Source organism: Chryseobacterium phosphatilyticum (genome assembly GCF_002899825.2).
Taxonomy (GTDB): domain Bacteria; phylum Bacteroidota; class Bacteroidia; order Flavobacteriales; family Weeksellaceae; genus Chryseobacterium; species Chryseobacterium phosphatilyticum.
The window spans coordinates 1,383,063-1,440,733 of sequence record NZ_PPED02000001.1; the positions used below are offsets into that span (position 1 = coordinate 1,383,063).

Sequence of the window (57,671 nt, forward strand, 5' to 3'; positions counted from 1 at the left end):
AAATAGAGATTTGGGATGACTGGCGGGGAAAATACAACCGTTTTGTACCCCAGTTTGTCTCGGAGGCAAGCACAGGGAAAAATTGGGAAGATTGGGATCAGGATATATTCTATGAATTTTTTATGCGCCCCGGAGATCAGTGTGTTTCTTCTTTGAAACAAGGATACTTTACCCATGAAGAAAGAGATCTGATCAAAGAAAAATGGACTGAGCTTTCTGTATTATTACAGAAAATTGCCATAAGCCAGGAACAACCTTTATTTGACACTTACTACCAGATCAAAGAGCTGATCAGAAAATGTACTTATAATAATAAAAAAGCCGCTACCAACAGACTGATTGCAAGTTTGCAGCCTCAGCTATTATGTACCATTGTTAATGAAGATAAATTGAGAGGTTTAATCTATCTTCTGAACAAAAATGTTGAGGATTTTGAACTGAAACTTACCTATGACTGGTTTCAGGACAGCTACAACCTTCTTCAGATTTTCAAAGAAAAACTCAACAAAGACGTTTATGAAATTGTAACCCTTCCATGGCAGGTTTACGATTATTTTCAGGAACAAAACACCCCATCTTCTATAGAACAAAATGATATGAGTGAAAATAAACTGGACCAGCAGATCCAAATTTTAGAATATAAAAAACAAATCATCCTTCAAGGTCCTCCGGGAACCGGAAAAACAAGAATGGCCAGGGAGTTGGCTGTTAAGCTACTCGGATTACCGTCAACAGAAGAATTAAAAGACAATCCACAATTCAAAATCATCCAGTTTCATCCCAGCTACTCTTACGAAGATTTTGTAAGAGGCATAGTTTCCAAGCCTAATGAAGACGGAGATGGCATACTTTTTAAAGCTGAAAACAGAATTCTCGCTGAGTTTGCTCACACCGCATTACAAAATTATAAGGCATCAAAAACTACAGTTGATACCATCATATCGGAAGATATTTTTGATGTCTTTATTGAAAAAATAAAAGATGAAATGGCCGAAAACGACCACCACCAATACCCTCTTACCAATTCAGTGTATTTATTTTCTTCAGATGAAACCAAATTCAAATATAAAGGGGATAACTGGGAGGCTCATAAAAATGGTTTAAATATGAAGTTTTCGGAATTAAGACTTATTATTGAATCCGGAGCACAAGAAAGACAGGACATTAAGAAAATGTCTCAAGTTGAAGAGAAAACAAGACAACATGCCACCTATTTCATGAAGGTTGTTGAGAAGTACTATGAATTTAAGCAAACTTATCAGCCTGAAGTAGTATTTGCAGAAACAGTAATATTAAAGAATTATGTGCTTGTTATTGATGAAATTAACCGGGCTAATTTATCCTCCGTACTGGGAGAACTCATCTATGCATTGGAATATCGTGGAAAAGCAGTGGAAAGCATATATGCCATTGAAGATGCCACCAATGAAGTTAAAAATAAACTGATCCTCCCTCCCAACCTATACATCATAGGCACCATGAATACGGCAGACCGCAGTGTAGGTCATATTGATTATGCGATAAGAAGGCGTTTTGCTTTTATTGAGGTATTGCCTGAACCTCTGGAAGATGATGATCGTATTCATTTTAATACAGAAGGATTCAAAAAAGTTTCGGGCCTATTCAAAAATGGAAATGTAAGTGGTGAATTTGAAGCGAAGGATGTTCAACTGGGACACAGTTATTTTATTGCTAAAAAAGAAGATATCAGAGCTGACCAGACAAAAGAGGACATTTTCAATATGAAGATGGATTATGAAGTGGTTCCTATTCTTCTGGAGTATGTGAAAGATGGTGTTCTTATCGGAACTTTCGAGGATAAGGAGGACAACAATAAAAAATATGAGATCAAAGACTATATCAATACCCTGAAAACAAATAATTAATGGGAATTTTACTTTCGGAACATAAAAGTTTTCTGATCAGAAGAGGTATTCCCGAAGAACCTGTTGCAGACCTTCAGGATGAGCTTCATCTTGATGATGAGTCTTTTCAGTTATTTGATACCTTAGAAAGTAAACCATTCAATCGTCAGTCTTTTTCTTTTTCGGTGATAAAAGAAGAAAACCATTGCAAGATTAAGGCAGATTATTTTGTAGGCATCGATTGGCTGGGAAATACGGGCAGAACGATATACGTTGAACCTAAGATGAATGTGGGGTTATCAGAATATTTCAGAAACTGTCTCAATGAGGAAGAAAATTCTACTGAAATTCCTGAAGAGTTTAATCGTGAGGAGAAAGCAGCAACCAGGGAAGTGAACTACCTTACGATTCTTCTGGATATCATGTCTCTGCCGGAAACATCCCGATATTCCAAGGACGTGGTCAAGATCGACTGGAAGGTCCCCCCCATTACAATTGATCAGAAAGATGACCGTTTAACACCCTTTCTGATTGTACAGTTTTTACAACACCTAAAAACAATTGTTCGGAAAGGGCTGAAAAAATCCTACTATAAAGTTCAGGAAAACCTTAACAGTAAGGTGAAAGGGAAAATATTAGTTGGGAAGCATATAAAAAAGAATGTATTTAAAAACAGATTAACCTCTACTTTCTGTGAGTTTCAGGTCTTTGGGGAAGATCATCTGGAGAACCGTTTTTTAAAGAAGGTGTTAGAGTTTGTGGTCAGCTATATCGGGAATAATTCATCATTATTTCCTTCAGAATCAGATTTACAAGCCATTAAAGATATTCTCAATTATTGCAGACCAGCTTTTGAACATATCAGCAGTGATGCCGATGAATACCAACTGAAAAACATCAGGAAAAACCCTTTCTTCAATGAATATGGAGAGGCCATCAGGATCGGGCAGCTTATCCTGAAGCGCTTTTCATATAATATTACCAAAACAACGCAGAAGAAAATAGAAACCCCACCCTTCTGGATTGATATGCCGGGATTATTTGAATTGCATTTTTATTATCAGTTGGTAAAGGCCAACCCCAAAGATAAGCAGTACATCCATTATCAGTTTAGAACGTATGGGAATCATCTGGATTTTCTGATCAGTAAACCCGGATGTGAAATGGTAATTGATACAAAATATAAGCTGAAATACACGAAAAGCCATATTCATAAGGATATCCGACAGGTTTCAGGATATTCCCGTCTGAAAAAGGTTATCAATGAATTGAAAAGTAAAAATGACGCTTGGGATGAAAACCAAATCATGGATTGCCTCATTATTTACCCTTACCTTGATAGTGAAAATAGCCACTCACCCACATTATTATCTGATTTTTCTCTTGATAACATTAAAAAGCAATTTGAAAAACCTGAAAATCAGATTATGGCTTATCATAAAGTTTTTAAATTGGGGATGAGTTTGCCTTTGCTTTAACTTTTGCATTCAAATAATTATTCCGACATAAAACCGGCCGCTGAGATTCCTCAGCGGCCGATTCTTGAAAATAGATATAATGAGTGTATTAATCGTATGAGTATCTATAAGAAAGCTGTTACCTCCTTCGGATTGGTGATTCTAAAACGTTTCCGTATTGTACATCTGACGTTCTTGCAAACGTAGTATCACAACAACGTATTTTTTCATTAGAAAATATTGAATTTCATAAGCTTTTGTATAGATGATGGTTATGTTATTTTTATTTTTCACTAATATAGGAAATATTTCAATACAAAACTTATTTATATTATTGATTTTTAAACACTTTCAATGAATTAAACTAAAATTATACGCCATTCATAATACTTTAACACTTAGTATGAAGCGTGCTCAGATAAATTTTTGTTCTTTTGCAAAAGTTTTAATTTATTAAGTAAGTGCATGTCGAAGTTTGATGAAATCCGGTATTTTTATGATCATGAAGTGAATGAAAAGCTGGGAAGTGTAGCCCGCGACCCTATGATGAAGGCATTGATGAATTTTACTTTTCCGGACACGGATGAACAGATCTGGCTGGAACAGTTTAAAAACATCAATTCCATTAGTGATTTCCAGCATAAGGTCATTGCACATACCGTTCGTCAGATTCTTGCAAAAAGTTCTGATGGTTTAACGACCTCCGGGTTTGAAAAATTAGATAAAAACACCCCTTACCTATTCATTTCAAATCACAGGGATATCGTACTGGATACGTCATTGCTGAATCTTGTGTTGCTGGAAAAAGGTCTTATTATGACTGCCTCAGCTATTGGTGATAACCTGGTCCGCAAAAGCTTTCTGAATGTATTGGCGAAACTGAACCGAAACTTTTTAGTACAAAGAGGTTTATCAATTCGTGAGCAGCTTACGAGTTCACAGACCATGTCTGAATATATTGAACAGCAATTGCATCACGAAAAAAGCTCCGTATGGATTGCGCAGCGCGAAGGTCGTGCCAAAGATGGTAATGATTCAACGCAACAGGGTGTTCTAAAAATGCTGGCTATGGCGGCCGGAGATCAGTCGGTAACGGACTATTTTAAAACGTTAAGAATTGTTCCGGTTTCCATCTCATACGAATATGACCCTACCGATTCTTTAAAAATGCCTCAGTTGCTGGCTCAGCACAGAGAAGAACAATATGTAAAAGGTAAAAATGAAGATTTTACCACCATGCTGAGCGGAATTCTAGGACAAAAGAAAAGAATACATCTTCATGCCGGTGATGTTCTGGATACGGAACTGGATGAAATTGCTGCTACAATTGACAATAAAAACAAGCAGCTTCAGGCAATAGCGCAGGTGATTGACCGGTCAATCATTGAGAATTATAAGCTTTGGCCTACCAAATATATTGCATACGATCTGCTTCACAATACCGGTACGTATGCCTCAGAATACACGGAACAGGAAAAGCAATTGTTTATCCGAAGACTGGAAATGCGTATTGACCCATCTGATCCGGTTTCTAAGGAATTTTTCCTGACGATGTATGCCAATCCTCTGATCAATAAAATAAAAGCTCAGAATATCTGATTTTCTGATCAAAAACTTTACAATAAAATATCCTTTAAAGCTATAAATACACGAATAAAAAATATTCGTGTATTTGTGGCAAAAAATGAATCATTTCCCTGTATTACGAAAAGAGTACACCCTTTTACGGGTTTCCGTAATTTTTCTCTGTCAGTTGTTTGTAGTTTCGGACATTATAAAACATAGTGTTTTGATCAACTTTCATTCTAAAAACAACTGACCTATTATGAATAAAAAAATAACTCCTGCAGATCTCTTTCTGGGAATTCTTGCATTACTTCTCATCAGCGTAAGCTTTTATCAGACATGGCTCGGGCTTCAGCAGATTTTTGGCCCTGCATCATTCGTCATTGCTTTAGTTCTTTCATTGCTCCTTCTGTTTCTTTGCTGGATGCTGAGAAATGCCAAGCTGGAGGGTAAACCTACCGGAAGTCTGGTAGGAATTTATATTTTCATTGCTTCTTTTTGCTTCATTGCCAATTTTAATGCCCTGTACACAAGGTTTATGAGAACAGATATTTATACCGATGAACTCAGAGACATCAATAAAAGTTTCACAACACTGGAAAATGATGTGGAATCCAAATTAAGCTATAAATACAACAAAGTAACCACCCAAAATATTGAGATTAAAAAGAAGCAGCTCATGGAACAAATCAAAGACCCAGGCAACAAAGGAATCGGAACCCGTGCTCAGTCTTTGATCAGAGACATTGAGAAAATGACCGGTCAGAAAGTGGATTTACTGACTCCGGTAGGTAATGATTATGAAGATCTATCAGAAAGAATGGGACGCCAGATCGATAATATGATCTCGGATTTGTCACCCGAAGAAAGAGCGTTAAAAACCGATATCAACAACGCTTCTCTGAAATGGAACAAAAATATCCAGGATCTTCTTTTGCTATCCAAGAAAGAGAAAGATGAAATGTCCCAGGGTCTGATTGACGAATCATTAGCAGACTATAACAAGCTGGGAAGCAGAGCACAGACCGTTTTAGGAAATGAAAAACTTCATTTTGAGCCTGCAGTATCACAGACCCAACAGGTCGGGAAAATAGGTTTTGCTTTCGAACATGCCATCAAGAACTTCGGAATGTATCAATTTGTAGTGCTTGCAGGCTGCATCTTACTCGATTTTGTGATTGTCATTATCATATTATTGGTCACCACTCCGGGAGGATACAACAGAAATAGCGGAGGCAGTGTATTCAGCAATAAAAGAAGTGGTAAAACTATAATTCCCAACAACTAAACCATGGAAACTCAAGATCATTTAAAACCTCTGTCTTTTGACACCGAAACGGAAGAAGTATTAAAACCTCTTTCATTTGAATTTAAAAAAGATACTCCTGAAGATTTTGTCCCTATCGCAAAGACCATTTCCAACGATATAAAAAACAAAGAAAGTAATTTTGTTTTCTTCTTTGGAACAGCAGAATCAGGGAAATCGGTGATTCTTTCTTCGATGCTGTATTACCTCAGATCTTATGCAGGTGTTTTAAGACCTAAACTAGGAACCCCAAATTCAAAAGAAGCTAATGTACTCCTCTCAGATTTTTTTGAGAATATACGTCAGGGGATCCTCCCCAACAGAACAACAAGAGATCAGGTAACCCGTCTGGATCTGGTTTTTGAACCCAATAATAAGTCTAAAAAGGTGGTACCGATTGACCTGACTTTTTTGGAAACTTCCGGTGAAAATCATAATGATATCCGAAGAGGAGGTAGCTATCACAGCAGTATAGAATCGTTTCTGAATGCCAATATTCCGCTTACTTTTATCATCGTTACAAGTTATGAATCTGCTTATAAAGATGATTCTCTGATCAATGAATTCCTCGATGAACTGGAAAGAAAAGGGAAAAATCTAAAATCTGTCAATGCCATACTGGTTGTTTCAAAATGGGATAAATCCGGAAGAATGGATGTGGAAAGTGCTGAAGAACTCGACAACTTTATCGCAGAGCGACTTCCCATGACCTCACAGCGGATTGATACCTACGGATTGAGCAAAACCTACTATACCATCGGAAGCCTTCAGAATGCCACCGGGCAGGAAAAAATTGATTTACTGAATCTCTCTACAGCAGAAGTCTTATCGAAATGGTTGTACAGAAGCATTATAGGATATGATCTGGACTATGAAGGAACATTTTGGGAACGTTTAAAATTTAGTTTTACAAGTTAATGAACACAACTTATTTTTTCTCCGCATTTGGCACTTTTGGAAACCCGTACGGTTTCAGACAATCCTTTTTTTTGGGTGGAAATAAAGCCATTGCAACAGAGATCCGGACTTATGATTTAAAAACAGATGCTATTAAGCTCTTTCCTCAAAGCAGCATTTACTCAATACGAAAAGATATTGCCGGTGGATGTAATCTGATCTCTTATTCAGTCTACAAATTTGCAAAAGAACAGAATTCAGACAGAGGAGGAACATTTGTGGGCTCAAGTCTCATTTTCATTGAGAAAACGGCTCCGGAAACTATTGTAATCAATACTCTGAATGATTTCCAGCATCATCTTGAAAAAAATAATCTCTCAGAGGGGGTGATTACCGTCAATCATTCAGATAATTTTTCGATCAGAAAACCTAAAGATTTTGATAAAATAGGATTTCATATAAAAGAAACTGAGGACCTCAATTTCAGCCATTCAACTCAAAATTACCTGGTCGTTTATTGTGAAACAGATGCCGTAAAACTACAGCCCTTTTTTAAGAAAGCTATAGAACTGTTGAATGTATATGATACAATCTATTTCACTCAAAGCCACGAAATAGCAGAATTTGTAAAACAAAAAGGAATTTTTAAAATTGTTGATGCATCTGGTTTTTATAAAGAAATTGAAAAGTTTCGTGAAGAAAAACTTCAGGAAGTTCAAAACTCTGTTGCTGAATTTGAAAGAGAAAAAGAGGGCTTAATCCATGAAAAAAAAGAAATTTTAACAAGTCTTACAAGACAGATTGAGCATAATGAGAGGAAACATCAGGAAAATGAGCTTAAAATAAAAGAATCCAGAAACGGACTTGAAGTCATCAGCAAAGAATACGATCAATATTCTGTACAAATTGAAGACATGATAAAAACACTTAAAATTGACGGCAAAGTAGAAGCTGCCAAAAAAAAGCATCGTGAACATAAAAACGTTTTCACCAATAGTATTAATCAATATAATAATATAGATTCTTTATATTCAGTGTCTTCCTCAGATTTCAAAACTTCAACTACAGGGGAAAGCAGACCTATGGGAAGTCTTGTTGAATTTAACTCGGGACATCGCAGAAGTGAAGATAAAGAATTCAGATTGGATGTTTTTAAGGTCGCAACACTCCTATTATCCCTGGTATTGATTGGGATTGTGATTTTCTGCTTTATATATCTGGATTTAGAAAAAAAATGGGGCTTTGGTATATAAAAGAAGCATAAGAAAGAATTATATTTACGTTTTAAAAAACGTAACCGCCACCCTTATCTCAAAATAAACTGATGACCGGAACACCATTATTTTTCACCATTATCTTTTCTGTCGTATTATCATTCGCTGCAAAAGCTCAAAAATATAATAGCTATTCTAAAAAAATAGACAGCATTATCACAGCTTCTACTCCACTATCATTTAATGGTGTTGTTCTGGTTTCAAAAAATGCTAAAATACAATATCTGAAAGCCAGCGGTTACAGAGACTTTGAGAAGAAAATTCCTTTGAAAACAGATGACCTGTTTGAAATCATGTCCAATTCCAAACAGGTAACAGCAGTATTAATTTTACAGGCAGCTGAACAAGGAAAACTCAATCTTCAGACTCCAGTTAAAAAATACCTTCCTTCACTGACACAGAGTTGGGCAGATTCAGTGACGGTACACCATCTTTTAAATCATACGCATGGTATTACAGACATTGATAAACCTTCTGCTTTTAAAGCAGGTTCACAATTTAAGTATGGCAATCTTTCGTATATGCTTTTAGGACAAATTCTTAAAAATACAACCGGAAAAAGCTTTACTGAATTGGCTACTTCTCTTTTCAAAAAATTGAAAATGGAAAAAACCTTTGTGTATAATACCCAAAACAATCAGTCGCCGGTCCCCGGTTACAGAAGTGAAAATAATCAGTTTGAAAAGGTAAAAGAATCCTTTCTGAACGATGAGATTGTCCCCGCGGCAGGCATAGTATCGACCGTACAGGACCTTGCCAAATGGAATCAGGCCTTGTTTACAGGAAAGCTTCTTTCTCCTGAATACAGAAAACAAATGTTAATAGCTTCCACAACCTCTCAACACAATGTGTTTGGAAAAGAAAGCATGGGCTTTGGATATAACGTAAGAATCATTCAGGAATCGGGTCTTAATTATTTTGGTGTGACGGGTCTTGGTGATGGTTTCACCTGTCTTAATGTCTACTTCCCGTCTGTAGATACCAGTCTTATTATTCTCGAAAACCAGATGCCAAAAAACAGTGAGTACTGGAGTTTCAAGGAAGCTGCCATCAAGAATGCTGTATTGAAAAGTATCACTTCTCCCTAAGCATTTTAAAATTAAATTTCTTAGGGATAACAACCTGATGTTGTTGATGCTTAGGGATCTCCACAGTCTTATTTAGATCCTTACAGGATGAAAGTAAATCAGTCCCTATTTTTTAACATCAGGAGTTTAGATTTAATTCTTGAGGAAGGTTTTTCAATAACAAATCTATACAATACTCCGCCAGCAACACAAAACAACAAACAAAGAAGAAGACTCACATTATCCGAGGTTTCCATGTTAAAATGATCAAGCATGGTCTGAATCATGTGAATAATTCCTTTATGAGAAAGATAGATCGCATAAGACAGTGCGGCCAATTGTCCTGTGACATAAGACTTTGACTTAAAAAGAAAAGATGATTCTGAAATAGCCGCCAAAACGATGATTCCGTAACTTATTGCAACCATTGTGAAACCATATATGGATGGTCCTTTGGAGGCCTGATCGTTGCAGATCCAAAACGAAATACCCAAGAATACTACACCTATGATTAGCAGCAGATTTCCATAGCGATCAACATTTCTTTTAAACGGTGCCGAATATTTCACGAGATAACCAATCAATATGCCGATTCCCAAACCATCCAGCCTTGTATGGGTAGGATAATATATTTTCATATACCATACCCGCCAGAATTCCATAGACCCGCTTTCAAGACCAGTGATAGCCGTATGCCACATGACCCATCTGGCCAGTATGGAAACTACTATAATGACTATAATCAAAATACCCAGATATTTGCCCATCCGGGTCGGCATCACTAGCATAAGAAACAAGGGCAGAAAAAGATAAAACTGTTCCTCAATGCACAACGACCAGGCATGAGAAAACGTTCCCCTATTGATGACATCCAATCCGTAATTCTGGGTAAACGTCACAAACTTCCATAATGGAGACAACGCTTCCCTTTCTCTGAAAAAAGGGATTGTGAAATATAATAAAAGTGTCAAAAGATAAGGGGGTACAATTCTGAAAAAACGTTTGATATAGAATGTTTTCAATTCTATTGTTCCCCAGTTTTTCGTTTCTATAAATAACTGGCCCGAAATCAGGAATCCACTCAATACAAAAAACAGATCCACACCTGTCCAGCCAAACTTGCCCACACTATCAATCCAGCCCGGATGGCGGAAGGCGCGATAATGATACATCAACACCAAAATAATAGCTAAAGCCCGCAGGTGATCCAATCCATGTAATCTTTCAGAATAATTTGTCATTTTTTTTTCCTGCAAATCTTGATCAATTCCGGAAGTTTTTTCAGCTGGTTATGCAGAAAGTAAGAGATTGAGTGTAAACGACAAAATACGGTGTTTACAAACTGAATACTGTATTTCACCCCTGTTTTATGGCCTTTTACATCATTTCATCCCGTTATCGCTGAAGTTTTTATATTTTTGATGATGATGAAAAGTAATGCAGAGCCCTATATCCGACAAAACCTATACTTCCAGCTCTCTTTTTGGTCTGCTTTATTTTTATTTGTAACGGTGAGGACCTACGGGGAATATGATCCCGGATTTTTTAAGGAATCTGTTATTTACAATTTCTGTCACTGGATTTTTCAGATCGTGGGAGCCAATTTTATCTATTATATTCTGATTCGGCATTTTTTTGACCGAAAAAAATATAGTGTATTTTCAGTCTATCTGCTTCTAAGTCTTTACTTCATTTCTGTCATTAACAGGCTTTTCATTGTGTATGTTGCGGAACCCTTCTTTATTGATGAACCCAAAGACAGTATTCTCAGTATTTTCACTGATATCAAATACCTGCTTATCCATTATACTTTTCCAATTATCAGTGGGGCATTTATCTTCATTTCCATTCTGTTTATCATCAGGTATAAAGAAGAAAAAGAAAATACGGCGCGACTGCAGAAAGAGAAATCAGAACTCGAACTGCAGTCTCTTAAATCACAACTTCATCCCCATTTTCTGTTTAATACCTTGAATAATATTTATTCCTTGTCCGTAAGCAACTCGGATAAAACTTCACAATCGATCAGCCAGCTTTCTGACATTCTGGATTATATTTTGCACAAAGGACCTCAAAAATGGGTTTCTATCTCTGAAGAATTGGCCGTTATCGATGACCTTATTGCTCTGGAAAGCCTGAGGTATTCTGAAGAAAGATTAAAAATAAGCACAAAAACGGTCCTGAATTCTTCCAATTTTATTCCACCACTGCTATACCTTACATTGGTAGAAAATACATTTAAACACGGAGCCGGTAAAAATCCGGGCTGTACGGAAATAGACATCGAGGTAGAAACCAATCACAACCGCTCCCTCTTCAGAATTTCCAATACTTACAACAGGACTCAACTTTTTAATGAAAAAGGAATCGGATTACAAAATATAAAAAGACAATTGCAACATCACTATCAGGAAGATTTTGTATTTAAAATATCACAGGAAAACAATATTTTTACCATTGAAATAATCACGCCTTCAACATATGATTAATTGTCTGATCGTAGATGACGAACCTTTAGCAGCGATCCTTTTGGAGAACCATATCTCCAAAATAGATCATTTAAAACTGACAGGAAAAGCAGAAAATGCTATGGCAGCCTATGCCCTGCTTCAGAACCAGACGATTGATCTGATGTTTCTGGATATTAATATGCCTTACTTAAACGGAATTGATTTTTTAAAATCACTACCCCGAAAGCCTAAGACCATCTTCACTACCGCATACCGCGATTTCGCGATTGAAGGTTTTGAATTGGAAGCAATAGATTATTTACTGAAACCGATTACTTTTGAACGTTTTTTTAAAGCTGTGGGGCGGGTAATGAGAAATACCTCAGATTCTGAAGAAGAGTTTATGATTTTCAGAACAGAGGGAATGAACCGGAAAATTTCAATTTCAGACATCGTTTATTTTGAAAGCCAGGGAAACGATGTTAAAATAGTTCTGAAAACGGCTGAAAGTTTTACTTCCAAGAATAAAATAACAGATCTCGAATCTCTGTTAGCTTTGAGGGGCTTTTTACGAGTTCACAGATCCTTTATCATCAACACTGAATTTGTTACCGCATTCAATACTGAAGAAGTACATCTTGGTGCTTACCAGATTCCTGTGGGAAGAAGTTATAAGCATGAATTTGGCACTTTCATTACTACTCTTTCAAAAAACAGGTTATTGTAAAATATTTTCCATTTTTCAATAATAAAAACACACAATACACTGACTACCAATACATTAATAAACATTTATTTTTCTAAAAAACTCAGTCAGCATCAGGAGAAGAATATTCATGAAAAATTAATAAACAAATGATTTTCACTCCATTGTCATCTTAATGAGAGCTTCTGGGCGGCATCTTATTTCTAACCAATATTAAAAAAAAGTATTACTTTTGTTTGAATAAATAAAATTGCTTTTTAGCTTTTTTATGAGTAATTTTATGTATACCAATTTATAAAACATTAAAATTCATTCCATGAGAAAAATAATTCTACTTCTTACATGTATGTTCGGTATTTCTGTTTTCTCACAGATCAAAGTGTTGAAAAATGAAAGCTTGGTGGAAATTGGTAAAGATAATTCCGTAGGTTTATACAAAAAGGAAGATAAATATACAATCAATTACCAGGACCTGAATACCAGCAATCTGAATACCATCAGAGCGTTTTCATTTCAAAACCTGAATGGAGATGTAGCAGGTTTATATAAGCTCATTTTGGAAGGCTTTGTATCAATCCCTGATGAAAATGTCATCTTAGAACTTCCTAATGATATTATCGAACTTCATTATGAAAGAAACTATGGGCAGCCAACGGTACAGTTTATTCAGTACATCAATAAAAACAGAAAATATGTAGGTAAATCACAGTTTTTGACTCAAAAACAAGTGGAGAAAGTGTTTGGCAGAACCAATGGAAAGTATGCCATGTACGACAAACCTGCAACGTCTTCCCATACTTCTGGTAAAGGTGCCAATACAGCTTCCAATGGGACTCCGGCATCTGGTGGGGGCAGCAAAAAATCAAGAAAATAGTTATAATTTATAAATATTGCGAAACTCATTCTCCCGGATGAGTTTTTTTATTTTATTTTTGCAAAAAGACCGTAAATATTATGCCGCTTCAGATCATCAATTTGACCAAAAAATTCGGAGAGCAAACCGCCCTTAATACCATCAATATTTCTATTGATAAAAATGAAATCATTGGTCTTTTAGGACCTAATGGTGCAGGAAAATCCACATTAATGAAATCTATTGTGGGAGCACTGAAAATTGATCAGGGCGAGATTATCTTTAACGGACTGAACATTGCTGATCATGAGATTGAAGCCAAGAAAAAAATAGGTTTTCTCCCTGAAAACAATCCGCTTTATCTGGAAATGTATGTGAAGGAGTACCTTCAGTTCGTCGCTAACATTCATAAAATCTCTGAATCAAGAGTTGATGAAGTTATTGAACTGGTAGGAATTACTCCTGAAAAGTCTAAAAAAATAGGGCAACTTTCGAAAGGTTACAAACAACGTGTAGGATTAGCACAAGCCATCATCCACCAACCGGACCTCCTGATTCTGGATGAACCAACCAACGGATTGGATCCTAATCAAATCATAGAAATCCGAAATGTTGTAAAAGAGATCGGACAACAAAAAACGGTTTTGCTTTCTACCCACATCATGCAGGAAGTAGAAGCCTTATGTTCAAGAGTAATCCTTATTCACCAGGGAAATATCCTGCAGGACTGTCCTATTGATGAATTCAAAGGAAGATTTGACAGTCTTGAAGAGGCTTTTGCTGACTATACAGCAATTCAAAAAGATTAATATTTTGCTTACTATTCATTAAGCAGGAATCTCCGGTTTTTAAAGAATATATTGTTAACTCTCTTTCTTTAATGAGAATGTATATCATCGTAAGAAAGAAGATACAATGGCTTTATATTTGATGGAATCTGAACTGTTAACCAATAACCAATATCATTATGATCAAGCATTTTTTATTAGGAGCTTTTTGTTTAGCTCAGTTTTCTTTTGTTTACGCCAAAGAAACTCCGAATGATTCAAAGGTGAATATCATCCTTTCTCATTCTTCTTTTCAGAAAGTCCCCAAGACTGTCATTATCAAAACTAAAAAGTTTAAGATCAGAATCGATAAACAGCCCAACGGCAAATACCTGTACCAATCCTGGAATGCCAACGCAAAAATAACATCAAAGCCAAGTATGATCATCAGTGATGGTGAACTGGTTCCCGATGGCACAGGGGGTAATTATTACATTCAATTTAATAATGAGGGCCATACGTATCAGGTTTGGAGAAATTATCTGACAGATTCTGCTAAAAAAGCACCGTACACGCTGACAGTTAATGATCAAAATAATCAGGAAATCGTTCGTCAGGACGGAATCGTGGTTAAAAACTAATGTAAAAGATTGGATGCTAAAAAATCAGATTTCATTCTCACGAAATCCAGCCAATCTCTTCCGATTAAAAAAATAAGATCCTGTATTTCTTACAGGATTTTTTATGTTCCTGATTGTTTTAGTTCAGTCATAAAACTGCTGGGCTCATAGCTCTCTTTAGCCGCTTTATAACCAATATTGAAAATTTGTTCCAGTCGGTCTTTGCGACGCTCAAAGGTTCCAAAGCTGGCCAATTTCTGGGAAGAAATAAACCAGTCACAATAGTCAAATTTTACTTTTTCAATTCTATAGGAAAGCAGGTCATACGAACGGGAAACAATGGCTTTAATTGAATTCAGGTCTTCAATTCTGGCTTCATTGGGTGGTGATACAAATACTCCGATCAATTTGTCACAATCCTCTCTGATAATATCTGCCGGAAAATTATTCAGAACCCCTCCATCACAGTACATTTCGTTGTCTATCAAATAAGGTGTTGTAATTCCCGGGATAGAACATGAAGCTATAATGGCATCAACAATCTGAAAATCCTTGTCAAAAATCTTCTGTGTACCTCCTACTAATTCTGTAGCAACAATTCTTATATCTATATCCAAATCCCCTAATTTCATCTCATTAAAAATAGGTTTAAGATAGTTTCTGAAAATAACCGAAGAAACCAATCCCGGCTGATTAAAGGTGAAATGTTTCCAGTTGAAAAAATAAACAGAGTTAAAAAACTCCAGAATTTCTTCCGGGGTCTTTCCTACTGCATGCAGACATCCTACAATAGATCCCGCACTACAACAGGAAATAATGTCTATTTTGATATTTTTTTCTTTTAAGAATTTTAATACCCCTGCATGAGCGATCCCTTTGGTACCACCTCCTGATAAAACAAGTCCTACTTTCTCAAAATTCATAGAATAAATGTAAGAAAACATGAGGAGATAACAGGATTAATTTTTATAAATATGTTGATTTTAAAATTATTTTAATATTTATCATGGATTAATTGTTCATATTTGTTCTAAAATTCTGATAAGCAAAAGAAAAATAAACATATATGAATAATTTCTTACCAACAGATTTATAACAGCACTATATGGATGAAGTCTATTTATACTTACAAACTCATTTTGACATTCCCTATGAAGATTGGGAAATAATAGCTTCTAAAATGTTTGTTCAGCAGTTTAAAAAAAAAGAAATTATCCTCCACCCCGGTGATCAGGAAGATCATCTTTCATTTTTATCAAAAGGAGTACTAAGGTTCTTTATCCCAACGGATGAAAATAAAGAAACGGATATTACCTATGATTTTATGTTTGAAAAAAAGTTTGCCTGTGCCGATGAATCTTTTATAACCAGAACTCCTTCAATATATGGGGTCGAAGCGCTGACTAATGTTCTCCTTTATCGGTTTACTTATCAGGATCTTCAGGATATTTATAAGAGAACAAAAAATGCAGAACGCATTGGAAGAATTGCTCATCAGAACATGTTTCTCGAGCGCTCTCAAAGGCTGTATTCTTTCCTGAAATATTCGGCCAAAGACAGGTATCAGAATTTATTTAAAGAAAATTCTATTTTAATTAAACAGATTCCTCAAAAATATATTGCTTCTTATCTGGGAATTACTCCTCAAGCTTTAAGCAGGATAAAGAGGCAAATTTATTAACATTTGTTCATTGCCTAATTAATAATGCTCATCTAATTTTGCTCCGCTTAATCAAACTAAAAAAAACACATGACATTATTGAAAATGAACCATTTCGCAGCTTCTTTTATTTTTATGGGTGCTTTTATTTCTGGACAGGTAGGAATTAACACCGCAAATCCACTGGGTACTTTCCATGTCGATGGGAAAAAAAATAATCCTACATCCGGAGCTCCATCACCAGTCCAATTATCAGATGATTTTATTGTTTCAGAGTCTGGAAATATAGGCTTAGGAATACTTTCTCCTTCCGTAAAAATGGACATATCAACTTCAGGAACTCCAACTTCTCCCATCCCGGGAATTAAAATAACTGATGGATTACAAGGCAACAATAAAGTACTCACATCCGATGAAAATGGGGTAGGAAAATGGAAAAGACAAAGTTTAGAACTTGTTGTAGGAACTATGGGAAATGGATATAATCTTCCCTTTTCATATGATTACAATTACCACCAAACAGGTTCTAATATTGTGCTTCCTCCTGGGAAATGGCTTGTTACAGTCAATTTACTATCAGTGAATAATACCAATTCTACACTAGATACGGATGATTACGTATGGTTCAGGTCAACCTTTTCAGATTCCCAAACTTTTACCAATAAAAGTCCGGATATTCAAGGGACTGCAGATAAAGTTAGCGGCATGCTGCAAGGACCTGTTTCTTCCGGATCTTTAAAATACAATATTGCCAATGGACAGCTTCTTATCAACAACAATTCCGGAACGAATAAAACATATTGGCTTATTGTAGGAAATGCTGAAGTGATTGGTAACCCATCTTCTTCTGCTTATTTGGATCATTTGGGTGGTTCTAACTGGGGAGAAAACATGATTTCGGCAGTGCCGGTTCAATAAAATAGGAAATAATCATACAACCGTAGGTTTTTATAAATAGTTGTAATAATCTAAAAGTTGACCCCTCTTATTATTCATATGCTTTAGCAAAAACCTCACAAAGTTTAAAAACCTGCGAAGTTTAGTCTTATTTACTAATGTTATATGATATCATTCTTTTTACAATCAGTACCAATGAAAAAAGCCCGGATTTCTCCGGGCTTTCCTATATAAATTCTGGATCTGTTCAGATTAGATGTGAATCACTTCACCGTAAGCAGCAGCAGCAGCTTCCATAATTGCTTCAGATACTGTTGGGTGCGGGTGAATTGATTTGATGATCTCATGACCAGTAGTTTCAAGCTTTCTTGCTACTACCGCTTCAGCAACCATATCTGTTACTCCTTCTCCGATCATGTGGCATCCTAACCACTCACCGTACTTAGCGTCGAAAATTACTTTGATGAAACCATCAGTATTCCCGTTTGCAGTGGCTTTACCACTTGCAGAAAGAGGGAATTTACCTACTTTGATTTCATATCCTTTTTCTTTAGCCTGCTTTTCTGTAAGACCTACAGAAGCAACTTCAGGGTGACAATATGTACAACCAGGGATATTACCATAGTCGATTTTCTCAACATGCATTCCTTTGATTTTCTCAACACAAGTGATTCCTTCAGCAGAAGCAACGTGAGCCAATGCCTGAGTTGGGATAAGGTCACCAATAGCATAATAACCTGGTACTGAAGTTTCATACCATTCGTTCACCAATACTCTTCCTTTATCTGTCTGGATTCCTACTTCTTCTAGACCGATGTTTTCGATGTTGGCAGCAATACCTACAGCAGATAATAAGATATCAGCTTCTAAAGTAATGTTTCCGTTAGCCGTTTTTACGTTAGCTTTTACTCCTTCTCCGCTTGTATCAACACTTTCAACTGAAGCGTTTGTCATAATTTCGATTCCTGATTTTTTCAGAGATTTCTCTAAGTGTTTAGAGATTTCTTCATCCTCTACAGGAACGATGTTTGGCATGAATTCTACAACAGTCACTTTTGTTCCCATTGTATTATAGAAGTCGGCAAATTCTACTCCGATAGCTCCTGAACCTACAACAATCATAGATTTTGGTTGCTCAGGAAGAGATAATGCCTGTCTGTATCCGATTACTTTTTTACCATCCTGCGGTAAGTTTGGTAATTCTCTTGAACGAGCTCCTGTAGCAATGATAATATGGTTTCCTGCATATTCAGTTACCTTACCGTCTTTATCTGTTACAGAAACTTTTTTTGCTTTTTGTACTGTAGCAGTACCAAGAATTACGTCAATCTTATTCTTTTTCATTAAGAATTCGATTCCTTTGCTCATTTTGCTGGCTACGCCACGGCTTCTTTGAATTACATTAGGAAACTCAAAACTTGCCTCCACTTTATTCAAACCATAATCTTCAGCATGGTTGATATAATGAAAAACCTGTGCAGATTTCAATAAAGCTTTTGTTGGAATACACCCCCAGTTAAGGCAGATTCCTCCTAAGTTTTCTTTCTCGATAATTGCGGTTTTGAAACCCAATTGTGCTGCTCTGATCGCAGTAACATATCCACCAGGACCACTTCCAATGACAATAATATCGTAATTCATTACTTTAAAAATTTTTATGCGAATTTAAGGAAAAATATTGGATGTTTCATGTTTCCGCTAATGGAAGTAGAAATGCATCAATAAAGCAAATTTCATTAAATTTTAAACAAAAAAAGAGAATGCAACAAGCATTCTCTTTCAATATATTTCATTTTAAATTAAAAAATTCACAAAACTAAAAAGATAAAACAGCAGTTCTGTTATTTTATTAATGGCAAGAAATTCCTGTTATTTCACCTTTTGAAGCAATCGTTTTTCGGTTTCATATCTTTTATTTAATGCTTTCATCTGATCCCTTTTCATTTGTTTGGTGGCAAGCGGATGATTCAGAATCAATTTTTTCTCTGTATTATATTTTTTAGTCAGCTCCTGCATCTTACTATTGACCAGCTCGTTTTTCGAAGGATGTGGAGGAGCCGGAGGTCGTCTCTGGGCAGAAACATTCATGGATAAACCAAATACTAATAATGTTGAAATTAATAACTGTTTCATGATATTTATATTTTAAAAATGTATTTAACCAAATAATAAATATTTATTAAAAACATTCAGGTTTATAGTTAATTGTACATATATCATACCAATACTATTGGAGTAATAGCAAAATTTAATAAGACAGCAACCTGGCATCTTCATGTAAACAGCTTTTATCAGGCGTATTGAAGATATCATTTAACTTCAACAAGTTATCATTGTTTATACGTTAATTATCAGGCATTTTTTATAATTTTATTATGATTTAAATAAAAAATTATGAAAACACCTGCGAAAAAAAAGATGTTAACAAGAGACAAACTTTGGTTGCAAGAACCTGAAGATCATGATTTCCCTGCAGCACAAGATTATCTGGAACTCCTTTTTGAACCGGATGAAGCTAAAAAAGTAGTTACAAAATTAAAAAAGGCGAAAACCATTATTAAAAAATCCAAAGATATTCTGAGGGCCAGCAAGCTTAGTTTGCTGCCGGAAACGAATATTCATGTTAAAGAAAACCTCAAAAAAGTGGAAAAGAACAGGAAGCTCTCTCCTATTCTTCTGGTAAGAAGTCATAGCGAATTGATTATTGCTGATGGCTATCACCGCTTATGTTGCAGTTATTATCTTACAGAAGATCTGGAAGTTCCTTGCAGATTAGTATAAAATACATTAGAATAAAAAAATCACCAATAAATGAACTATATCACCTTATTGAAAAATACATAAAAACAACCTGTTTAAAAGCTCCTATTTTTCTAATTTTGCAAAAAAATTATTAAAATAGATAGAATGAGAAAATGTATTTCGATTTTTGTATTGTGGGGGATTTCTATGAATGCACAAGTGGGTATCAATACTAAAAACCCAAACAGTACGTTAGCTGTGAACGGATCAATGGGTGCCGATTACAAACAAATTACAGCGGCAGCCTATACTCTTACCGCAACTGATCATTATCTGACTTATAATGGGACAACCAATACCACATTTACCCTTCCGGTGATAGGTAGTGGGACGTCAAGTTTTACAGGGAGAATATACAAGATCAAAAATATCTCTGCATCCAGTATAACGATTCAGGCATCAAGTGGAAATACATTGAGAATCGATAATACTCCTGTATCTTCTTTTGTAGTTCCTACAGGCGCATATGCAGAGGTAGTCAACAACAATAATACCTCAGGCGGTACATGGGATCTATCTTTCACCGTGCTTCCCAAGCCAAGTAATGTGGAAATCTATGGAGCCCAATTATCAATACCTCCCCATGGCTCAGGATCTCCGGGAGTGGCTGACTGGTCAAATCACACCAACACTTCCTATGATACAGGAACAGGATCAGATGCATGGTGGATCATTAGTAAATCGTCAACAGCGAATGCCCATACTTCCGGTTATTCCAATACCAGCAGAATGACTCTTGTTTATGAATTTCAGGGGGTTCCTTTCAATGTAAACAATATGTACCCTATTTTGACAGCGGGAAATAATTCCAGTTATCCGGATGTATTTACGGCCTCATTTGTAAGCCTTGCCAATAACGGAACTTCAGGAAAAACCAGATTAACTGTATCTGTTGCCCGTATTGATTTTATTGGAACAAACGGCTCAAACAACAGTAACTGGACAGGGGCCTTCTTATTGAACCTATTGTTAGCCAGAAAAATATATTAATCAGCTTCAGTTCGGAACAAGTGTTTCTGCGGTAAGCAGGTTGGAAACTGGAAGAGGGATATGGTGAAGGCCATAATGAATAGCTATTCATCTCTGTAAGGTAAAATTAATGGCATCACAAATAACTTTCAGCTTCCAACCTTTTATACTTAACTTTTTTGATCTGAATCAGGTCAATCAAATGAGGTTCCCAAAGGCTGTCTTTTATATTTTCAATGTCAACTACGGGATACAGCTTTTTGTTCATCAATCTTATGATCTTTTGGCACAAGATTAATAGCATAAATTTATAAGAATCTAAATTACATTTCACATAAATTCACTAAAAAGTGATATATAGAAATTTTATGTAAATTTTATACATAATTATATATTGAATGTTATTTTTTCATAATTTTACATTATATCAATTAAAAATATAATATGAAAAAATACATTTCAATTCTTTTACTGTCGGGATTATCGGTAAACGCACAGGTAGGAATCAACACAGCAACTCCCAACAGTACTCTTGCAGTGAACGGATCACTGGGCGCCAATTACAATCAAATTACGGCAACCACTTACAACATTCTTCCGACTGATCATTATATCACCTATAATGGTGCTGCTAATGCTACATTTACACTTCCTACGATCGGAACAGGAACAACAAGCTATACAGGGAGGATTTATAAAATTAAGAATATATCAACGTCCAATATCACTCTTCAGGCTTCCGGTGGTAATACTTTAAGAATCGACAATACTCCGGTTCCCAACTTTGTCATTCCGTTAGGAGCCTACGCAGAAGTTGTTAACAACAGCAATACAACCGGTGGAACATGGGATTTATCGTTTACAGTTCTTCCCAAACCAAGTAATGTGGAAATTTACGGTTCACAGTTGTCTATTCCCCCACATGGAAATGGATCTCCGGGTGTTGCTGACTGGTCCAACCATACGAACACTTCTTATGATACAGGAACCGGAACAGATATTTGGTGGGTCATCAGTAAATCATCTACAACGTACGCTCACACAGCGAGCTATTCTAATGCAAGTAGAATGACAGTCGTATATGAATATCAGGGAACACCTTTTAATGTAAGCAATATGTATCCTATTCTTACTGCCGGAAACAATTCAAGTTTCCCGGATGTATTTACAGCTTCGTTTGTAAGTCTTGCCAATAATGGAACTGCAGGAAGAACCAGGCTTACCGTTTCTGTTTCAAGGATTGATTTTATTGGAACTAATGGAGGTAATAACAGTAACTGGACCGGTACATTTTTATTAAACCTTCTGCTGGCCAGAAAATATTAACAGGTAATATACTTTCTATTGTACGGGCGGGATTTGTTTCTGCCCGTTTTATTTTTTATCCTCTTTATTTTTTCATTTGAATGACAAGCGCATATCTCAATTTAGATCTTTCCGCAGGGAGCTTAACTTCCACGGTATCCCCATTTTTTTTCCAGTGAATTTTCGAAGAAATTCCCGGAATAATTAATGATTTGGGGTTAAAAGATTCAGGGATTGTAAAGGTAAGGGTTTCAGGTGCTTTATATTCAGTTTTTTCATTGAGATGAAAGACATTTACCGTACTTCCATCTTTTGCCTGAGTGTAATAAAAGTCTCCCTCATGGTAAGGAGCAATACTTCTTGTTGCAAAAACAGCGGATTGGTTTCTATCCATCCAACCGGATATCTCATTTAACCTTTCATATACCGTGGCATCATAATCTCCATTCGGCCCGGGTGCAATATTCATGAGATAGTTTCCTCCTCTTGAAATGATCTTTACCAATGTTTCAATGATTTTCTGAGATGATTTATAATGATCATTGGGAACATAAGAGAAAGAATCTCCCATTGTCATACAACTTTCCCACGGAATTGAAAGAGGATGTTCTGGAATGGCCTGTTCCGGAGTTACGTAATTTTCCCATTTTCCGGAAACGGTACGGTCTACCACAATAATGCCTGGTTGATTTCGGCGAACCATTGTTCCTATTTTATCCATATCGATATCCTGCTCTACTTTAATGGTACGTTGCCATTCTACTTTGGGATCAATGGTGTGAAAAGGACGTACCCAACCTCCATCCAGCCAGAGAATATCTATTTTTCCATAACGAGAAGTTATTTCATTCAATTGATTGAAAGTAAATGTTTTAAATTTATCCCACTTTCCGGGATATTTCTTAGGATCATAGTTTACATTTCTGTCTTTAGGAGGAGAATAAGACCACCAGTAATCATCAGAATGCCAGTCCGGTTTTGAAAAGTAAGCCCCAATTTTAAATCCATCCTTCCTGAAGGTTTCAAAAATCTCTTTGGTCACATCCGCTTTGGCATTTTTTGAAAAGGGTGTTTTTGAGGAAGTAATTTTATAATCTGATTGTTGGGTATCAAACATGGAAAATCCATCATGATGTTTTGTGGTAAAAACCACATATTTCATTCCCGCTTTTTTGGTTGCCTCTGCCCATTTCTCCGGATTAAACTGAACAGGATTGAAAGTAGTCTGAAGATTTTCATAATTCTTCACATATTCGACATATGACTTTCCGTGTTCAGGGTTTCTTTGAGTCCAGGATTCATCTTCAGGGCATAAGCTCCAGCTCTCAACAACTCCCCATTGGCTATATGTTCCCCAATGCATAAACAATCCAAACTTTAAATCCTGCCATTGCTCCAGATTCCGAACAACCAACGGATCTGTGGGCTTCTGATACCCTTCAGACACATTATGAGCCTGGGAAGAGAGTCCGGAACTGATAAGAACAGAACATAAAAGTGTTTTCATTTTTTGATTGCCTTGCATAGCGAAATAATTTTCCTCTAATTTAATTATCCTGTTCTAATTGACAAACATTAGGCTGTCAACAGTTTAAGAACAGCCATATCAAAGTTGGCAAAGGAAAACTGAAATCCATTTTTAAGCAATTTTTGAGGATAAACATTCCGGCTTTTGAGTAACAACTCTGTTTCTGTTTTTAAAAATATTGAGGCTATCTCCAACTGCCAGACAGGAGCATCCAGCCCAAAGGAGACATTGAACTGTTTTCTTAGTTTTCTCATCATTATTTCATTAGAGACAGGTTCCGGAGCAGTGATATTAATGGCTCCTGAGATATCCTTATGATTAATAATCCATTCTACTGCTCTGCAGAAATCATCGATATGAACCCAGCTTACCATCTGATTCCCTTTCCCTTGTTTTCCACCTAAGCCTACTCTTGTAATCATCTTTAGTTTTGGGAAAGCCCCACCATTATTTCCCAGCACAATAGAAGTTCGTAATGCTACTTTTCTTACATTTTCATTTTTTATTTTAAAAAATTCTTCTTCCCAACTCTTACAAATATTCATAGAAAAGTCATCTCCTATGATCCCGTTTTCCTCGGTATTCAAATGTTTTTCCGAGTGCACATAAATGGTTGCAGAACTTGCATTGAGCCAGATTTTTGGTTTGTCGTGACAAGCATCAATGGCTTCCTGCAAAACTCTTGTACTGTCAATTCGGGAAGAATAAATCTCCTGTTTATTTTTATCATGATATCGGCAATCCACAGATTTTCCGGTAAGATTAATCAGTACATCTGAGTTTTCAAGGATACTGTTCCATTCTCCTGTTGTTTTGGCATTCCAGTAGATTTCGTTTTTACGTTTCGGGCGACGGGTCAGGATGTCAACCTTATTTCCTTTTTCTGTAAAATACTTTTCTAAGTTTTCACCCAGAAATCCGGTGCCTCCGGCTATAATTATTTTCATTTTTATGAGTTTAAGATTATTAATGCCATGGTTTGTTTTATCATCTCAACGTTTCAATCTATTAAAAATATTTCTACTTCTCTGTGTATCCAGTTCTAACAGAAAACAATTAATTTCAATTTACATTTTTCTTTGTTCTCACTTCAATTTCAGAGCCTTCTGCCAACATTACTGAAACAGGCTCTTTGTGATTAAGACTTTCAAAATCCAGCCCGTAAACTTTAGTAAAATCAATTGTCACCTGATAATCTTTAACCCGATAGCAGTTCCATTGAGGATGACAGACTTCATATTCAGAGGTTGCATTTTCTTTTTTGGTGAACCCCCAATAATGTTCTGTAATAAACTCAAATTCTGAATCTGCTTCCATGGGTTGAGCTACATTTTCGGCTGTAACCCGGATGGAATGCCAACTCTTATCTTTCCATGAATACTGAATCAGTAATTCTTCTCCTTTTTCATGGATCAGATTTCTCATAGGCAGAGTATGATAGTTTTCTTTGTATACGGAATTGGCTATAAAGCTTAATGCCGGCCTGGGAACTATTTCTTTAATAAAGACCACTCCCCTTTTCCAGGTTCCGTTTTCTTTTTTCTTCACATAAAATCTCAGATTCACCTCTTCAAAATTACGGTGAAAAGGAATTGGAAAACCTAATAATCTGGTGTTTAAAAACATAAATCCTACCAGGCTCACATAGCATTTACCTTTATAGAAATCCAGTTCTGTACCTTTTGGCAAATATTTCAACAAAATATCGGGATTGATTTCGTAATTGATGATGGCTAATTTTCGCCATTCGGCTTTTAAAAAGTTCATAAGAGGGTTGTTTTTTGATAATTTGATAGAATTACATTCTTTTCTAGTCTAAATTGCCTTTTTGGAGCTTGCTAAGGATTCTGCAGTGGTTTTTATTAATTTGTTTCTTTCTATCAGGAATGTTTTAAGATAGCCGGCGAGAAAAAGGGTATTGAAAATTTTCCCTATAATACCCAGTGGTGATTCAAATTCAAAAATATCGATCATGAGAGTTTTACCCTTTATTTCTTTAAAAATATGTTGATGCCGGAGAGATGTAAAGGCTCCTTTCTGCATTTCATCTGTAAATCGGTATGGCTTTTCCATACTGATAATTTTAGTTGTAAGGGTTTGATAAATACCTAGATGTTTTGCTCTCCAGGTTACGGTTTCATTGTTTTCAATTAACCCTGAGGTACGGCCTGCAATTGCTTTTTCATCCGTTCGGGAGGTGGACTGTTGATGCAAATCTATGTTTCTTGCCAAATCAAAAACAATTTCTCTATCGGCATTAATGAAGGTTTCTAAATAAATTACTGACATATAAGTTTAGTTATGCGTTAACATGATAACAATTACCACCAGTACTGTAAACCTGAAAATCATCCATGACATGGTAGGAAGATAGTTTAATTTTAAAATCCTACACCTTCTGATATGTTCTAAAAACATGATAAAAACAACCGTTCCGAAGTAAATCAAATAGAAAGCAGGTGAAAAATCAGTAAACAAAGTTGGCACCAGAAGAAGCGTTCCGAGTAAAGAAACCGTCATCATATTTCCCAGATAGTCCCAGATTTTATCTTTTAAATAAGTTTGTAGGAAAATAATCTGCCACAGGATCTGCCCAAAACAAACAGATAGTTCTCTTCCAAAATTCCGTTCTAAGCCCACTCCTAATTTTGCAGAGAAGACACTTAAAATATATGCAGAGAAAAAAACGACAAAGCCTATATAAGCGAGCCTGTATTTCAAATTAAAATCAGGAATACAAGATTGCCCGGTATCATCTTTTTTTGAAGGGATCATCTGCTTGCGGTTATAAGAAACAAAAGAATAGAGCCTTTTGAAAAACCAGTACAAAGGTTGAATTCTGGCTATTTTTTCTAATAAAGGAAATGAATTTCCTATGATCAGAAGCAGGCTGTCTAAACCATAAACTACCTTATTGTTCTTATAATCAACCAGGGCAATTTCATTTTTTGCCCGGTGAAAGTCGATCAGCCTTTTGTTCTGAGCTGATAATTCGGTAAAAGCCTCCCTTCCCTCCTGATCCAGCATTCCGCATTGGGTAAAGCCTTTAGAGTACAAGTTACACATCGGACATTCGTTGTCGTAGATGAGCGTGTGATTTTTTAAAGCTTTCATAACTCATGTGTTTTATATGATTCGTATATTTTATAACAATCGCAAACGTACATAATAGCCATCACCGGACTGTACAACAAAGCTCCTATCAAAATGTACCCAAAGAAAATACTAATATCTTTGTTAGGATTAAATTGATAAAGCACCAGTAAAGAAATCCAAACCGGTATAATAACGACTCCATAAATGATATAAGCAACAGATTTCTTTGATAGAAAGAACAATCTGATCAAAAAACTGATCAATTGCGGAATACCCACAATGAAATAAAATCCCATCAATCCCCATCGTTCTACTTCAAGGATTGAAATAAGAGTTCCTGTGATAATGATCATCAACTGAAGGTAGTAGTCATATTTTACAAATTCTTTCATGGTAATTATTATTTAGCGGGTTCTTTTTCTTCCGAAATACAAAATCAGAAATAAATGGATGATTAAATTTTTCATAATTACTATTTATTTAAAATTTTCAGAAATAATTGAAAATTCATCAGAAATAAAAAAGGATTTAAATCTCCTTTTTATAACTTATTATTATTCAAATAATCTTTCAGATGACTCCAAATCCTAAATCGACATGTATTATCAATCATCGTATCGGATTTTCCTCTATAGGATAAAACATAAGTATCTATCGTTGTACATCCTCCGTTTTTGGGAATTTGTCTCATTGCATTCTCTGTATTTACAAAATAGGACCAAACTTTTTCATCAACTTTCTTTGGCTGTCCTTTATATTGAATGAAATAATCATTTCCATTATTGGACAGTATAATTGAATCATCATCATGGTGAAAACAACCACTTGAATTATAGACCCATTTAACACGATCATTTTTAAGATTTTCAATCACTAAATTTTTAAGTCTTTCAGGACTGCGATCCGGGTTAACGCTTATTCTGTAAATTCCGGAATCATCAACCTGTATTACCTCTTTAATTTCCTTCCCAAAAATACTTTCATAAACGAATGAATACCGTCCCTTCCTGATGCTGTCTATCTTGATATTCTCATCTAAAGAACGTATTGGCTCTTTAGATCCAATTTTTTTAAACAGTGTATCGTTTTTATAAATTATAAGCTGATTTAAGTTGTAATTTACACCCACTCTGTCCGTATTTTCAATATGAATATCAAAGCTTGCACTTTCATTCTTCCGGCAACTGATTGCGGATATTAAAACCCATATTAAAAATAGTCTCTTCATTACTGTAAAGATTATTTCAACAAGTTGGTAATCTTCCCTACCAGCCAGTGATCATCACTTTTAATCGCCAGATCCATAATATTGTTGATCTTCCCGGTTACAGAACTGAAGTCATTCATCAATTTGATAAACTCCTGTGCTTCTTCAGAATCTTTATCTTCGATATCTCTAAGTTCTTCTAAAAATGAAATGACTGGTTCTATTTCTCTTTTTCTACGTTCCTTGGTGATTTGTTTAAAAAGATACCATACATCTTTTTCTGCCACGAAATATTCTTTTCGGTCTCCCTTGATGAATTCTTTTTTCACAATTCCCCAATCGATTAAAGCACGAAGGTTCATATTGGCATTTCCTCGCGAAATTTCCAGTTGCTCCATCACCTCGTCCGTAGAAAGCGGTTGACCACTTGCCAAAAGCAAAGCATGCACCTGTGCCATCGTGCGGTTGATTCCCCAATTGGTAGCAAACGTTCCCCAGGTTTGAATGTATTTTTCTTTGGCTTCTGAAAGTTGCATCGCTTTTGTTTTTTAGATTTCTATGACAAATATAATTATATTTTTTGAATTTTCAATAATTTTTGAAAATTATATTTAATAATTTTAACTTGTTTGAACAACAGGGAAGTTTACCTGATATTTTCTAACTAATCAGTGTAATTGTAAAGATAATTGTTTTTCTAAACTAAAACCACTGGCATTGCAGTGGTTTTAAACTTGTCAACTCAAAGTCAGATGACTTTTCCAGCAAAAGCAAAAGCCCCATCAGTTGGCATATTCTAAATAATTAAATATTATCTTTAGTTTTAATAGTTACCGAAGTAAAATAGAATACAACTATTCCCATGATTAACATTATGAAAGGTATAACATAAATTCTTATATCAAAAAATTGGTAATCATATGATGCATCTTTTAAAAGCTTTCCTAAAAGTTGCATTATTGGGGCAATTATTAAAAATATCAAACTCCAGATTTTTAATAATAACTTAATTTTTGAAAATTTAATAAAAACTAATATTAATAAAAGCAATTGAATTCCTATTGGAAATAAAATGGACCAATCACTACTCACATAAATAGAATATAGATTAAACAACAGAAGTCCAGAAAGTAATATTATTAAGAAATAATAAAAAACTATGGATTTAAATTCAGATTTATTCATTTAATTTTTTTGTCTTTTTATCAATTACACTTTCAGCAGATTTTGAAACGACAGTTGCACTTCCTCCAATTACAGTTTCATGAATTGCCTTTTCAGTTTTTGTCATTGAAGGATTTAATTTAAATGTTTTATTAAGTAAACCTTCCCCCATTTTGCCAATACCAGTACTTATAATTTTTTTTGAGCCTTCTATCATTACATCAGAATATTTGCCGTCTGAAAAATCAACTCCAAACTTTATTCCCCATCCAAAATTAGATACTGCTTCAGCAGGTGGTATTAATGCTAACGAAGCTCCCTCCGTGGCTGGCGCTGCAAGAAGTGCTGCACTAGAAGTGTATTCTCCTCCTTTATCTAATACTTCACCTAAAGCATAAGCACTTCCTTTCATAGTTTCTGAAAGACCACGTCCCATTTGACCAAGTGCAGCAGATTTTCCTGCCAATCTGTCCAACATCATTATTTCTCTAGAATCAATATTCCTTTGTATTGCCATTTCTCTTTTAATGTTAAATTTTTCATTAAAAAAGTTGGTAACTCCACTAAAAAATGTTTTTAATCCATTTGTTGTTCTATCTAACAAGGGAGTTTCTTCATTTACTTTCTTAGGCTCTAATCCTTCCAATTCTCTTGCATCAACTACACGGTTACCACTAAAGGCAAAAGGTGACCAGGTGTGATAGGTTTCTGCTAGTGGATCCACGTTGAAGAACCTTCCCATTGCAGAATCATAATTTCTCCACCTATAAGAACTCCAACCTGTTTCTCTTTGTTTTTCCTGTCCCTGCGAAGAATAGGTATAATTCGGTGTTATTGAATTGGAAGTACTTAATTCTCCTCCAAACTCTAATCCAAAAGGATAATAATGGGTAGTTCTGTCTATTTTGAGGTTTCCGGAAGCATCTTTGTAATACGCTAATCTGATGTTTCCTAGCTGATCTGTATAATTGTGAAGATAGAGATTATTTTCACCAACACATTTGAAACACGGGGTATGATTCTCAGCATTTTAAGCAGATTTTTTTTATTTTTTTATCCTCTAACTACTAAAATATCATGTCAAAAATTTAGATTTTCCTTTAATATTTAAAAATATAGCGCTGGTTTTTGACGCTATACTTTATTACTAACATATTTGAAACATCACCTTGACCACACAATATTTTAATTGTCTACATAGTATTTGTTTGAAAATCTGACAATCCATTCCTGATTAGAATCGTAAAATACATATACTAATTTATATCGTTTTTTTATTCTAATATCAAAGCAACTCCCGTTTTCCTTTTCTATTTTTAATATGGGAAGAGTTTTATCTTTGCTATAATTATAAGCAAAATTTTTATCAGATTTCCCAGAGGTTTCCTTTGTTAATACTTCTCCATTAAACTTCTGTTTACCATTTATATATCCTTTAATTTTATCATTAAAATCATTCATAAAAAATACAATAACTAGCTCTTTATTCTTTGCCATTACTCCTTTTGCTTTGCTATTGTCGTATTGGACAGTAATTTTATTTTGGCAAGAAAGGCTATTGACTAATTGTTTTTGTTGTACGCAAGAGATTAATAAAAATGAGAATCCTAATAATATTAATAGCTTCTTCATAGTAAAAATTATTTAGGTTGTTGAGATTGAATTAATTCATCCATTTTTTTAAATTGGCTTGCAGTAACCTTTGTACCACTTGAAGATGGGTTAATTTTATTTGCATCAGAGTTCATCAAATTACTCGTTACTGTAGATATTTTAACTCCAGTTGCTCCTTGTTTTACATCCGCAACCTCTTGTTTTGGGTCGAAAGGATGCCTAAGTCCTACCGTATGACCTGCTTCATGATTAAAAGACCTTGTTATATCACTAGCCCCTCTTTTTTCTCCATCGTTAGAAGCCGCAACAGTAAAACCATTCTTTTGTGAATCTCCTAATGTATCAGTAACCCCACCTTTAAAAGCAACCCCCACTTCATTTCCATCAGCATCTTTTACGATAGTTCCTTTTTCATCAACTACATTAGCTTTAATTGTTGCTTTGTCTGACACCACTAAACTTGCTTTTGCACCATCTGCACCATAAGTTTTTGAGAAGTCGGTTTTAATAGATTCTACTAACTTATTAAATTGCTTATCATTAAGTTTAGTACTACTATTGGTAATAGAAACTGTAAGTTGTCTACTTGTAATTACTCCCTGATCATTTTTAACATTAGCCCATTCCAACCCTTCCAATTCCCTACCGTCAACAACCCTGTTCTCTGAGAAGTTATAATGAGACTGATACGCATACTTTTCACTTAAAGGATCTACATTGAAGAACCTTCCCATCGCAGCATCATAATTCCTCCATCGGTAAGAACTCCATCCTGTTTCTCTTTGTTTCTCCTGCCCCTGGGAAGAATAGGTATAATTGGGGGTTATTGAATTAGAAGTGCTTAATTCACCTCCAAACTCTAATCCAAATGGATAATAATGGGTAGCTCTGTCTATCCTTACATTTCCGGAAGCATCTTTGTAATACGCTAATCTGATGTTTCCTAAATGACCGATGTAGTGATAAACAAACTGGTTTATATCTAAAAAGACTCGTCACTAACTCTGATACATGAGGAATGATTCTCAGTAAATTAAGCTCTATTCTATCAAAAATCATAAGGGCAAGGATTCATACCTCTATGACATGATATTCTGTTCTACTGATTTTCAATTAGTTAATTATTAAAATAACAGAATAAATAACTTTGGAACATGACCAGAGTAATCTTATTTTTACAAAAGCTGTTTTTAATCACTTTATTTTAATGTGCACAAAAGAGTGGTAAAATAAATATTACTGCAAGCAAATTCTTCATTTTAGATTCTTTTTTCTAAAATTTAGACACTTTTATTCATGTCTTAATTAATCCTTAACTCATTGGAAAATCTTACAATCCATTTATTTTGGTAATAAAAAAAATACATTACTCTATATTTCTTATCAAGTGTTAAATTTAAACATGTATTACTATCAATTCCTTGAATATCCATAATGTATTCATTCTTACCATCCATTTTATACATTATCCTGTCTGAATAATCATCAGGTCTTTTATCATTTGTAATTACTTGTTTATTAAATATTTCATTCTGATTAACTTTTATTTTTATTTTATCATTAAAATGACTTTCAAAATAAATTAGAAAATAATTTTTATCTCTTTCTTTCTGAGGAAGTAAATATTTTCCTGATCTAATATATTGGATTTCAAACTCATTACCACAAGTGCTTTTTTGTGTTAATTGTTTATAGCCTTTACACCCACATATTGAGCACATTACTATAAAAACATAGATACATTTTTTCATAATTATTTAGGTTGTTGAGATTGTATTGTTTCATCCATCTTTTTAAATTGTCCAGGCGTTAAGTTACTTCCTGCATTTTGTTTATAATCAAAAACAGGATTCGCCCCTGAATTTAAAAGATTTCCTTTTATTGTTTTTGGTGAAACATTTTTTGATCCCTGATTAATGTCAGAAACTTTATCCCTGTTTTCCCATGGGTGATCTAATCCTGCAGAATGTGCTGCTTCATGATTGAAGGATCTTGTGATACCATTATTTTCTCTTTTAGAGCCATCAACTGTAGTAGTAACTGTAAAATTGTTTTTTTGAGTTTCTCCTAAAGTTGCGGTAACTCCTCCTTTAAATGTGGAAAATTCTTCTCCATTTTCATTAGTTATAGTTACGCTTTTTTCATTTACAGCTTCAACTTTCATGGTTGCTTTATCTGATACTATTAATTCGGCTTTTGCTCCATCCGCACTAAAGGTCTTAGAAAAAGCTGTCTTAATAGATTCCACGACCTTATTAAATTGTTTATCATTAAGGTTAGTATTATTAGTAATAGAAACTGTAAGTTGTCGGTTGGTAGTTACTCCTTGATCATTTTTAACATTAGCCCATTCTAAACCTTCTAACTCTCTACCATCAACCACTCTGTTCTCTGAGAAATTATAATGCGATTGATAAGCATATTTTTCACTTAAAGGATCTACATTGAAGAACCTTGCCATTGCAGCATCATAATTCCTCCATCTGTAAGAACTCCAACCTGTTTCCCTTTGTTTTTCCTGTCCTTGGGAAGAATAGGTATAATTCGGTGTTATTGAATTGGAAGTACTTAATTCCCCTCCAAACTCTAATCCAAATGGATAATAATGGGTAGCTCTGTCTATCCTTACATTTCCGGAAGCATCTTTGTAATACGCTAATCTGATGTTTCCTAACTGATCGGTATAATTGTAAATATAAGTATTCTTTTTAAAATCATAATACCCTTCCGGAGTGGGAATAAAACTTAATTCATCCTCAGAATATTGAAACCCATCCAGATAGTCTGTCTTTTCAATCGTTTCAATATCAGTTCTTCCTGCACCATAGGTATGGATTTTTCTTAATTTAATTCCTGCTGCATTGTACAGGTATTTTGTATTGACATAGTAAGTAGACGTAAAATCATGGGATACATATTCTTTGTCAAATTTGACATAGTTGGGAAGGTTGAGATAATTGTAATCAATCTGTAAGATTCCTTTATCAAAATGACTGGTCATATTTCCGTTGTTGTCATAGGTCATAGGAGAACCTGATGGACTGGGATAGCCTCCATAATTCCCGGACACATCATCTACCTTATTAAGCCTGTTTCCGGTATAGGTATAATTGAGGTTATCCATTAACTCCACGCTTAAGTTTTCTATAAACCTGTTTCTTTTAAGATTCAGGATATTTCCGTTCACATCATAGCTTAGGGTTTCATTGTAGTAATTATTTTGAGGAACAGTCGCATTCGGTTCAGAATAAATTCCGCTTTTTAACCTTTCCAGGCTGTCATACTGATAATTATAGCGCCTGAGTTTTCCGTTATCAGCACTTACCCAGTCTATCTCAGCAATATTCCCGTTGTATTTTCCTGTAGAGACATTGAAGTAGACAGGATTCTGGTATTTGATTTCATAGGCAAAAAGCTTCCCGCTTAAATTAGAAGGGTCATTGACCCTGGTCAGCCATCCCCTGATATTATAGGCCATATCTACAGACTGTAATGGAGTGCCTGTGGTATTTCCTGTCTTTTTATTAATGAGCTGACCTATTTCATTGTAAGTGTTTTGAGTCAGAACTTCAACAGGATTACTGTCTACCTGATGTTTGTGTACAAGTAACCTGTTTTGATGATCATATTCGAAATTTTCCGTGATTACTCTTTCTGTATCTGTATTCAGCCGTTTATGTCTGGTCACCACCATTTGTGGAGTTCCTGCAAAATCCAGTTTTGATTCTGTTTGAGTATAACCACCTAAATGATTGATGGAATAGGATCCTATAACCCTTCCTTTGTTATCATAGTAAGAATAATTTTTTGTCCAGTTATCATCTTCAATATTCTTCACCACACTCATAACAGGAAGTCCGTTGGTGCTTCTTCCGTCTGAAGAAAGTGTTGATGTTAAAATGCTTTCTCCCTGAATAGTTGATGGAAAGGAGGAATTAAAACTATAGCCGGGATAAGAATCATAATAATGTAAAGACAATAAAGTAACCCAGGTCGGAGATTTAGGATAGCTCCCTTCCGGATTATCATAGTATACCTCCATACCTTGCCTGTTGAAGAAAGGGGTGGAAATTCTGTTAACAGAGTTATTTCCCTGAAGGTCTGCCAAAGTTTGTTCTGTAGTCCTTTCACCCCCTGTACTGATTCCTGTAATCACTGCTCTTCCCAACTTATCGTATTTTGTATAAAGCCACTGTCCTTTAGCTTTTAAATTAGCGTCCCGGGTGGCTACCAGTCGGTCCTGTTTGTCATAGATCATGTATTCCCAGCCTTTTCCGGGAAGTTTTTTCTCTACCAGACGGTTCCTTCCATCGTAACGGTACTGATAGCACAATTCATCGTGTTTTGCAGTATTAGCTACAATATCACCTCTGACACTGGCTAAAGGAGGGATTACAAAAGCCAATTGATTATATTCATTATAAACATAATAAGTACTGCTACCATCTTCTTTTTTAACCATAATGGTCTGCCCCTGTCCATTTTTAAATTCTGTGGTTTTGTTTCCGTCTTCGTCGGTGACTGTATTTTTATAGAGTTGCCCGTCGGTATAGAGCCAGTTTTCTGCAAGATCAGATTTCGTAGCGCCATCTACCCAGATAGTCGTGGTTGTGAACTTTCGTACTCCATCTGCTACAGTATTGGCTTCATATCCAAAGTTGACCGGCTTACTGCTCCAGTCGTTTCCCACCTGAATCTGCTGTTTAATTCTGTCGAGGGGTGAATTTTCCAATACTTTTTCAGAGAATATTTTTTCATTACCATAGACGGAAGATGCATTCCCCAATGGAGAGGCATAGAAGGTTCCGTTCTGAGTTCCTTGCTGGGGAATTGGAAGGTAGTCTTTGATCTGCCTTCCAAACTGATCATATTCGATGTGAGTTACCACATCTTTTCCCTGGGGAGTAGCTTTTATACTGATGACTTGTTTAGGTCTTCCCAAACCATCAAAATATTGGACAGTTTCTGAAGATTTTGTAACCTGAGTTCCATTATAATCGAGATATGTTTTAGTTTGTATATAGTTTTCTGTGTTAGGAAGTGGGCTAAGCTGTGCCTTGATAAGCCCTGTAAACAGAAAGATTCCTATAGGAGTTATTATTCTTTTCATCTCTTGTTAGTTTTTGTAGTTGTATTTAAACTCTTTTACCAGCTTCCCAGTTTTGGAATCCTCTCTTACCTCTTTTAATCGATTAGCAGTATCATAGATATAGACTTCTCTGATTCCTGAGGGTGGAGTAATACTGGTTACTCCAATTAAGGGATCATAAGTATAGGTTGTGATCTGATAAGCAGATAGATCAGCATTCCTTCTAAAGTTGTCTAATGCGATAATGAATGCGGGTTCATTAGCTGGATTAGAAGCATCAGAATCGGAAGCACTCACAATAGAAGAGACAAGGTTCTCAACTTGAGCATAGGTAGCACCTTCTACTTTAGCAATTGGCTGAGTGTTGTTATATCCCCAAACGATCGCTGTTGGAACTCCATTTCTGATCGTGTACTGTTGTAGGTTTCCTTTACTATCGTACTTGTCATAAGTGACTTCTGTAGATGGGGTATTGTCTAGAATGTTATAGGATACTGCTGAGCTTGGAAACAGATGAGCCGGATTATCGTACTTTGTTTCTGATCTTGAAATGGTTTTTCCAGTTGCTGTAGCATTTTCTTTTTTCACTATTGCCGTCTCCAAAGGAATACCAATTATATTGGCGTTAATCAACTTTTGATTGTTTTTCTCGGAAGCATACTTGTATTCTACTTCATTAATTATTCCATCAGCAAAAGTTGTTTTTTTCTTCCTTGGAAACTGATCGGAAGGAGTTTCATCGCCACCACTACCATATTCATATAGATCTACTCTTGTAATAAGTTGATTATTGATTTTTTCCGCTACTTCATGTCTTACAAGCCGGTTCCCTGCGACATTTACAGAGGAACTGGCAAAACCAAACATAGGAGCATACTCATTAATGGCTCTATTGATGGTGCACTGTTGATCCGGGGCTCCAGTATAGTACAGACTTGAAGCACAGTCAATCCATCTCGACATAAAAATTTCAAAAATTGTTTGTTGCTTGAAAAAGGCATAATTGCTTTGTTCAGAATAAATCATATTAAAGTTACCACTAGTACCTCTTTCATAAACTGATTTACCGATTAATTTGGAATTGTTATTCGCGCCTAGGTATACTTCTCTGTAGAGGAAGGAAGATAGATTACAGAGCATATTCCCTTTTAATGTGGTAAAAGATCCTCCTGGCATGGACAAATAATTAGCATCAATTTGAGGAACTGAATAATAGAATTCAGTTTTTCCTTTTTTTATTGAAGGCTCACTGGATGAAAATTTATATTCAGTTACTTTATTATAGTAAATGGGAAAAGAATAGGCTTCTGCCATACTCTCAATAGGTTCTGAGGTGTAAGTAGTTTCCCTGTAAAAACATAGATTAGGATCCCCTGAGCCCGGATCAATTATTCTGTAGCGAGCACTTTTAAAATCCCGTTCACTGGGATATATCATAAAGTATCCTATTCCATTCTCATCATCCCCATACTTATACTGTGTGTATAGTTCATTACCTGATCCATCCCCTGTATTAATTTGCCCTATGCGTAATCCTGGACCGTCAATAACCGGATTGCCATCCCTCTTTCCGCGATTAGGTTCATATATAAATTCTGAATATCCTTTAGTGGGATAGATAATTTTTTTAAGAGTTGTGTTTAGCTTGAATCCAAAAGAAGGATTCTTTACCCCTGGGGTCCCATAAGAACTACTCATATAGTTAGGACTTGAAAAATAGTTATCTACTTCAAACTTAGGGACACTGAAATTATTACTTTTATTATTCAAAAACCCCCACCAGTCTTTGTTTTTAAGAAAAATATTTTGTGCTAAATTATTTAAACGATAGGCAGGATCATCATAGTAAGAAAAGTGATAAACCTCAGACTGGTTACCTGCAGGATCCTGAAACCAGGTGCTGTTTAAAAGCTGAGAGTTATTATTTGATAGGTTTTCATTGGGAACACTTTGATAAGAGAAACCATTTTTGCGTAACAATGCTCCTGATCTATTAAAAAGATCCATTGAAGTTAATTTCATTTTTGAGTCATATACAAAAGCAATACGACCATTGGGAAAATCAATGGAACTGAGAGAACGCATCTTATAATTGCTTACAGAGGGAGTACCATAAACTTGATCTACTCGTACTCCCAAACCTGTTTGTGGTGGGAGACAGGAGGATCCTTGCATCGTCTGCCCTAAAGCCTGATATTGATCACTGATCTGAACTTCATCACGTACGATCCAGTTACCCACGATATCATTCGTGTTGCTCACCGGGATGATAGTATACTGAAATATTATTTCCTCCCCTTCTGAAGTCGTGATTTTAGATAAAAACCAAGAAGTGCTCTTCTCAGCTGTATATACAGTGTTATCTTCTCGGTCTGCAAAGGTATAAGCGGTACCATTTTCATCCGTTATTATTATTCCCCCATTATGAATGGTTCCTTTGTATGGCTCTCCATTAAGAAAAACGACACCCAGATCTGTTACAATAAATTTTCCAGACTTGTCTCCTACGGCAAATGAAAAAATATCATGCTGATTATTCAATGCCCCATTGTCTCCTTCCATATCTAATAATTTTTCAATTTTAGAGTAGTCACTTTGAGGGTTTAAGTCATTAAATTTAGGAATCGAAAAAGAATTAGGTATAGGATCAGTCCTCCCTTTGATTGTCCGGGAGGCATTCCCACTAGCATTAATAATCCACCCCAAACCAACTGGTGAATAATCAAGCTTAGCGCGTCTGCCCGATGCATGGTAACTCAAATTAATGGGAAAAGAAAATGTCTTAAGTTGTATAGTATATAATGGAACTTCTATTTGTATCAATCCCGTAGCGTTGCTTACCGGATATTCTCTATAACGAGTAAAAGCAGAAGCATTGGGTGAAGGAGGAACGGTATTATATACTTGTGGCCTATTTTGGGCAATAACAAATATAGGGAGCAGTAAAAAACTTAGTTTTGCAATTAAAAAAATGGATTTCATATATTAAATTAATATAAGTTCAACGTAATAAATTATTATAAATAAAAAAGATAGATCATTTATTCTTATAAGAACATTCACCTCTATACTCAACTCAATAGAAATAATGTATTTCTTCTGAAAGATTATTTTTACAGATCACTCATCACAATAATCAAGAATAAGAAATACAAAAGATAATTTTGTTTTCATTGTTTTCTTATTTCTTAATTAGTTTAGTGCTGGCTGTCTTATTCTCATTGGTCTTCACCGTAACTAAGTAAGCCCCATCAATTAAATTCTGAGTATTGATTTTTGTTACCTTATTCTTAGTTCTCAGGCTTTGTAACTGTCGTCCTCCCATATCGTAAAGGGTAATATCAGCCTCAAATCCTCGCCCCGAGCCTTTCGAAGGATCAAGCTCTATCTCCACATACGCATAATCAGATACCGGGTTCGGATAAATTTTAATATCCTGTTTTTCGATAAGCTGGTCAACCTGTTTGTCTCCTAGCTTTACAATCTTCCAGCTTTCCTTTCCGAGCTCATTTGCACTGGTTCCTGTAAGTACGACAGATCCGTCCCTGTTCAGCTTAAAATCTGAAAGCCTTTCCTCTCTTTTTTTGGATTCACCTTTAACATGTTTACGCCATTTTTCATTTCCCTGAGAATCAATATAGAGCAACCAAAACGTTTCATCATTTTCCTGTATTTTCCCTTCAGCCTGTGTATAACCACCGAGTAAAAGCCCCTTGGTCTCTGTATCATCGGCAGAATGAATGGCGTTCATTCCCATTAAAACATCACGATTCCCCAAATTATAAGACTTTTGCCACTGTTCATCTCCAAACTCATTGATCTGGATAAGCCAAATGTCTGATCCTCCTTTGGAATCGTCTTTTTTATCCAATCCTTTCCCGGAATAGCTGGTGCCGGAAAGAAGAAATTCCCCGTCCTGCGTGGTAACGGTGGCGGATAAATAATCATGGTTTCCTCCGGAGAAATATCTCTTCCACATCTCATTCCCTTGCTGGTCAAGTTTTATCAAATGAAAATCATAACCGTTGTTGAGCTTTTGGCTTTTGGCTGCTGGCGACTCGATTTTAGCCTGGATACTACTACCTGTGATAAGATATTGTCCGTCAATAGTTGTGGTAATCTGGCTTAGAAAGTCCTGCGTGGAGGACTTAATATCGCGTTGCCAAAGAACCTCTTGGGCATGGATGTTTAGTAAAGTGCTGAGGATTATTGCACCCATGTAGTTTTTTTTTCATATGCATTTGAATTTTTAATGGGGTTAAATCTAAAAAGATATTTTAGATATTGATATGGGGTTCTCCCCATATTTTAATGGGTAAATTGTATTTTTCTCATAAGCGTTTTTTTAAGTTTTTATTCTACTACAAAGCTAAAGCCGGGTAACGACAAAACATGTCGCATTATCTGAAAATAGAATAAGAGACATAGATTTTTTACATTTGTCTAAAACAATTTTGTTTTTTTCCTGCTAATGTTTGAAGGCTAATATATCAATTATTTCTTATTAGTGTGAAAAATTTTGGTTATAAATTCAATAACCTATGGTTATAAATTTGTACACATCAGATTCAACACATTGTAATGTTTTTTATATTGTATAAAATTTAATACAACAATACCTGGAACCAAAAACTGGCAAAACTCTGAACGAAAAGAGAATACTCATAGCAACAGGTACCCCATTTGCTACACATATCCCAGCCTGTTTATCCCAAATGGGAAACCGATACTTTCAGGCCGGGTCTAGTAAATGATCAGGTTATGCGAGATTTTTAAGGTAGAAATTAATAACATGCTGGAAGACGGCAGCATTATTATATCCAATAATACATTTGATTCCCGTTCTTCCAATGGTATCAGCAATGTCAACACCTCTCTGAGTCTTTGCTCAAAATTGTGTTTGTGTTTTCTATATTGAAATCATCTTTTTTCTATTGCAATTGTGTTGTCATATACTTTACTATGGATTTAATCCAAATACGTTTTCTTGCAAACAATGGAAGTAATACATAAATTCTCATCATGATTTTGTTGTGATTAAAAAAGGGAAAAGAAACCTACTGAAGAAATTTCTTTTTCCAGGTGTATAATGAATGATTATTAGTTTTTACAATTTGGGGGAATTATTTTTGAGGTAATTCTTTTTCAAGAAACTTTTTCAGCTTTCTTTTTTCTTTTTTTGATATATCCTTTGTTTCTACCACAACAACACCATTTTTCGCCTTTTCTGAATAAGACGTTTTTGTTTTCGGCGTTTTAATAATGGAAATATTTTCTATTTTTTTAGGGTCTAACTTTCTGAAATCTTCCAAATCCGAAACAACACCATCTACTACGATCAAAGGATTTGTATTTGCTTTTGAAGAATTTTGACAACTCATTGAAATATCCACTTTACCCGAACCTTCCATTCCTGAAATAGAGTTGACATTTATTCCGGGAGTAAGACCTCCTATTGAATTGGCAAGAGATTTCGTTCCCATCTGATTGGCTACTCCTGAGCTTGCAATAATCAGTTTATCAGGCTTTGTTTTTTTGCCATATGCTAAAATTTCGGGCTCATGTATTTGTGCTGCAAGATTAAACGGAGTACGTGAATAGGCTGTCTCTGCAGTATCCGGAACGATGTTTAAAGCGGAACGTCTCTTTTGGGATGCAATCTCCAAAGAACTTACTGTAACCGTTTTTTCTTTTTTAACTCCCACTGCGATCACTTCCTCGATGTTTTTTCTTCGTAAGGTGTCTTTTATTTTATTTTCTGCAATTGGCAATAGCTTCCCATTGAAAGGTTCTGTAGCATTCAATTTCTCTATATGAAAAGTCGATAAAGAAGTATACATGCGCCGAATTTTCCGGGAAGCCACCCTCATCGGAACAATCGGAATCACTTCTTTCCGGATATTGGCTCTTACGATACTATCCGTTTTTTGGATAGGTTCGGAAATATTCATTGAAGGATTTTCCGGAGAAATTGTTTTCTGAGCAATGATGGTTTGTTCTGTTCCCAGATCTCTTTTTTCATGAGTAAAATAAAAAATCCCACTCCCCACCGCCAGACTTGCTGCAATTCCGTAAGAGATCCAGACCGGAACAATCCTTTTCTTTTCCTGTTTCTGATCCAGCTTTTCTTCAACCTTACTCCAAACTTTATCAAAACCCGGAAAAGTTACAGGTTCCTCCAAAGCTCTAGAAGCCTCATTGAACGTTTTATCTATATGATTATTTTCCATTGATGTAAAGTTTAGATATTTTGATTGACCAAAAGTTCCTGAAGTTTTTTTCTTGCGAAATTGAGTTGAGACTTTGAGGTTCCTTCACTAATGGAAAGCATTACAGCAATTTCTTTGTGAGGGTAGCCTTCAATGGCAAAAAGATTAAAAATAGCCTTACAGCCTTCCGGAAGGAAGTTCAAAAGATTTAAAATATCTTTTTCCAATGAATGATTGTCACATGCAGAATCTGAAAAGGACACATGATTTTCTTCTAAAGAAATGTGCAGTTCTTTATTATTTCTTAATTTTTGTAAACATTCATTGACCACAATTTTCTTTGCCCATGCTTCAAATGTGTCAGGATTCTGAAGCTGATTGATTTTTGTAAAAATTTTATAAAAACTATCAGCCAGAGCTTCTTCAATATCTTCATCATTTTTCAGATAACGTTTGCAGACTGAATACAGTTTTCCTGCCATCTGTTCATAGAGCTTCCGCTGCGCATTACGATCATTCCGCTGACATTCTAATAGTAAATCTCGTTCCATAGTCAGGCTTTATACTTGTATAGATGCAAAAAATTTGAGGCAGGTTGGAAACATGTTAAACTTTTTTCTAAAATAGGGTAATTATGTGGAAATACAAAGTAAGAGAACAGGCCAAAAAGCAATACTTACCGGAGAAATAATTCAAAAAAATCACCACCCTGACTATGGTATAGATTGCCGTTCATATTTCTCTCTATTACAGATTATTTTAATCATAACCTTCCTTCCTTTATTCGCTTTATTCACTTTTTTAATAAAAAATTTTCATTTTAAATTTAACCTTTCCCTTTGTAACAAATCTCTACTATTAACGACTATTAATACAAATAATCTTTTTATAGTAATGAAAAATGCGAAAATGGCATCATTACTTTTTGTTTTGTCTGCAGGAAGTATGATGTTTGCCCAAGATGACTTAATCAACAAGTTAAAAAACAACCACTCACAAAATGCTAATTTTCAGTTCACAACGTTAAAAGACGTTGGTGCAACTTCTGTGAAGAATCAGGGTTCATCAGGAACTTGCTGGAGCTATTCAGGAAATTCTTTTCTTGAATCTGAGATGCAGAGGATGGGAAAAAAACCTGTAGATCTTGCTGAAATTTTTACCGCAAGGAATTCTTACCACGATAAAGCGAAGTTATATGTTTTAAATAGCGGAGCTATCAGTTGGGGAGACGGAGGAGAACTACACGATGTAATCAATATGTACAAAAAGTACGGAGCAGTTCCTCAGGATGTCTATTCAGGACTAAAGCCGGGGCAAACCACCAACAATTTCAAAGAAATGCAGGGGAAGTTAAAGCCTGTTTTGGATAGCCTTGTTCAGGCCTCTTCAAAAGGAAAGCTTACCGATAACTGGATGAATTCTGTAGATGCAATTCTTGATGAATATTTAGGAAAAGTACCTGCTAACTTTACGTATGAAGGAAAAAACTATACGCCAAAAACGTTTGCTAACGAAGTCGTAGGAATTAATGCTGATGATTATGTAGAATTATCTTCTTATAAAGATTATCCTTATTATCAGAAATTTGTAGTTCCTATTCCTGACAACTGGAGCCATGATTCAGACTGGAATGTTCCCATGAAAGACCTTACAGCTATCGTAGACAATGCAGTAACTAAAGGGTATTCTGTAGGCTGGGCAACGGACGTTTCAGAGCCTTATTTTTCTTACAAAAACGGAGTCGCTTATGTTCCGGATATGGATCTTGAACAAATTACTGCAGACAACAAGCAGACTTTGTTTACAGAGCCTAAAAAAGATAAAACAATCACTGAGGATATGCGTCAGAAAGCTCTTAACAACCTTTCTACAACGGATGACCATGGTATGCATATCGTAGGTTTGGCAAAAGATCAGACTGGTAAGGAATACTATATGGTAAAAAACTCATGGGGAGTAACGAATGACTTTGCAGGCTATCTTTATGTAACAAGACCGTATGTTGAATATAAGTCAACGGCTATTTTGGTTCACAAAAATGCTATTCCAAAAAATATTTTGAAACAGTTGAAACCAACTAAAAATATTGGTTTATAAGAAATCACTTCTGCCCTATAACAGGCAGTTTTAGATATTTAAATCTGTTAAAAACCCCGCTCAAGGAAATTCCGTGAGCGGGGTTATTTTTATTCTGGGTCTATTATCAAATCATTAGAAAAATAAATACAGGAAGTTTCAGATACTTCCTGAAATAGCAAATCAATGTGAAAAATTTCAACATTTCAAAATTACACTCAAATCATTGATACATTATTGAAAATACTACATTTACTATTACCTATAAACTATAAAATATGAAAAATCTTAAAAAAAATTAGCAAAACCAGATTTAAAGAAAATTAACGGAGGAAATGCTCCTGTATGTGAACCTGGATTCATCGCGTGCCGCTATAAGGCTCAGGATGGACTCCCACTCCCTGCTTACTGGCCTTGCGAACCATCTGAATACGGATGCAGATCTTAAAAATAAAACCGGCTTTCAGAAATTCTGAAAGCCGGTTTCTTAATAAATAGGTGAAAATTAAATATAAAATAAAGTGAATTATGATGAATGTAAATAGTTAATTTTGCTCTGTCCAATAAAATTATGCTGTAATAAAATAGGCTGCAAAGCAAGTTTACTATTCACCAGTCATATTAAAATAATACGCCCATACTTTCTGCTGAAAAGTCCAAAAGAGCTTCAGTATTGTTGTCTTTGATCTTCTGTACCCACTCGTAATCCTGTAAAATTGCGCGTCCCACAGCAACAAGATCAAATTCTTCTTTGTCAAGCCTTCTGATCAATTCTGTAAGGTCTGTTTTCTCTGTTCCCTGGCCAGCAAAAGCATTTAAGAAATCTCCGTTTAATCCTACAGATCCCACCGTAATAGTTGGTTGTCCGGTAATCTTTTTTGCCCAGCCTGCAAAGTTCAAGTCTGAACCTTCGAATTCAGGTTCCCAGAAGCGACGTTGTGAACAGTGGAAAATGTCTACTCCTGCCTCTTTTAATGGTAATAACCAATCTTCCATTTCATTCGGAGTCAATGCCAATTTGCTTTTATAATCCTGTTGTTTCCATTGTGAAAGACGGATAATAATCGTAAAATCCTCTCCAACTGCAGCTCTGATTGCTTTTACAACATCAACTGCAAACCGGCTTCTTTCCTTTAAGGTTTTACCCCCATATTCATCAGTTCTTGTATTGGTTACTTCCCAGAAAAACTGATCGATAAGATAACCGTGTGCTCCGTGAATTTCAAGACAATCAAATCCAAGATCTTTTGCTGACTTTGCAGAAGCTGCAAACTGAGCAATAGTATCCTGAATATCTTCAATGGTCATGGTGGAAGCTTTTTCCATTGGAACTAAAGGATAGTCCTCAGACATTCTTGTATCTCCAACGTGCCAGATCTGAGGTCCCATTTTCCCGCCATTCTGATGGACAGTATCGATTACATTTTTCCAACCTTGTAAGGCTTCATTACCATAAAAATCCGGAATATTCTGTAAGTTTTTTGATCCCGGTCTGTTGATCACAGTTCCTTCAGAAAGAATTAATCCTACTTCTGAAGCAGCTCTTCTTCCATAATAATCTGCAATGTTCTGTGTAGGAACTCCATTATCAGATTGTGCTCTGGTCATAGGAGCCATTACTATTCTATTTTTAAGCTGTAAATTCTTGTATTGAAACGGTTTAAATAATGAAGATGTACTCATTTTTAAATTTTGTTTTATAATTGTTACACAAAGTAACTAATAATAGTTCACTTTTGTATCTTTAATTAAAAAAATAGTGGTAACTTCGCAGTAACTTACATTAGTAACGTCAAAGTAACATATGAAAAAGAATGAATTAATGCAATACAGCTGCCCTTTAGGCAAAGCCATGGCTGCTCTGGGAAGTAAATGGAAGCCTATCATTGTACTGGTCATTAAAGACAGAAAGCTGCGCTTTGGAGAACTGGCAGTACGGATTAACGTCATTTCCAGAAAAGTGCTTACAGATCAATTGAGAGAGATGGAAAGTGATGGTCTGGTCATTCGTGAAGAATTTAAAGAACTCCCTCCAAGAGTTGAGTATTCCCTTACAGAGAAAGGACTGGCTTTATTACCTATTCTTTATTTACTGGAAGAATGGGAAGCAAAATATCAGGTCAGTGGAATCCCTTATGAGGATTGTAATGCTATGAAAAAAGAAGCGAAAAAAGCTTTGAATGTTTAATCGTCTGTTTTCAATGAGTATTTTTTCTTTTGTCTTGAAACAAAAGAAAAAAAATTTCAAGACCGGGACCTCATCGCTAAAAATAAATTCTGTTCTCTAAAAATTCTAAACTTGTTTGGTAGCACTATAAGTTTAACTTCTAATTTGTATCCGCACTTCGAACAATAGAATTTTCTTACCATTCACAGAACTTATTTTCTTAACGCTCCGATTTCCAATGCCATAAAAAGGGTAACACCGTTTTCTCAAAACTCAATACCCTTACTATTTCACTTTAATAGCTACCACCATAAGATGAGTATATCGCCAAAGTTCGATACTTATACAGTGTAGAAATTCTCTCATCTTTTATTTAATAATATAATTAAACACTTTCAAAAAGGTAAGTGTATCACCAAAAAGTAAGTATATAGGTTCTGAAATGTTTCTGATGCAAATTTGCAGAAAAAATTTTCATTATGAATTACAAAGAAATTGCCAAAGAAACGATTGGAAGTCTATATAGAGCCCACAACAGCATTAGAAAATTCGGTATCGATGAAAAACTGATCGCCCTGGTGGAACTACGTGTCTCTCAAATCAATGGATGCGCGTATTGTTGCAGTTATCACGCTAAAGAACTCTCCAATTTTGGCATTGAGCAAGATATCATTAACAGGCTTCCGGGCTGGATGCATACCAATGTCTTCAATGATCAGCAAAAGCTTGTTTTAGCATGGGCAGAAGCTCTCACCTACAGCAAAGATGACTGGCAACTGATCAAAGCAAAACTAACAGGGCATTTCACAGAACGGGAAATTGTAGAACTGACAACAAGTATCACCTTAATGAGTACTTTAAATAAATTACGTATCACTTTAGCTGAAGAAGATTAATAAACCAATGCTGTCTTTTTGGCAGCATTTTTATTTGTTAATTTTTAATTCATTAAGTTTTATTTGAATACTTTCAGAATAGTCACCATCAGCATAATTTACAAAACCATTCTCTATTAAAGCTTTTGAACCCGCTTTTGGAATTGAACCTTTATATTTAAAATAAAGCGTATCATTACTTAATTCATAACTCCCTTTGTAAATATCTTTATCTCGCATCATTCCTTGAGAAATAAATTCGAAACTTTTATCATCATACATTTTCAAGTAAATCCAACCTAAAGGAGCTTCTCTGTCTGCTAATAAAACTTCTTTTTTATCCTTTGTACAACTGATAATTATTAATACTAAATATAAAAATCTAAGTTTCATGGTTTGCAATTAATTTTAATAAATATAAATTAAAAACCGCTCCCAAAAGGAAGCGGTTTCAAAATTTATCTGAAATCCAATTAGAATATCGCAGGATATTTCTGAGGATTTGTTTCATTAAACATCGCGTAGATTTTTTCTACCATATCATCTGTAGACGGCTTGCTGAAATAGTCACCATCACTTGCGTACGCAGGTCTGTGATCATTGGCAGAGATCGTCAACGGATCTGAGTCCAGATATCTGAACGCTTTTTGTTTTTCTAAGATTTGCTGCAAAATAAATCCGGTAGTTCCTCCTTCCACATCTTCGTCAATTACAACCAGTCTGTTTGTTTTCTTAACACTTTCAGCAATCTCGTGAGATAAATCGAAAGGTATCAGAGACTGGATGTCGATTACTTCTGCAGAAATGCCTAATTTTTCTAATTCATTAGCTGCTTCTGTTACCACTCTCCAGGTAGAACCGTAAGTTACCAGAGTCACATCTGTTCCTTCTTTAGTCACTTCAATTTTACCTACAGGCACTGTGAATTCACCTAAGTTATCAGGTTGTTTTTCTTTCAATCTGTATCCGTTCAGACATTCTACGATGATCGCAGGTTCATCTGCCTGAAGCATAGTGTTGTAGAATCCAGCAGCTTTTGTTAAGCTTCTTGGAACCAATACCAGAATTCCTTTCGACAGGTTAAGAATACCCGCCATCGGAGAACCTGAATGCCAGATTCCTTCCAGTCTGTGACCTCTTGTTCTGATAATGAGAGGAGCTTTCTGACCTCCTTTTGTTCTGTATTGTACTGTTGCCAGATCGTCGCTCATTCCTTGCAGACAGTAAAGCACATAATCTAAATACTGAATTTCAGCGATTGGTCTTAAACCTCTCATTGCCATACCAATTCCTTGTCCAAGAATCGTTGCTTCACGGATTCCTGTATCGGCGATACGCAATGCACCGTATTTTTCCTGCATTCCTTCCAATCCCTGGTTAACGTCACCGATATTTCCGGTATCTTCACCAAAGATTAACGTTTCAGGATATTTTGAGAAAATTTTGTCGAAGTTATTTCTGATCACTACTCTACCATCTACATCTTCAGAGCTATCGGAATATACAGGTTTGATCTCTTTGATGTTTTCAGCTTTCCACTGAGACTCTGAATATAAATGAGAAGAATAGTTGTCTTTTTCGATTTCGGCTACTTCATTGTACTTCTGCATCAATTGATTTCTCTCAGCAGAATCGGTTCCTCTCGTCACTAATAAAGCTTTTCTTACCAAATGGAATACATCCTTTTTAGCCTTAGAAACCAATTTATTAAACTGCGTGATATATGTTTCTACTTCAGCATTCTGACCTTTAAGGTTTTCTACTAAAGGCAGGATAGATTGAGTTAATTCAGTAATTGCTTTCTGATAATTGTCCCAGGCAGCCTTTTGTCCTGTTTTAGCTTTCTTTTTTGCTTCTTCATCGATTGCTTCCAACTCTTCAGCAGTGGCAATCACTTCTTCTTTTCCGTCAATTTCAATAGAATAGTTTAAAATCCATTCTTTGAATTTTGCCAGTCCGTCATATTCTGCTTCCCAGGCAAGACGTTCTTCATTTTTATATCTTTCATGAGATCCAGATGTGGAGTGGCCCTGAGGTTGGGTAACATCAACAACATGTACTACCACAGGAACGCTTTCTGTTCTTGCAAAGTGTTCTGCTTTAGCATATGCATCCAACAAGGCAGGATAATCCCAGGCCTTCACCTGAATGATCTCACATCCCTGATTTTCTCCATCTTTTCTCTGGAAACCACTTAGCATTTCACTGATATCAGCTTTTGCTCTCTGGTTTTTTGTAGGTACTGAAATTCCGTATCCGTCATCCCAGATCGATACGATCATCGGAACCTGAAGTGCACATGCAGCATTTAATGTTTCCCAGAAGTGCCCTTCTGCGGTAGAAGCATCCCCGATTGTTCCAAAAGCAATTTCATTACCTCCTTTGGAGAATTTTTCAGAACCTTCAAATGTTACACTTTTATAAATTGTAGAAGCCTGAGCTAACCCTAATAATCTTGGCATCTGCCCTGCTGTAGGAGAAATGTCAGAAGAAATATTTTTCTGTGCGGTAAGATCTTTCCAGCTTCCGTCTTCGTTTAAACTTCTTGTTGCAAAGTGTCCGTTCATCTGTCTTCCTGCAGAAGCCGGCTCTCTTTCTACACTGGTATCAGCATACATTTGTGCAAAGAAGCTTTCCACAGTTAAAGCATCTACTGCTAATGCAAAAGTCTGATCTCTGTAATATCCGGAACGGAAGTCTCCATTTCTGAAAACCTTCGCCATTGCCAGCTGAGGAAGTTCCTTACCATCCCCAAAAATTCCGAATTTAGCTTTTCCTGTGAGTACTTCTCTTCTTCCGAGATAAGACATTTCACGAGAGATCCTTCCTAACCTGTAGTCTTCAAGTATTTGATTTTTAAAATCTTGAAAGGATATTTGCTGTGTTTCAATATAGGTTGTTTGCATAGCTAAGTAAAAAAGTTTTTAATCTTCAAGTATTTTGCTAATATACACTTTTTAAATTAATTTTAATTTTTAATAATCTTTTTTAAAAATTTGATAATAATAAAAATTGTGCGTTATTTTGAAAAAAATTGTAAAGATGGAAAAAAAGTCACCTCATATTTTGAATGCATCTAGCAATCTTTTAGGTTTTTCTTTGATTATTATCACCTCATTGAAAATTGCTAAAATAAGTCAGAGTACATATCTGGATGAGTTTGCAGGTTTTGCGTGCATTCTTTTTGCCTGCAGCTGTTTCTTTTCATTTCTGGCCATTAGAACAAGAAAAGAAAAGCGGGAATACACGTTTGAGTCTATTGCGGATTATTTATTTTTAACAGCCTTATTTTGTATAGTTCTAGCCGTTATTATTGTCACTCTAAAAATTATTTAATTTAAAATTTTCGCTCAATTACATAATCCAGCATACTATGTAGGGATCTTCTGGCATCAGAATCAGGAAATTCATTAAGAATAGCTTTTGCTTTCTCCCTGAAATCTTTCATGGCAGTAATGGCATAATCTAATCCACCGGAGTTCTTTACAAATTCTATCAATTCTTTTACCCTTTTTGGATTAGTATTGTATCGTTTTATAGTATCAAAATAATATTTACGATTTTTTTCATCTGCCGTATTGAGAGTATAGATTAAAGGCAGGGTCATTTTCTGTTCTTTAATATCAATTCCTACGGGTTTGCCGATAACATTGGAACTTAAATAATCAAAAAGGTCATCCTTAATCTGGAATGCCATTCCGGTATAGGTTCCAAAATCCATCATTTTCCTGGCAAGAACTTCATCCGTACTGTTTGAAAGAACTCCTATTTCACAACATGCGGCAATTAAAGTTGCTGTTTTCTGACGAATAATTTCATAGTACACCTCTTCTGTAATATCCAGTTTTCTGGCTTTTTCCAGCTGAAGAAGTTCTCCTTCCGACATTTCACGAATAGTTCTAGAAATGACTCCGAGCAAATCATAATCTTTGTGATCTGTAGACAGCAATACTGATTTAGACAAAAGGTAATCGCCAACCAGAACAGCAATTTTATTTTTCCATAATGCATTAATAGAGAAAAAATTGCGACGTTTGAAACTTTCATCTACCACATCATCATGTACCAGAGTTGCGGTATGAATCAACTCAATCATTGAGGCTCCACGATAAGTCTTTTCAGTAACCTCTCCTACCAATTTGGCACAAAGAAATACAAACATCGGACGCATTTGCTTCCCTTTGGTGGTAACAATAAAACGGGTTACTTTATCTAATAAAGGGACTTTGCTCTGCATTGATTCATAAAACTTCTGCTCGAAAAGTTTCATTTCCTCATTGATCGGTTGCTTGATGTCTTCTACAATGTTTGCCACAATCTACGAATGATAGATGAATAATTATTAATTCTCACAAAGATAATTTTTTTCGGCCAATTTTAGGGGAAAATTAATCTTTGAGTTTCTCTTTTGGGATAAAATACAAATAGGGTTTCGTTCTTCCCAGCGGAGACCTGAACTTTTCCCCGGATATATAAATTCCTGTTTCGTCCACAGCAATTCCTTCAATTTGTCCGATTGATAAAGCAGTTCCCAAATAGTAATGTTTAGGATTTTCCTTAAAAAAGATGCCCGGCTCTGTTTCATTAAAAATATCCAAAAAGACTTCTGTTTTCCTGGTATACCCTACGAGATACAGTTTTTTCTCAAAATAAGCAGCATCTGTTACTACATAATTTGTTTTATAGGTTTCTGTCTTTATTGCATCTTGTTTTTCCAAAACATTGGGATCAATCACATAATGAGTTGTTGATTTTGAAACCCACTCTTTTGTAAAAAGATGGATTTTATTGTTGGTAAACACCATTGCTTCCGCATCAAAATCTGTTTTATAATAATTGGATATATAATCACTCTGCTCAGGATAACGAAAAGAGATTTCCTTTATCAGGCTGTTTTGTAAGCTGTCATTTTGCAAAGGAACCTTAAAAATCTTAAGATGTTTTCGGCTTCCATCATTATTTCCAAAATCACCGATATAGAAATGGGCTCCGTCATTCGTTAATGCTTCCCAATCGGTATTTTTGGCGTCTACCTTTAAAGTCTTTAGAATTTCGCCTGTCGTTTTACTGATTTCAAACAATTCAGGAGGATTTCCGCTGTCATTAAATGTATAGAGCTTTCCATTGAAAATATTCAATCCTGATGTTTCCTCAATTTTATCATCAAAGTGGCCTATTCTGTAATTTTTTATTTTAAGAAAATCTGTTTGTTGTGAGAATAGAGTCTGAAAAATAATAAAGGTAAAAAGCAGAAGAGTTTTTTTCATAATGCAAAAATAGGTCTTTCAATTTAAATGGGCAGTGCTAAACGGATGGGTGAAGGTATGAGATACGAGATTCAGGGGTTCGGGGGACTGAGTTTGGGAGGGTAAAAGTTCAATTTACAATTTCTGCATTTTAACGTTCTCTAGGTACTCTGCCAATGTATTTACCTGATACAAAAGAAAAACGGACTAAAAAATCCGTTCCCTTATTTATTTTTCGTTAGTGTCAATGTTGAAATTAAGCAGTTTTTTGTTCTTTCTGATATTCCTGCTGCTCTTTCTTTTTTGCTTGTCTTGCAAAATATTCTTTTTGATATTGTCTTACTGTTTTCCCGGTTCCGTCATGTCTCCATCCCGGAGAGTTAAAAATATAGTTGATTCTGTCCGTAAATTTCAATCCCGGTTGCTTAAGGTCTTTCCATATCTTTCTCCATTCATAGAAAAGTACCGTATCTGGTCTGTTATCCGGCATTTTCGGATAGATTCCATATTTTACAGGGACATTAGGATCTTCTTTTTCAAAGGTTCCGAATATTTTATCCCAAATGATTAAACACATTCCCATGTTCTTATCAAGGTATTTTACATTACACGCATGATGCACGCGGTGGTGTGAAGGAGTTACCAGAATATGTTCTAAAAATCCCATCTTTTTCACAGTTTGTGTATGTACCCAAGTTCCGTATACCTGCCCGATAGCGTAAGCCACCATGATATGCCATGGATTAAATCCTAAGAATGCCAGTGGTGAAAAGTATAAATATCTGTAAAGAGGTTGCAATACAGGGCTTCTGAAACCAGTTGTAAGATTAAAAAACTCTGAACTATGGTGGGTAATATGAACTGCCCAGAATGCTCTGGATCGATGATCTACATAATGTAATACATAATAGGCAAAGTCTGTGATCACAAAACATGCCAGGAGATACCAGATACTCAAATCCCAGGAGAAAATCCTATGGTGATAAAAGAAAAACATCACCCCCATTGCGAAGGCCTTCATGATAAGATCAAGACCAAAGTTCATCAAAGCCAGATAAACATTTGTTGCCAGGTCTTTTCCACTGTATAATTTAGCTTCAGAAACATGACTATAAATCATTTCAGCTAAAATAACTGTTGCATGTAATGGCACTGCCCATGCATATACAGTTTCTAACCCGTCCTCGCTCATAAGAAAATCCATCATCATAAAATAATTTTATGCAAAGGTAGGACTTTAAGAGGTTCTTTAAGAGAATTTTAAGGTTTTTTTAAGGAAATTTTAATCGGTGGTTTTGTTGGCCAATTGCCCGCAAGCAGCATCAATATCACCTCCCCGGCTTCTTCTGACCATTACGGTAATACCTGCATTTTCAAGTTGTCTGATATAATTTTCTTCTGCTTTTTTGTTGCATTGGTCATACTTCCCGTCGCCAATAGGATTATACTGAATAAGATTCACCTTAGATGGCACCTGCTTGCAGTATCTGATTAAAGCTTTGATATCTTCATCACCATCATTAATACCTTTCCATACGCAGTATTCAAAAGTTATCACCGAACCTGTTTTCTGATACCAGTATTGAAGAGCCTCCATAATATCTGTTAACGGAAACTTATCGGAAAACGGCATGATTTCATTACGCTTTGACTCGATAGCAGAGTGAAGTGATAAAGCCAGTTTCACACGCAATTCTTCATCCGCAAGCATCTTCATCATTTTGGGAATTCCTGATGTAGAGACTGTAATTCTTCTTGGAGACATTCCCAATCCTTCGGGTTGGGTAATTTTTCTGATGGCTTCCACCACGTTTTTGTAATTCATCATTGGCTCCCCCATTCCCATAAATACAATATTGGAAAGCGGTCTGTCGAAATACATTTTACTTTGGGTGTCAATCAATGCAACCTGGTCTACAATCTCAGCAACTTCAAGATTTCTCATTCTTTTCAGTCTTGCTGTAGCACAAAATTCGCAATTTAATGAACAGCCCACCTGTGAAGAAACACAAGCTGTAGTTCTTGTTTCTGTCGGAATTAGAACAGATTCTACTAATAATCCATCATGAAGCTTTACTCCATTTTTAATAGTTCCGTCATTACTTTTTTGGAGTAAATCTACGGAAACCGGATTAATGGTATACTCTTCGGAAATTTTTTCACGAAGAGGTTTCGAAAGATTCGTCATTTCATCAATCGAATGGAGGTTTTTGCTCCATAGCCAGTCATAGACCTGTTTCGCACGAAACGGTTTTTCTCCTAAAGATACAAAGTACTCTTTAAGCTGATCTAATGATAATATACGGATGTCTTTCATAATATTAAAGAGCCAAGTTAAAAGTAAAAAGTTTTTAAAGTCTGGTAGTTAACTATTGTGGCCAAAATGTTTTTCAATTCATTACTTTCTTTCAATAAAGCTTTAAATTCTTCATAATTAGCCCCTATTGAAGTTGCTGATTTTCCAAGTTGAAATCTTATTAATTTACTTTCAGTATCATTGGGAAGTGTTCTTAAAATGTAAAACAATCAACTCCAAATGTAAAAGTTCTTGTAAGTAAATCATTTTGTCTCATCCTGACTTGTATTACTTTTAACTTGGCTCTTTTTATTTTTTAAAGGATTAACATTGCATCACCGTAAGAATAGAATTTATACTTTTCTTTTACGGCTTCTTCATAAGCATGCATTACGAAGTCTCTTCCGGCAAACGCAGCAATCATCATCAATAATGTTGATTTTGGTGTGTGGAAGTTTGTGATCATTGAGTTTGCAACTCCAAAATCGTGAGGAGGATAAATAAATTTGTTTGTCCACCCGTTGAAAGCAGATATTTTTTTGTTTGAAGAAACAGAAGTTTCCAATGCTCTCATTGTTGTAGTACCTACTGCACAAACTCTTCTGTGAGCATCTACCGCTTTGTTGATGATCGCAGCATTTTTCTCATCGATGATGATTTCTTCAGACTCCATTTTATGTTTAGAAAGATCTTCTACCTCGATTGGGTTAAATGTTCCTAAACCAACATGAAGAGTCACTTCTGCAAAATCGATTCCTTTGATCTCCAGTTTTTTCATCAAATGTTTAGAGAAATGCAATCCTGCTGTAGGGGCAGCAACTGCTCCTTCAATTTTGGCATAGATCGTCTGATATCTTTCAGCATCTTCCGGTTCTACTGCTCTTTTGATATATTTTGGAAGCGGAGTTTCTCCCAATTCTTTTAATTTCGTTCTGAATTCATCATAAGAACCGTCGAATAAGAATCTTAACGTTCTTCCTCTTGATGTTGTATTATCGATAACTTCAGCTACCAATGATTCATCTTCAGTGAAAAATAATTTATTACCAATTCTGATTTTTCTTGCAGGATCTACCAAAACATCCCAAACACGGGTTTCTTTATCAAGTTCTCTTAAAAGGAAAACTTCGATTTTAGCCCCTGTCTTTTCTTTATTTCCATAAAGACGTGCAGGAAAAACTTTGGTATTGTTGAAAATGAATAAATCATTCTCATCAAAATAATCGACTACATCCTTGAATAATTTGTGCTCAATAGTTTCTGTTTTTCTATCAAGTACCATTAATCTCGCCTCATCTCTGTGCTCTGATGGATGTTCTGCTAATAATTCCTCAGGAAGATCAAAATTAAAATCTGATGTTTTCATTTTTTAAATTACGGTTTAAAAATTATTGAAATTACATGGTGTAATTTTCGGAGTGCAAATATACGACATTCGATACCCCTTTGTCAAGTATTATTTATGATCAAATGTAAAACCGTGATTATACGGGGATTTCAATCGAAAAAAAAGAATTATTTTAGTCTCCTGGAAAAAATAACCATAGAATCAACAAACAAAATTTACTTTTGATTCCCTACGGAATATAAATTGTGCAAAATCAATTCAAATAAAACAGGTATTAATCCATCAAAAAAACTATAATAATGAGCAAGTATTCAATTGAAGCATTTATCAATGAGACAAAAGAAAATCCGCAGCAAAGGGATTATTTTGAACTGGAGACCAAACACCTCCTGGAAATCAACCTGAATAACCAGGCTGTATGGACCAAACGAGGAAGTATGGTAAGCTATGTCGGAAATATCAACTTTGAAAGACAGGGAATGCTATCCGGTGGGCTTGGAAATCTTTTAAAGAAAGCCATTAGCGGTGAAGGAAGCAAACTGATGAAGGCAGAAGGAACGGGGAAACTCTATGTTGCAGACTCCGGAAAGAAAGTTCGTATTCTCTATTTAAATAATGAATCGGTTTGTGTAAACGGAAATGATGTTCTGGCTCATGAACAAAGTGTAAAAAGTGATATTACCATGCTAAAAAGTATTGCAGGAATGATGTCGGGTGGTCTTTTTCAGGTAAAGCTTTCCGGAACGGGGCATATCGCAATTACAACCCATGGTGATCCTTTGACTTTACTGGTAACGCCTGACACTCCGGTCTTCACTGATCCTAATGCTACAGTCGCATGGTCCGGAAACTTAAGTCCTGAACTTAAAACAAATGTTTCCTTCAAAAGCCTTATCGGAAGAGGAAGCGGTGAAGAATTCCAGATGAAATTTTCAGGGAACGGCTGGGTGTTGATTCAGCCTTATGAAGAAGTATACTTTATGGAAAAATAAAGCTACAACCTTGGGCAATTTTTGTAATTTCGTACTAACTAAAACAAAAGCAGATGAATAACCTGATCAAGTTAGTATTCGTACTGGTTATATTTCCTATTACACTTATTGCCCAAGCATCAAAACAAAACTACAAATACAATATTGATCTTCTTCATCTGTCTAATGATGAAGTCAAAGTTTCTTTTACTCCTCCCACAAATAATCTTAAACAGGGGAAATTCGTAATACCAAAGCTGATTCCGGGGTTTTATCAGGCTATGAATTTCGGGCAGTATGTTTCCAATCTTGTAGCCACTGATA

53 protein-coding genes (2 of these 53 cut by a window edge) are annotated in these 57,671 nt (G+C 35.5%); 23 read left to right on the forward strand and 30 right to left on the reverse strand.

The features are described from left to right. From C1631_RS06325 to C1631_RS06355, 7 genes are all read left to right on the forward strand, one after another. Positions 1-1,886: the 3' portion of an McrB family protein gene (locus tag C1631_RS06325; protein WP_109711161.1), read on the forward strand. It extends 25 nt beyond the left edge of the window; the window shows 1,886 of its 1,911 coding nt (coding positions 26-1,911); the start codon falls outside the window, past its left edge; it ends in the stop codon at positions 1,884-1,886. Beyond that, positions 1,886-3,343: a 5-methylcytosine restriction system specificity protein McrC gene (locus C1631_RS06330; protein WP_103248054.1), complete on the forward strand. Its 1,458-nt coding sequence runs from the start codon at positions 1,886-1,888 to the stop codon at positions 3,341-3,343. The genes C1631_RS06325 and C1631_RS06330 overlap by 1 nt, the downstream gene beginning before the upstream one ends. Before the next feature lie 444 nt (positions 3,344-3,787). Continuing rightward, positions 3,788-4,921 (forward strand): 1-acyl-sn-glycerol-3-phosphate acyltransferase, encoded by a 1,134-nt coding sequence (locus tag C1631_RS06335; RefSeq protein ID WP_103248053.1) that lies wholly within the window; start codon positions 3,788-3,790, stop codon positions 4,919-4,921. A gap of 226 nt (positions 4,922-5,147) precedes the next feature. After that, positions 5,148-6,176: a hypothetical protein gene (locus C1631_RS06340; protein WP_103248052.1), complete on the forward strand. Its 1,029-nt coding sequence runs from the start codon at positions 5,148-5,150 to the stop codon at positions 6,174-6,176. 3 nt (positions 6,177-6,179) lie between these two features. Then, complete coding sequence (locus C1631_RS06345; RefSeq protein WP_103248051.1) at positions 6,180-7,112, forward strand: hypothetical protein; 933 nt, start codon at positions 6,180-6,182, stop codon at positions 7,110-7,112. Then, positions 7,112-8,344: a hypothetical protein gene (locus C1631_RS06350; RefSeq protein WP_109711163.1), complete on the forward strand. Its 1,233-nt coding sequence runs from the start codon at positions 7,112-7,114 to the stop codon at positions 8,342-8,344. Before C1631_RS06345 ends, C1631_RS06350 begins: the two co-directional genes overlap by 1 nt. 71 nt (positions 8,345-8,415) lie before the next feature. Beyond that, positions 8,416-9,453, forward strand: coding sequence for a serine hydrolase domain-containing protein (locus C1631_RS06355; RefSeq protein WP_109711165.1), 1,038 nt, complete (start codon positions 8,416-8,418; stop codon positions 9,451-9,453). A 98-nt stretch (positions 9,454-9,551) separates the two neighbouring features. Here C1631_RS06355 and C1631_RS06360 read toward each other — a convergent pair whose 3' ends face one another. Continuing rightward, a complete protein-coding gene (locus C1631_RS06360) occupies positions 9,552-10,673 on the reverse strand; it encodes an acyltransferase family protein (RefSeq protein ID WP_109711167.1) in 1,122 nt (373 codons plus the stop codon). 183 nt (positions 10,674-10,856) lie between these two features. On the opposite strand from C1631_RS06360, the gene C1631_RS06365 reads away from it, so the two are divergent. The 5 genes from C1631_RS06365 to C1631_RS06385 all read left to right on the forward strand — a co-directional run bounded on the left by C1631_RS06365 (position 10,857) and on the right by C1631_RS06385 (position 14,849). After that, the gene (locus C1631_RS06365; protein WP_109711169.1) at positions 10,857-11,921 is read left to right on the forward strand and encodes a sensor histidine kinase; all 1,065 of its coding nucleotides are present in this window, start codon (positions 10,857-10,859) and stop codon (positions 11,919-11,921) included. Then, on the forward strand, positions 11,914-12,609 hold the full coding sequence (locus C1631_RS06370) for a LytR/AlgR family response regulator transcription factor (RefSeq protein ID WP_103248580.1): 696 nt from the start codon (positions 11,914-11,916) through the stop codon (positions 12,607-12,609). The genes C1631_RS06365 and C1631_RS06370 overlap by 8 nt, the downstream gene beginning before the upstream one ends. 295 nt (positions 12,610-12,904) lie before the next feature. Next, on the forward strand, positions 12,905-13,462 hold the full coding sequence (locus C1631_RS06375) for a hypothetical protein (RefSeq protein WP_109711171.1): 558 nt from the start codon (positions 12,905-12,907) through the stop codon (positions 13,460-13,462). An 80-nt stretch (positions 13,463-13,542) separates the two neighbouring features. Further along, positions 13,543-14,250, forward strand: a complete 708-nt coding sequence (locus tag C1631_RS06380) for an ABC transporter ATP-binding protein (RefSeq protein WP_109711173.1) — start codon at positions 13,543-13,545, stop codon at positions 14,248-14,250. A gap of 158 nt (positions 14,251-14,408) precedes the next feature. Beyond that, on the forward strand, positions 14,409-14,849 hold the full coding sequence (locus C1631_RS06385; protein WP_109711175.1) for a hypothetical protein: 441 nt from the start codon (positions 14,409-14,411) through the stop codon (positions 14,847-14,849). 101 nt (positions 14,850-14,950) lie between these two features. On the opposite strand, the gene C1631_RS06390 is transcribed toward C1631_RS06385, so the two are convergent. Continuing rightward, positions 14,951-15,751 carry a patatin-like phospholipase family protein gene (locus C1631_RS06390; RefSeq protein WP_109711493.1) on the reverse strand — a complete coding sequence of 267 codons (801 nt, stop codon included), beginning with the start codon at positions 15,749-15,751 and terminating at the stop codon, positions 14,951-14,953. A gap of 182 nt (positions 15,752-15,933) precedes the next feature. On the opposite strand from C1631_RS06390, the gene C1631_RS06395 reads away from it, so the two are divergent. Together C1631_RS06395 and C1631_RS06400 are read left to right on the forward strand one after the other, a co-directional pair. After that, entirely contained in the window at positions 15,934-16,509 is a 576-nt protein-coding gene (locus C1631_RS06395) for a Crp/Fnr family transcriptional regulator (protein ID WP_103248770.1), read from the forward strand. Positions 16,510-16,578: 69 nt separating this feature from the next. Beyond that, on the forward strand, positions 16,579-17,406 hold the full coding sequence (locus C1631_RS06400) for a hypothetical protein (RefSeq protein WP_109711177.1): 828 nt from the start codon (positions 16,579-16,581) through the stop codon (positions 17,404-17,406). 231 nt (positions 17,407-17,637) lie between these two features. Here C1631_RS06400 and lpdA read toward each other — a convergent pair whose 3' ends face one another. Together lpdA and C1631_RS06410 are read right to left on the reverse strand one after the other, a co-directional pair. Next, positions 17,638-19,026 (reverse strand): dihydrolipoyl dehydrogenase, encoded by a 1,389-nt coding sequence (gene lpdA / locus C1631_RS06405; RefSeq protein ID WP_103248768.1) that lies wholly within the window; start codon positions 19,024-19,026, stop codon positions 17,638-17,640. Positions 19,027-19,254: 228 nt separating this feature from the next. Beyond that, complete coding sequence (locus C1631_RS06410; protein ID WP_228441057.1) at positions 19,255-19,518, reverse strand: hypothetical protein; 264 nt, start codon at positions 19,516-19,518, stop codon at positions 19,255-19,257. A 261-nt stretch (positions 19,519-19,779) separates the two neighbouring features. On the opposite strand from C1631_RS06410, the gene C1631_RS06415 reads away from it, so the two are divergent. After that, complete coding sequence (locus tag C1631_RS06415; protein WP_228441060.1) at positions 19,780-20,166, forward strand: hypothetical protein; 387 nt, start codon at positions 19,780-19,782, stop codon at positions 20,164-20,166. A 126-nt stretch (positions 20,167-20,292) separates the two neighbouring features. After that, complete coding sequence (locus C1631_RS06420; protein WP_109711181.1) at positions 20,293-21,177, forward strand: hypothetical protein; 885 nt, start codon at positions 20,293-20,295, stop codon at positions 21,175-21,177. A gap of 115 nt (positions 21,178-21,292) precedes the next feature. On the opposite strand, the gene C1631_RS24505 is transcribed toward C1631_RS06420, so the two are convergent. Next, a complete protein-coding gene (locus C1631_RS24505; RefSeq protein ID WP_262510198.1) occupies positions 21,293-21,424 on the reverse strand; it encodes a hypothetical protein in 132 nt (43 codons plus the stop codon). Positions 21,425-21,600: 176 nt separating this feature from the next. Here C1631_RS24505 and C1631_RS06425 point away from each other — a divergent pair, with 176 nt between their 5' ends. Further along, complete coding sequence (locus C1631_RS06425) at positions 21,601-22,482, forward strand: hypothetical protein (protein ID WP_109711183.1); 882 nt, start codon at positions 21,601-21,603, stop codon at positions 22,480-22,482. A 64-nt stretch (positions 22,483-22,546) separates the two neighbouring features. On the opposite strand, the gene C1631_RS06430 is transcribed toward C1631_RS06425, so the two are convergent. From C1631_RS06430 to C1631_RS06515, 17 genes are all read right to left on the reverse strand, one after another. Then, positions 22,547-23,968 carry an alpha-L-fucosidase gene (locus C1631_RS06430; RefSeq protein WP_228441063.1) on the reverse strand — a complete coding sequence of 474 codons (1,422 nt, stop codon included), beginning with the start codon at positions 23,966-23,968 and terminating at the stop codon, positions 22,547-22,549. 68 nt (positions 23,969-24,036) lie between these two features. Further along, positions 24,037-24,936 (reverse strand): TIGR01777 family oxidoreductase, encoded by a 900-nt coding sequence (locus tag C1631_RS06435; RefSeq protein ID WP_109711187.1) that lies wholly within the window; start codon positions 24,934-24,936, stop codon positions 24,037-24,039. A 115-nt stretch (positions 24,937-25,051) separates the two neighbouring features. Continuing rightward, the gene (locus C1631_RS06440) at positions 25,052-25,756 is read right to left on the reverse strand and encodes a YqjF family protein (RefSeq protein ID WP_103249026.1); all 705 of its coding nucleotides are present in this window, start codon (positions 25,754-25,756) and stop codon (positions 25,052-25,054) included. A gap of 48 nt (positions 25,757-25,804) precedes the next feature. Next, positions 25,805-26,278: an SRPBCC family protein gene (locus C1631_RS06445; RefSeq protein ID WP_109711189.1), complete on the reverse strand. Its 474-nt coding sequence runs from the start codon at positions 26,276-26,278 to the stop codon at positions 25,805-25,807. A gap of 6 nt (positions 26,279-26,284) precedes the next feature. Beyond that, positions 26,285-27,103, reverse strand: coding sequence for a DCC1-like thiol-disulfide oxidoreductase family protein (locus tag C1631_RS06450; protein ID WP_109711191.1), 819 nt, complete (start codon positions 27,101-27,103; stop codon positions 26,285-26,287). Beyond that, on the reverse strand, positions 27,100-27,477 hold the full coding sequence (locus C1631_RS06455) for a hypothetical protein (protein ID WP_103249023.1): 378 nt from the start codon (positions 27,475-27,477) through the stop codon (positions 27,100-27,102). The genes C1631_RS06450 and C1631_RS06455 overlap by 4 nt, the downstream gene beginning before the upstream one ends. Positions 27,478-27,626: 149 nt before the next feature. Beyond that, a complete protein-coding gene (locus C1631_RS06460; RefSeq protein ID WP_103249022.1) occupies positions 27,627-28,313 on the reverse strand; it encodes a hypothetical protein in 687 nt (228 codons plus the stop codon). 11 nt (positions 28,314-28,324) lie between these two features. Continuing rightward, the gene (locus tag C1631_RS06465; RefSeq protein ID WP_109711193.1) at positions 28,325-28,828 is read right to left on the reverse strand and encodes a GbsR/MarR family transcriptional regulator; all 504 of its coding nucleotides are present in this window, start codon (positions 28,826-28,828) and stop codon (positions 28,325-28,327) included. Positions 28,829-29,469: 641 nt separating this feature from the next. After that, positions 29,470-30,402: an RHS repeat domain-containing protein gene (locus C1631_RS06475; protein WP_109711197.1), complete on the reverse strand. Its 933-nt coding sequence runs from the start codon at positions 30,400-30,402 to the stop codon at positions 29,470-29,472. Between the two features lie 239 nt (positions 30,403-30,641). Next, positions 30,642-31,088 (reverse strand): hypothetical protein, encoded by a 447-nt coding sequence (locus C1631_RS06480; RefSeq protein ID WP_109711199.1) that lies wholly within the window; start codon positions 31,086-31,088, stop codon positions 30,642-30,644. An 8-nt stretch (positions 31,089-31,096) separates the two neighbouring features. Continuing rightward, positions 31,097-32,050 (reverse strand): RHS repeat-associated core domain-containing protein, encoded by a 954-nt coding sequence (locus C1631_RS06485; protein WP_109711201.1) that lies wholly within the window; start codon positions 32,048-32,050, stop codon positions 31,097-31,099. A gap of 321 nt (positions 32,051-32,371) precedes the next feature. Next, a complete protein-coding gene (locus C1631_RS06490) occupies positions 32,372-32,821 on the reverse strand; it encodes a hypothetical protein (RefSeq protein WP_123966610.1) in 450 nt (149 codons plus the stop codon). Positions 32,822-32,823: 2 nt separating this feature from the next. Next, the gene (locus C1631_RS06495; protein ID WP_109711204.1) at positions 32,824-36,180 is read right to left on the reverse strand and encodes a DUF6443 domain-containing protein; all 3,357 of its coding nucleotides are present in this window, start codon (positions 36,178-36,180) and stop codon (positions 32,824-32,826) included. Between the two features lie 6 nt (positions 36,181-36,186). Further along, positions 36,187-39,141, reverse strand: a complete 2,955-nt coding sequence (locus tag C1631_RS06500; protein WP_109711206.1) for a hypothetical protein — start codon at positions 39,139-39,141, stop codon at positions 36,187-36,189. Between the two features lie 199 nt (positions 39,142-39,340). Continuing rightward, positions 39,341-40,378 (reverse strand): T9SS type A sorting domain-containing protein, encoded by a 1,038-nt coding sequence (locus C1631_RS06505; RefSeq protein ID WP_109711208.1) that lies wholly within the window; start codon positions 40,376-40,378, stop codon positions 39,341-39,343. A gap of 904 nt (positions 40,379-41,282) precedes the next feature. Then, the gene (locus C1631_RS06510; RefSeq protein ID WP_109711210.1) at positions 41,283-42,389 is read right to left on the reverse strand and encodes a TonB-dependent receptor plug domain-containing protein; all 1,107 of its coding nucleotides are present in this window, start codon (positions 42,387-42,389) and stop codon (positions 41,283-41,285) included. Positions 42,390-42,400: 11 nt separating this feature from the next. Continuing rightward, entirely contained in the window at positions 42,401-42,919 is a 519-nt protein-coding gene (locus tag C1631_RS06515; RefSeq protein ID WP_109711212.1) for an RNA polymerase sigma factor, read from the reverse strand. 343 nt (positions 42,920-43,262) lie between these two features. Here C1631_RS06515 and C1631_RS06520 point away from each other — a divergent pair, with 343 nt between their 5' ends. Further along, positions 43,263-44,465 (forward strand): C1 family peptidase, encoded by a 1,203-nt coding sequence (locus C1631_RS06520; protein WP_109711214.1) that lies wholly within the window; start codon positions 43,263-43,265, stop codon positions 44,463-44,465. 600 nt (positions 44,466-45,065) lie between these two features. Here the strand turns inward: C1631_RS06520 and C1631_RS06525 are convergent. After that, positions 45,066-46,127 (reverse strand): NADH:flavin oxidoreductase, encoded by a 1,062-nt coding sequence (locus tag C1631_RS06525; RefSeq protein ID WP_109711216.1) that lies wholly within the window; start codon positions 46,125-46,127, stop codon positions 45,066-45,068. A gap of 121 nt (positions 46,128-46,248) precedes the next feature. On the opposite strand from C1631_RS06525, the gene C1631_RS06530 reads away from it, so the two are divergent. Next, positions 46,249-46,632 (forward strand): winged helix-turn-helix transcriptional regulator, encoded by a 384-nt coding sequence (locus tag C1631_RS06530; RefSeq protein ID WP_103248935.1) that lies wholly within the window; start codon positions 46,249-46,251, stop codon positions 46,630-46,632. A gap of 458 nt (positions 46,633-47,090) precedes the next feature. Then, positions 47,091-47,507 carry a carboxymuconolactone decarboxylase family protein gene (locus C1631_RS06535; protein ID WP_103248936.1) on the forward strand — a complete coding sequence of 139 codons (417 nt, stop codon included), beginning with the start codon at positions 47,091-47,093 and terminating at the stop codon, positions 47,505-47,507. Positions 47,508-47,537: 30 nt separating this feature from the next. Here C1631_RS06535 and C1631_RS06540 read toward each other — a convergent pair whose 3' ends face one another. Then, positions 47,538-47,879 carry a hypothetical protein gene (locus tag C1631_RS06540; RefSeq protein ID WP_109711218.1) on the reverse strand — a complete coding sequence of 114 codons (342 nt, stop codon included), beginning with the start codon at positions 47,877-47,879 and terminating at the stop codon, positions 47,538-47,540. Positions 47,880-47,959: 80 nt separating this feature from the next. Then, a complete protein-coding gene (locus tag C1631_RS06545) occupies positions 47,960-50,392 on the reverse strand; it encodes an alpha-ketoacid dehydrogenase subunit alpha/beta (RefSeq protein WP_109711220.1) in 2,433 nt (810 codons plus the stop codon). Positions 50,393-50,510: 118 nt separating this feature from the next. On the opposite strand from C1631_RS06545, the gene C1631_RS06550 reads away from it, so the two are divergent. Next, entirely contained in the window at positions 50,511-50,822 is a 312-nt protein-coding gene (locus C1631_RS06550; RefSeq protein ID WP_228441066.1) for a hypothetical protein, read from the forward strand. 1 nt (position 50,823) lies between these two features. Here the strand turns inward: C1631_RS06550 and C1631_RS06555 are convergent, their stop codons facing one another. From C1631_RS06555 to queA, 5 genes are all read right to left on the reverse strand, one after another. Continuing rightward, a complete protein-coding gene (locus C1631_RS06555) occupies positions 50,824-51,801 on the reverse strand; it encodes a polyprenyl synthetase family protein (RefSeq protein ID WP_109711222.1) in 978 nt (325 codons plus the stop codon). A gap of 73 nt (positions 51,802-51,874) precedes the next feature. After that, positions 51,875-52,753, reverse strand: coding sequence for a hypothetical protein (locus C1631_RS06560; protein ID WP_109711224.1), 879 nt, complete (start codon positions 52,751-52,753; stop codon positions 51,875-51,877). A 235-nt stretch (positions 52,754-52,988) separates the two neighbouring features. Continuing rightward, positions 52,989-53,939 carry a sterol desaturase family protein gene (locus C1631_RS06565; protein WP_103248335.1) on the reverse strand — a complete coding sequence of 317 codons (951 nt, stop codon included), beginning with the start codon at positions 53,937-53,939 and terminating at the stop codon, positions 52,989-52,991. A gap of 75 nt (positions 53,940-54,014) precedes the next feature. Beyond that, positions 54,015-55,049, reverse strand: coding sequence for a dual-specificity RNA methyltransferase RlmN (gene rlmN, locus C1631_RS06570; protein ID WP_103248333.1), 1,035 nt, complete (start codon positions 55,047-55,049; stop codon positions 54,015-54,017). A gap of 295 nt (positions 55,050-55,344) precedes the next feature. Continuing rightward, positions 55,345-56,394 (reverse strand): tRNA preQ1(34) S-adenosylmethionine ribosyltransferase-isomerase QueA, encoded by a 1,050-nt coding sequence (queA, locus tag C1631_RS06580; RefSeq protein ID WP_109711226.1) that lies wholly within the window; start codon positions 56,392-56,394, stop codon positions 55,345-55,347. A gap of 281 nt (positions 56,395-56,675) precedes the next feature. Between queA and C1631_RS06585 the strand changes: the two genes are divergently transcribed. Next, positions 56,676-57,368, forward strand: coding sequence for an AIM24 family protein (locus tag C1631_RS06585; RefSeq protein ID WP_109711228.1), 693 nt, complete (start codon positions 56,676-56,678; stop codon positions 57,366-57,368). 53 nt (positions 57,369-57,421) lie between these two features. Further along, positions 57,422-57,671: the 5' end (the start) of a M61 family metallopeptidase gene (locus tag C1631_RS06590; protein WP_109711230.1), read on the forward strand. The gene runs 1,286 nt beyond the window's last position; the window shows 250 of its 1,536 coding nt (coding positions 1-250); it begins with the start codon at positions 57,422-57,424; its stop codon lies off the right edge, out of view.

Bases quoted from the DNA above. Each gene is read 5' to 3' on its own strand.
- C1631_RS06330 (WP_103248054.1), top strand. From the start codon at position 1,886: ATGGGAATTTTACTTTCGGAACATAAAAGTTTTCTGATCAGAAGAGGT.
- C1631_RS06335 (WP_103248053.1), top strand. From the start codon at position 3,788: ATGTCGAAGTTTGATGAAATCCGGTATTTTTATGATCATGAAGTGAAT.
- C1631_RS06340 (WP_103248052.1), top strand. From the start codon at position 5,148: ATGAATAAAAAAATAACTCCTGCAGATCTCTTTCTGGGAATTCTTGCA.
- C1631_RS06345 (WP_103248051.1), top strand. From the start codon at position 6,180: ATGGAAACTCAAGATCATTTAAAACCTCTGTCTTTTGACACCGAAACG.
- C1631_RS06350 (WP_109711163.1), top strand. From the start codon at position 7,112: ATGAACACAACTTATTTTTTCTCCGCATTTGGCACTTTTGGAAACCCG.
- C1631_RS06355 (WP_109711165.1), top strand. From the start codon at position 8,416: ATGACCGGAACACCATTATTTTTCACCATTATCTTTTCTGTCGTATTA.
- C1631_RS06360 (WP_109711167.1), bottom strand. From the start codon at position 10,673: ATGACAAATTATTCTGAAAGATTACATGGATTGGATCACCTGCGGGCT.
- C1631_RS06365 (WP_109711169.1), top strand. From the start codon at position 10,857: ATGATGAAAAGTAATGCAGAGCCCTATATCCGACAAAACCTATACTTC.
- C1631_RS06370 (WP_103248580.1), top strand. From the start codon at position 11,914: ATGATTAATTGTCTGATCGTAGATGACGAACCTTTAGCAGCGATCCTT.
- C1631_RS06375 (WP_109711171.1), top strand. From the start codon at position 12,905: ATGAGAAAAATAATTCTACTTCTTACATGTATGTTCGGTATTTCTGTT.
- C1631_RS06380 (WP_109711173.1), top strand. From the start codon at position 13,543: ATGCCGCTTCAGATCATCAATTTGACCAAAAAATTCGGAGAGCAAACC.
- C1631_RS06385 (WP_109711175.1), top strand. From the start codon at position 14,409: ATGATCAAGCATTTTTTATTAGGAGCTTTTTGTTTAGCTCAGTTTTCT.
- C1631_RS06390 (WP_109711493.1), bottom strand. From the start codon at position 15,751: ATGAATTTTGAGAAAGTAGGACTTGTTTTATCAGGAGGTGGTACCAAA.
- C1631_RS06395 (WP_103248770.1), top strand. From the start codon at position 15,934: ATGGATGAAGTCTATTTATACTTACAAACTCATTTTGACATTCCCTAT.
- C1631_RS06400 (WP_109711177.1), top strand. From the start codon at position 16,579: ATGACATTATTGAAAATGAACCATTTCGCAGCTTCTTTTATTTTTATG.
- lpdA (WP_103248768.1), bottom strand. From the start codon at position 19,026: ATGAATTACGATATTATTGTCATTGGAAGTGGTCCTGGTGGATATGTT.
- C1631_RS06410 (WP_228441057.1), bottom strand. From the start codon at position 19,518: ATGAAACAGTTATTAATTTCAACATTATTAGTATTTGGTTTATCCATG.
- C1631_RS06415 (WP_228441060.1), top strand. From the start codon at position 19,780: ATGAAAACACCTGCGAAAAAAAAGATGTTAACAAGAGACAAACTTTGG.
- C1631_RS06420 (WP_109711181.1), top strand. From the start codon at position 20,293: ATGAGAAAATGTATTTCGATTTTTGTATTGTGGGGGATTTCTATGAAT.
- C1631_RS24505 (WP_262510198.1), bottom strand. From the start codon at position 21,424: ATGAACAAAAAGCTGTATCCCGTAGTTGACATTGAAAATATAAAAGAC.
- C1631_RS06425 (WP_109711183.1), top strand. From the start codon at position 21,601: ATGAAAAAATACATTTCAATTCTTTTACTGTCGGGATTATCGGTAAAC.
- C1631_RS06430 (WP_228441063.1), bottom strand. From the start codon at position 23,968: ATGAAAACACTTTTATGTTCTGTTCTTATCAGTTCCGGACTCTCTTCC.
- C1631_RS06435 (WP_109711187.1), bottom strand. From the start codon at position 24,936: ATGAAAATAATTATAGCCGGAGGCACCGGATTTCTGGGTGAAAACTTA.
- C1631_RS06440 (WP_103249026.1), bottom strand. From the start codon at position 25,756: ATGAACTTTTTAAAAGCCGAATGGCGAAAATTAGCCATCATCAATTAC.
- C1631_RS06445 (WP_109711189.1), bottom strand. From the start codon at position 26,278: ATGTCAGTAATTTATTTAGAAACCTTCATTAATGCCGATAGAGAAATT.
- C1631_RS06450 (WP_109711191.1), bottom strand. From the start codon at position 27,103: ATGAAAGCTTTAAAAAATCACACGCTCATCTACGACAACGAATGTCCG.
- C1631_RS06455 (WP_103249023.1), bottom strand. From the start codon at position 27,477: ATGAAAGAATTTGTAAAATATGACTACTACCTTCAGTTGATGATCATT.
- C1631_RS06460 (WP_103249022.1), bottom strand. From the start codon at position 28,313: ATGAAGAGACTATTTTTAATATGGGTTTTAATATCCGCAATCAGTTGC.
- C1631_RS06465 (WP_109711193.1), bottom strand. From the start codon at position 28,828: ATGCAACTTTCAGAAGCCAAAGAAAAATACATTCAAACCTGGGGAACG.
- C1631_RS06480 (WP_109711199.1), bottom strand. From the start codon at position 31,088: ATGAAGAAGCTATTAATATTATTAGGATTCTCATTTTTATTAATCTCT.
- C1631_RS06490 (WP_123966610.1), bottom strand. From the start codon at position 32,821: ATGAAAAAATGTATCTATGTTTTTATAGTAATGTGCTCAATATGTGGG.
- C1631_RS06495 (WP_109711204.1), bottom strand. From the start codon at position 36,180: ATGAAAAGAATAATAACTCCTATAGGAATCTTTCTGTTTACAGGGCTT.
- C1631_RS06500 (WP_109711206.1), bottom strand. From the start codon at position 39,141: ATGAAATCCATTTTTTTAATTGCAAAACTAAGTTTTTTACTGCTCCCT.
- C1631_RS06505 (WP_109711208.1), bottom strand. From the start codon at position 40,378: ATGGGTGCAATAATCCTCAGCACTTTACTAAACATCCATGCCCAAGAG.
- C1631_RS06510 (WP_109711210.1), bottom strand. From the start codon at position 42,389: ATGGAAAATAATCATATAGATAAAACGTTCAATGAGGCTTCTAGAGCT.
- C1631_RS06515 (WP_109711212.1), bottom strand. From the start codon at position 42,919: ATGGAACGAGATTTACTATTAGAATGTCAGCGGAATGATCGTAATGCG.
- C1631_RS06520 (WP_109711214.1), top strand. From the start codon at position 43,263: ATGAAAAATGCGAAAATGGCATCATTACTTTTTGTTTTGTCTGCAGGA.
- C1631_RS06525 (WP_109711216.1), bottom strand. From the start codon at position 46,127: ATGAGTACATCTTCATTATTTAAACCGTTTCAATACAAGAATTTACAG.
- C1631_RS06530 (WP_103248935.1), top strand. From the start codon at position 46,249: ATGAAAAAGAATGAATTAATGCAATACAGCTGCCCTTTAGGCAAAGCC.
- C1631_RS06535 (WP_103248936.1), top strand. From the start codon at position 47,091: ATGAATTACAAAGAAATTGCCAAAGAAACGATTGGAAGTCTATATAGA.
- C1631_RS06540 (WP_109711218.1), bottom strand. From the start codon at position 47,879: ATGAAACTTAGATTTTTATATTTAGTATTAATAATTATCAGTTGTACA.
- C1631_RS06545 (WP_109711220.1), bottom strand. From the start codon at position 50,392: ATGCAAACAACCTATATTGAAACACAGCAAATATCCTTTCAAGATTTT.
- C1631_RS06560 (WP_109711224.1), bottom strand. From the start codon at position 52,753: ATGAAAAAAACTCTTCTGCTTTTTACCTTTATTATTTTTCAGACTCTA.
- C1631_RS06565 (WP_103248335.1), bottom strand. From the start codon at position 53,939: ATGATGGATTTTCTTATGAGCGAGGACGGGTTAGAAACTGTATATGCA.
- rlmN (WP_103248333.1), bottom strand. From the start codon at position 55,049: ATGAAAGACATCCGTATATTATCATTAGATCAGCTTAAAGAGTACTTT.
- queA (WP_109711226.1), bottom strand. From the start codon at position 56,394: ATGAAAACATCAGATTTTAATTTTGATCTTCCTGAGGAATTATTAGCA.
- C1631_RS06585 (WP_109711228.1), top strand. From the start codon at position 56,676: ATGAGCAAGTATTCAATTGAAGCATTTATCAATGAGACAAAAGAAAAT.